51 protein-coding genes and 2 pseudogenes (1 of these 53 only partly in view) are annotated in these 57,119 nt (G+C 64.9%); 29 read left to right on the top strand and 24 right to left on the bottom strand.

Going from position 1 to position 57,119, the window contains the following annotated elements; all coding sequences use genetic code 11:
- Positions 1-308 precede the first annotated feature (308 nt).
- From A5892_RS18140 to A5892_RS18180, 9 genes are all read left to right on the top strand, one after another.
- Positions 309-3,689, top strand: a complete 3,381-nt coding sequence (locus A5892_RS18140) for a hybrid sensor histidine kinase/response regulator (protein WP_223302728.1) — start codon at positions 309-311, stop codon at positions 3,687-3,689.
- Entirely contained in the window at positions 3,686-4,594 is a 909-nt protein-coding gene (locus A5892_RS18145) for a response regulator transcription factor (protein WP_064123987.1), read from the top strand. Before A5892_RS18140 ends, A5892_RS18145 begins: the two co-directional genes overlap by 4 nt.
- 366 nt (positions 4,595-4,960) lie before the next feature.
- Positions 4,961-5,995: an ABC transporter substrate-binding protein gene (locus A5892_RS18150; protein ID WP_064123988.1), complete on the top strand. Its 1,035-nt coding sequence runs from the start codon at positions 4,961-4,963 to the stop codon at positions 5,993-5,995.
- Entirely contained in the window at positions 5,992-6,810 is an 819-nt protein-coding gene (locus A5892_RS18155) for an ABC transporter ATP-binding protein (protein ID WP_064123989.1), read from the top strand. The genes A5892_RS18150 and A5892_RS18155 overlap by 4 nt, the downstream gene beginning before the upstream one ends.
- Positions 6,807-7,574: an ABC transporter permease gene (locus A5892_RS18160; RefSeq protein WP_064123990.1), complete on the top strand. Its 768-nt coding sequence runs from the start codon at positions 6,807-6,809 to the stop codon at positions 7,572-7,574. The genes A5892_RS18155 and A5892_RS18160 overlap by 4 nt, the downstream gene beginning before the upstream one ends.
- Positions 7,567-8,052 (top strand): nucleoside 2-deoxyribosyltransferase, encoded by a 486-nt coding sequence (locus A5892_RS18165; RefSeq protein ID WP_064123991.1) that lies wholly within the window; start codon positions 7,567-7,569, stop codon positions 8,050-8,052. Before A5892_RS18160 ends, A5892_RS18165 begins: the two co-directional genes overlap by 8 nt.
- 17 nt (positions 8,053-8,069) lie before the next feature.
- Positions 8,070-9,083: an ABC transporter substrate-binding protein gene (locus A5892_RS18170; RefSeq protein WP_064123992.1), complete on the top strand. Its 1,014-nt coding sequence runs from the start codon at positions 8,070-8,072 to the stop codon at positions 9,081-9,083.
- Between the two features lie 10 nt (positions 9,084-9,093).
- On the top strand, positions 9,094-9,618 hold the full coding sequence (locus tag A5892_RS18175) for a nucleoside deaminase (protein WP_064123993.1): 525 nt from the start codon (positions 9,094-9,096) through the stop codon (positions 9,616-9,618).
- 16 nt (positions 9,619-9,634) lie between these two features.
- Entirely contained in the window at positions 9,635-10,570 is a 936-nt protein-coding gene (locus tag A5892_RS18180; protein ID WP_064123994.1) for a LysR family transcriptional regulator, read from the top strand.
- Positions 10,571-10,601: 31 nt separating this feature from the next.
- Here A5892_RS18180 and A5892_RS18185 read toward each other — a convergent pair whose 3' ends face one another.
- Complete coding sequence (locus A5892_RS18185; RefSeq protein WP_064123995.1) at positions 10,602-11,114, bottom strand: nucleoside deaminase; 513 nt, start codon at positions 11,112-11,114, stop codon at positions 10,602-10,604.
- 5 nt (positions 11,115-11,119) lie between these two features.
- Positions 11,120-12,136 (bottom strand): ABC transporter substrate-binding protein, encoded by a 1,017-nt coding sequence (locus tag A5892_RS18190; RefSeq protein WP_190295633.1) that lies wholly within the window; start codon positions 12,134-12,136, stop codon positions 11,120-11,122.
- A gap of 186 nt (positions 12,137-12,322) precedes the next feature.
- On the opposite strand from A5892_RS18190, the gene A5892_RS18195 reads away from it, so the two are divergent.
- Genes A5892_RS18195 through A5892_RS18200 form a run of 3 tightly spaced genes read left to right on the top strand, consistent with a single transcriptional unit; the run spans position 12,323 to position 15,390 of the window.
- Positions 12,323-13,387: an AbrB family transcriptional regulator gene (locus A5892_RS18195; RefSeq protein ID WP_223302729.1), complete on the top strand. Its 1,065-nt coding sequence runs from the start codon at positions 12,323-12,325 to the stop codon at positions 13,385-13,387.
- 48 nt (positions 13,388-13,435) lie between these two features.
- Entirely contained in the window at positions 13,436-13,564 is a 129-nt protein-coding gene (locus A5892_RS20935) for a hypothetical protein (RefSeq protein ID WP_263281388.1), read from the top strand.
- Positions 13,561-15,390, top strand: a complete 1,830-nt coding sequence (locus tag A5892_RS18200; RefSeq protein WP_064123998.1) for an SLC13 family permease — start codon at positions 13,561-13,563, stop codon at positions 15,388-15,390. Before A5892_RS20935 ends, A5892_RS18200 begins: the two co-directional genes overlap by 4 nt.
- A 19-nt stretch (positions 15,391-15,409) precedes the next feature.
- Here the strand turns inward: A5892_RS18200 and pdxT are convergent, their stop codons facing one another.
- Both pdxT and pdxS read right to left on the bottom strand, forming a co-directional pair.
- Positions 15,410-15,976, bottom strand: a complete 567-nt coding sequence (gene pdxT / locus A5892_RS18205) for a pyridoxal 5'-phosphate synthase glutaminase subunit PdxT (RefSeq protein WP_064123999.1) — start codon at positions 15,974-15,976, stop codon at positions 15,410-15,412.
- 2 nt (positions 15,977-15,978) lie between these two features.
- Positions 15,979-16,911: a pyridoxal 5'-phosphate synthase lyase subunit PdxS gene (gene pdxS, locus A5892_RS18210; RefSeq protein WP_064124000.1), complete on the bottom strand. Its 933-nt coding sequence runs from the start codon at positions 16,909-16,911 to the stop codon at positions 15,979-15,981.
- 163 nt (positions 16,912-17,074) lie between these two features.
- Between pdxS and A5892_RS18215 the strand changes: the two genes are divergently transcribed.
- The gene (locus tag A5892_RS18215) at positions 17,075-18,487 is read left to right on the top strand and encodes an aminotransferase-like domain-containing protein (protein WP_064124001.1); all 1,413 of its coding nucleotides are present in this window, start codon (positions 17,075-17,077) and stop codon (positions 18,485-18,487) included.
- A 7-nt stretch (positions 18,488-18,494) separates the two neighbouring features.
- Here A5892_RS18215 and A5892_RS18220 read toward each other — a convergent pair whose 3' ends face one another.
- Positions 18,495-18,881 carry a diacylglycerol kinase gene (locus A5892_RS18220; RefSeq protein ID WP_027348657.1) on the bottom strand — a complete coding sequence of 129 codons (387 nt, stop codon included), beginning with the start codon at positions 18,879-18,881 and terminating at the stop codon, positions 18,495-18,497.
- A 220-nt stretch (positions 18,882-19,101) separates the two neighbouring features.
- Here A5892_RS18220 and A5892_RS18225 point away from each other — a divergent pair, with 220 nt between their 5' ends.
- The 4 genes from A5892_RS18225 to A5892_RS18240 all read left to right on the top strand — a co-directional run bounded on the left by A5892_RS18225 (position 19,102) and on the right by A5892_RS18240 (position 23,329).
- Positions 19,102-20,094: an acrylyl-CoA reductase family protein gene (locus A5892_RS18225; protein ID WP_064124002.1), complete on the top strand. Its 993-nt coding sequence runs from the start codon at positions 19,102-19,104 to the stop codon at positions 20,092-20,094.
- 204 nt (positions 20,095-20,298) lie between these two features.
- Positions 20,299-21,582: a quaternary amine ABC transporter ATP-binding protein gene (locus tag A5892_RS18230; RefSeq protein ID WP_064124003.1), complete on the top strand. Its 1,284-nt coding sequence runs from the start codon at positions 20,299-20,301 to the stop codon at positions 21,580-21,582.
- Positions 21,582-22,418, top strand: a complete 837-nt coding sequence (locus tag A5892_RS18235) for an ABC transporter permease (RefSeq protein ID WP_064124608.1) — start codon at positions 21,582-21,584, stop codon at positions 22,416-22,418. The genes A5892_RS18230 and A5892_RS18235 overlap by 1 nt, the downstream gene beginning before the upstream one ends.
- 38 nt (positions 22,419-22,456) lie before the next feature.
- Positions 22,457-23,329, top strand: a complete 873-nt coding sequence (locus A5892_RS18240; RefSeq protein ID WP_064124004.1) for a glycine betaine ABC transporter substrate-binding protein — start codon at positions 22,457-22,459, stop codon at positions 23,327-23,329.
- A 116-nt stretch (positions 23,330-23,445) separates the two neighbouring features.
- Here the strand turns inward: A5892_RS18240 and A5892_RS20850 are convergent, their stop codons facing one another.
- The gene (locus A5892_RS20850) at positions 23,446-23,691 is read right to left on the bottom strand and encodes a hypothetical protein (RefSeq protein ID WP_223302730.1); all 246 of its coding nucleotides are present in this window, start codon (positions 23,689-23,691) and stop codon (positions 23,446-23,448) included.
- Positions 23,692-23,783: 92 nt separating this feature from the next.
- Positions 23,784-23,954, bottom strand: a pseudogene (locus A5892_RS21045) (hypothetical protein); the annotation flags it as partial.
- 56 nt (positions 23,955-24,010) lie between these two features.
- On the opposite strand from A5892_RS21045, the gene A5892_RS20575 reads away from it, so the two are divergent.
- Positions 24,011-24,148, top strand: a complete 138-nt coding sequence (locus A5892_RS20575) for a hypothetical protein (RefSeq protein ID WP_190295635.1) — start codon at positions 24,011-24,013, stop codon at positions 24,146-24,148.
- On the opposite strand, the gene A5892_RS18250 is transcribed toward A5892_RS20575, so the two are convergent.
- The 7 genes and pseudogenes from A5892_RS18250 to A5892_RS18280 all read right to left on the bottom strand — a co-directional run bounded on the left by A5892_RS18250 (position 24,145) and on the right by A5892_RS18280 (position 33,889).
- Positions 24,145-25,059, bottom strand: a complete 915-nt coding sequence (locus tag A5892_RS18250; RefSeq protein ID WP_064124006.1) for a LysR substrate-binding domain-containing protein — start codon at positions 25,057-25,059, stop codon at positions 24,145-24,147. The genes A5892_RS20575 and A5892_RS18250 overlap by 4 nt on opposite strands.
- A gap of 90 nt (positions 25,060-25,149) precedes the next feature.
- Positions 25,150-25,860 (bottom strand): hypothetical protein, encoded by a 711-nt coding sequence (locus A5892_RS18255; protein WP_150123599.1) that lies wholly within the window; start codon positions 25,858-25,860, stop codon positions 25,150-25,152.
- The gene (locus A5892_RS18260; RefSeq protein ID WP_064124008.1) at positions 25,841-27,631 is read right to left on the bottom strand and encodes a hypothetical protein; all 1,791 of its coding nucleotides are present in this window, start codon (positions 27,629-27,631) and stop codon (positions 25,841-25,843) included. Before A5892_RS18260 ends, A5892_RS18255 begins: the two co-directional genes overlap by 20 nt.
- A 150-nt stretch (positions 27,632-27,781) precedes the next feature.
- Positions 27,782-29,685, bottom strand: a pseudogene (locus A5892_RS18265) (CocE/NonD family hydrolase); the annotation flags it as partial.
- 123 nt (positions 29,686-29,808) lie between these two features.
- Positions 29,809-31,386: a BCCT family transporter gene (locus A5892_RS18270; protein WP_064124009.1), complete on the bottom strand. Its 1,578-nt coding sequence runs from the start codon at positions 31,384-31,386 to the stop codon at positions 29,809-29,811.
- A gap of 256 nt (positions 31,387-31,642) precedes the next feature.
- A complete protein-coding gene (gene dacB / locus A5892_RS18275) occupies positions 31,643-33,109 on the bottom strand; it encodes a D-alanyl-D-alanine carboxypeptidase/D-alanyl-D-alanine endopeptidase (RefSeq protein WP_150123600.1) in 1,467 nt (488 codons plus the stop codon).
- A 108-nt stretch (positions 33,110-33,217) separates the two neighbouring features.
- On the bottom strand, positions 33,218-33,889 hold the full coding sequence (locus tag A5892_RS18280) for a class I SAM-dependent methyltransferase (protein ID WP_064124010.1): 672 nt from the start codon (positions 33,887-33,889) through the stop codon (positions 33,218-33,220).
- Between the two features lie 357 nt (positions 33,890-34,246).
- On the opposite strand from A5892_RS18280, the gene A5892_RS18285 reads away from it, so the two are divergent.
- The 4 genes from A5892_RS18285 (at position 34,247) to A5892_RS18300 (ending at position 37,863) form a co-directional block, all read left to right on the top strand.
- Positions 34,247-36,124, top strand: a complete 1,878-nt coding sequence (locus tag A5892_RS18285; protein WP_064124610.1) for a beta-ketoacyl synthase — start codon at positions 34,247-34,249, stop codon at positions 36,122-36,124.
- 64 nt (positions 36,125-36,188) lie between these two features.
- Positions 36,189-36,689: a pantetheine-phosphate adenylyltransferase gene (gene coaD / locus A5892_RS18290; RefSeq protein WP_064124011.1), complete on the top strand. Its 501-nt coding sequence runs from the start codon at positions 36,189-36,191 to the stop codon at positions 36,687-36,689.
- A 31-nt stretch (positions 36,690-36,720) separates the two neighbouring features.
- The gene (locus tag A5892_RS18295) at positions 36,721-36,975 is read left to right on the top strand and encodes a YfhL family 4Fe-4S dicluster ferredoxin (RefSeq protein ID WP_064124012.1); all 255 of its coding nucleotides are present in this window, start codon (positions 36,721-36,723) and stop codon (positions 36,973-36,975) included.
- Positions 36,976-37,173: 198 nt separating this feature from the next.
- Positions 37,174-37,863, top strand: coding sequence for a chorismate mutase (locus tag A5892_RS18300; RefSeq protein WP_223302731.1), 690 nt, complete (start codon positions 37,174-37,176; stop codon positions 37,861-37,863).
- 290 nt (positions 37,864-38,153) lie between these two features.
- On the opposite strand, the gene A5892_RS18305 is transcribed toward A5892_RS18300, so the two are convergent.
- Positions 38,154-38,459 carry a metal-sensing transcriptional repressor gene (locus A5892_RS18305; protein ID WP_064124612.1) on the bottom strand — a complete coding sequence of 102 codons (306 nt, stop codon included), beginning with the start codon at positions 38,457-38,459 and terminating at the stop codon, positions 38,154-38,156.
- 58 nt (positions 38,460-38,517) lie between these two features.
- A complete protein-coding gene (locus A5892_RS18310; protein WP_064124013.1) occupies positions 38,518-39,699 on the bottom strand; it encodes a nickel/cobalt efflux transporter in 1,182 nt (393 codons plus the stop codon).
- Between the two features lie 525 nt (positions 39,700-40,224).
- Here A5892_RS18310 and A5892_RS18315 point away from each other — a divergent pair.
- The gene (locus tag A5892_RS18315) at positions 40,225-41,670 is read left to right on the top strand and encodes an aldehyde dehydrogenase family protein (RefSeq protein ID WP_064124014.1); all 1,446 of its coding nucleotides are present in this window, start codon (positions 40,225-40,227) and stop codon (positions 41,668-41,670) included.
- Between the two features lie 81 nt (positions 41,671-41,751).
- Positions 41,752-43,044 (top strand): NAD(P)/FAD-dependent oxidoreductase, encoded by a 1,293-nt coding sequence (locus tag A5892_RS18320; RefSeq protein ID WP_064124015.1) that lies wholly within the window; start codon positions 41,752-41,754, stop codon positions 43,042-43,044.
- A 50-nt stretch (positions 43,045-43,094) separates the two neighbouring features.
- On the opposite strand, the gene A5892_RS18325 is transcribed toward A5892_RS18320, so the two are convergent.
- From A5892_RS18325 to A5892_RS18345, 5 genes are all read right to left on the bottom strand, one after another.
- Positions 43,095-44,210, bottom strand: coding sequence for an ABC transporter ATP-binding protein (locus A5892_RS18325; protein WP_064124016.1), 1,116 nt, complete (start codon positions 44,208-44,210; stop codon positions 43,095-43,097).
- A 101-nt stretch (positions 44,211-44,311) separates the two neighbouring features.
- Complete coding sequence (locus A5892_RS18330) at positions 44,312-45,502, bottom strand: ABC transporter substrate-binding protein (protein WP_064124017.1); 1,191 nt, start codon at positions 45,500-45,502, stop codon at positions 44,312-44,314.
- A 57-nt stretch (positions 45,503-45,559) separates the two neighbouring features.
- Positions 45,560-46,369 (bottom strand): ABC transporter permease, encoded by an 810-nt coding sequence (locus A5892_RS18335; protein WP_064124018.1) that lies wholly within the window; start codon positions 46,367-46,369, stop codon positions 45,560-45,562.
- The gene (locus A5892_RS18340; RefSeq protein WP_064124019.1) at positions 46,370-47,194 is read right to left on the bottom strand and encodes an ABC transporter permease; all 825 of its coding nucleotides are present in this window, start codon (positions 47,192-47,194) and stop codon (positions 46,370-46,372) included.
- A 338-nt stretch (positions 47,195-47,532) separates the two neighbouring features.
- Positions 47,533-48,138, bottom strand: coding sequence for a helix-turn-helix domain-containing protein (locus tag A5892_RS18345; protein ID WP_064124020.1), 606 nt, complete (start codon positions 48,136-48,138; stop codon positions 47,533-47,535).
- Positions 48,139-48,383: 245 nt separating this feature from the next.
- On the opposite strand from A5892_RS18345, the gene A5892_RS18350 reads away from it, so the two are divergent.
- From A5892_RS18350 to A5892_RS18360, 3 genes are all read left to right on the top strand, one after another.
- Positions 48,384-49,514 (top strand): M20/M25/M40 family metallo-hydrolase, encoded by a 1,131-nt coding sequence (locus A5892_RS18350; RefSeq protein WP_064124021.1) that lies wholly within the window; start codon positions 48,384-48,386, stop codon positions 49,512-49,514.
- A 144-nt stretch (positions 49,515-49,658) separates the two neighbouring features.
- On the top strand, positions 49,659-51,005 hold the full coding sequence (locus A5892_RS18355; protein WP_064124022.1) for an MATE family efflux transporter: 1,347 nt from the start codon (positions 49,659-49,661) through the stop codon (positions 51,003-51,005).
- A 30-nt stretch (positions 51,006-51,035) separates the two neighbouring features.
- The gene (locus A5892_RS18360) at positions 51,036-52,100 is read left to right on the top strand and encodes an ion transporter (RefSeq protein ID WP_082890555.1); all 1,065 of its coding nucleotides are present in this window, start codon (positions 51,036-51,038) and stop codon (positions 52,098-52,100) included.
- Positions 52,101-52,104: 4 nt separating this feature from the next.
- On the opposite strand, the gene A5892_RS18365 is transcribed toward A5892_RS18360, so the two are convergent.
- Positions 52,105-53,505: an aminotransferase-like domain-containing protein gene (locus A5892_RS18365; RefSeq protein WP_064124023.1), complete on the bottom strand. Its 1,401-nt coding sequence runs from the start codon at positions 53,503-53,505 to the stop codon at positions 52,105-52,107.
- A 118-nt stretch (positions 53,506-53,623) separates the two neighbouring features.
- Between A5892_RS18365 and A5892_RS18370 the strand changes: the two genes are divergently transcribed.
- Positions 53,624-54,229: a LysE family translocator gene (locus tag A5892_RS18370; RefSeq protein WP_064124024.1), complete on the top strand. Its 606-nt coding sequence runs from the start codon at positions 53,624-53,626 to the stop codon at positions 54,227-54,229.
- A 9-nt stretch (positions 54,230-54,238) separates the two neighbouring features.
- Here the strand turns inward: A5892_RS18370 and A5892_RS18375 are convergent, their stop codons facing one another.
- Positions 54,239-55,834 (bottom strand): gamma-glutamyltransferase family protein, encoded by a 1,596-nt coding sequence (locus A5892_RS18375; RefSeq protein WP_064124025.1) that lies wholly within the window; start codon positions 55,832-55,834, stop codon positions 54,239-54,241.
- Positions 55,835-55,881: 47 nt separating this feature from the next.
- Positions 55,882-56,625 carry an alpha/beta hydrolase gene (locus tag A5892_RS18380; RefSeq protein ID WP_064124026.1) on the bottom strand — a complete coding sequence of 248 codons (744 nt, stop codon included), beginning with the start codon at positions 56,623-56,625 and terminating at the stop codon, positions 55,882-55,884.
- Positions 56,626-56,852: 227 nt separating this feature from the next.
- On the opposite strand from A5892_RS18380, the gene A5892_RS18385 reads away from it, so the two are divergent.
- On the top strand, positions 56,853-57,119 hold the beginning of the coding sequence (locus A5892_RS18385) for an acyltransferase family protein (RefSeq protein ID WP_064124027.1). It continues 789 nt past the right edge of the window; the window shows 267 of its 1,056 coding nt (coding positions 1-267); it begins with the start codon at positions 56,853-56,855; its stop codon lies off the right edge, out of view.

Genomic DNA, 57,119 nt, shown 5'->3' on the forward strand with positions numbered 1-57,119 from the left:
CCATGCGGGAAATACTCCAGGCCACTACGTCATTTGACGCATACCGCACCGCGCCGCCAGCCCCTAGGCTTCGCAGGTACCCAACGAAGATGCATAGGCGAACTGGAGATGCCTCCTGGTCGTTTAATGGCTTCTGCGATCTTTTCCGCTTATAACCAGGGCGCGGCCTCCAGTCGTCGGCTCCGTGACAACCTGGGTCGTATCGACGCTTACCCGCTTGCCGCCGCCGGCGCGACCTCGGAACAAGCGTCAACACGCCCGAGGCCAAGGACAATAACAAAAGCGCCATCATGCGGAGGGTTACGACCTTGCCGTACAGAACCGGAAGAGAACGGACCACTACCCAGCAGCGGATCTTCCGTGTCAGGCGAAACTACAACAAGTGGGTAGCCAACCAGACCCTCGAAGACTTCGCCCTGCGCTTCACCGCTAAATCGGCTCGCCGCTGGTCGGCCGGACGTGTAGCCCATACCGCGCTCGGTGCGATTTCCTTCCTCGCCCTGGAAGCGATCGGCGGGGCGCTCACCCTCAACTACGGTTTCACCAACGCGGTCGCGGCGATCATCGTGGTGAGCCTGGCGATCTTCCTGCTCAGCCTGCCGGTGAGCTACTACGCGTCCCGCTATGGGGTGGACATCGATCTGCTCACCCGCGGCGCCGGCTTCGGCTACCTGGGCTCCACGCTGACATCGCTGATCTACGCCACCTTCACCTTCATCTTCTTCGCCCTGGAAGCGGCGATCATGGCGCTGGCGCTGGAGGTGCTGTTCGGCATTCCGCTCACATGGGGTTATGTGATCAGCTCCCTGGTGGTGATCCCCATCGTCACCCATGGCATCACCTACATCAGCCGTTTCCAGATCTGGACCCAGCCGCTGTGGATCGTCCTGCAACTGGCACCCTTCGTCTTCATCCTGATGCAGGACCCCGCATCGCTCGGGCGCTGGTCGGACTTCGACGGGCTCGACAACGTAGGGGGTGGATTCGACCTGCTGCTGTTCGGCGCGGGGGCGACGGTGATGTTCGCACTAGTGGCGCAGATCGGCGAGCAGGTCGACTTCCTGCGCTTTCTGCCGGAGCCCACCGCCGGCAAGCGCCTGCACTGGTGGCTGGCGATGCTGAGCGGCGGGCCCGGCTGGGCGATCGTCGGTGCGATCAAGGCCCTGGCCGGCTCGTTTCTCGCGGTACTGGCCTTTTCCCATGGGCTGTCGCGCAGCCAAGCCCAGGAGCCGATGCACATGTATCTGGTGGCCTTCGGCCACATCACCTCCCACCCCGCCACGCTGATGGCGATGGCCGGCATCTTCGTGGTGCTCTCTCAGCTCAAGATCAACGTCACCAACGCCTACGCAGGCTCGATCGCCTGGTCGAACTTCTTCTCGCGCCTCACCCACAGCCATCCGGGTCGCGTGGTATGGCTGGTGTTCAACGTGATGATCGCCCTGGTGCTGATGGAAATCGGCATCTACCGGGCGTTCGAAGCCATCCTCGGCACCTACTCGATGGTGGCAATGGCTTGGATCGGCTCGCTGGTGGCGGACCTGGTGATCAACAAACCGCTGGGCTTGAGCCCCAAGCACATCGAGTTCAAGCGCGCCTACCTCTACGATCTCAATCCAGTGGGCTTCGGTTCGATGCTGCTGGCCACGGCCATAGCCTTGACGGCACGCCTCGGCCTGTGGGGAGAGGTACCAGCGGCACTGGCCTCCTTCCTGGCACTGCTCACCGCCTTCATCGCCGCTCCGGCCATCGCGCTCTATACCCGAGGGCGCTACTACATCGCCCGCACCCCGGAGCCGGCCACCGCCACCCGGGGCCGCCCGTGCTGCATCTGCGAGCACCACTTCGACGACGAAGACATGGCCTTCTGCCCGGCCTACAACAGCCCGATATGCTCACTGTGCTGCTCGCTGGACGCGCGCTGCAACGATGCCTGCAAGCAGCATGCGGGTTTCCAGCAGCAGTTGATCGACTGGCTGGGCATGGTCCTGCCGCAACGAGCGCTCAAGCACATCAACTCAAGGATCGGACACTTCATCAGCCTGCTGATGTTGATCATCCTGGTGATCGCAGGCTTCTTCGCACTGGTCTTCTACCAGCTCCCCGCCACGACGCCGGAAGTGAGCGAACTGATGGCCACCACCCTGGCAAAAGTCTTCGCCATTCTGGTGATCATCAGCGGCGTGGTGGCCTGGCTGTTCGTGCTCGCCCACGAGAGCCGGGTGGTCGCCCAAGAGGAATCCCATCGGCAAACCCGGATGCTGACGGCGGAAATCAAGGCCCACGAGAAAACCGATCTCGCCCTGCAAAAGGCCAAGGAGCTGGCGGAAGCCGCCAATCAAGCGAAGAGCCGCTACCTCACCGGGCTCAGCCACGAGCTCCGGTCACCCTTGAATGCCGCCTTCGGCTACGCCCAGCTGCTGGAGCACGACCCGCTGATTCCCGAACATCGCCGGGAGGCGGTGGCCGCCATCCGCCGCAGTACGGGGCACCTCTCGGATCTCATCGAAGGGCTGCTGGAGATATCCAAGATCGAGGCCGGGCGCCTGGAGCTCTATCGCAACCGGGTCCGCGTCCGGTCGCTGATCGATGAGCTGGTGGCGATGTTCCGCCTGCAGGCGCAGGGGAAAGGCATCGGCTTCGAATTCCACCACCAGGGGAGCATCCCCGAATGGGTCACCACCGATGAAAGGCGTCTGCGCCAGATACTCATCAACCTGCTTTCCAATGCGATCAAGTTCACCAATCGGGGCAAAGTGACGCTGAGCTTCCGCTACCGCAATCAGGTGGCGGAATTCACCGTCAAAGACACCGGGATAGGGATCGCCGAGGAGGACATGCAGCGCATCTTCCGACCGTTCGAGCGGATTCGTAAGCCCGGGGTACCGGCGGTCAACGGCACCGGTCTGGGACTCACCATCACCCAGCTACTGACCGGCATCATGGGAGGCGACCTGCAGGTCTCGAGCCAGCCCGGCAAGGGCAGCGAGTTCCGCCTTTCGGTGATGCTCTCGAGCTTTACCCAAGGGACGCAGCCACGAGCGTCGGATCGCCCCATCGACGGCTACAGCGGCGAGCGGAAAACACTGCTGGTGATCGACGATGACCCCACCCATCGAGGCCTGATCAGCGACATGCTGACCCCGCTGGGATTTCAGGTCATCGAAGCGCCGGATGGCCGCTGCGGCCTGGACCTGGCATTAAACAACCCGCCGGACCTGGTGCTGATGGATGTGGCCATGCCGCAAATGGACGGCTGGCAAACCGCGCGATTGCTGCGCCGGCAGGGATATCGCGCGCCGTTGGTGATGATCTCCGCGAGCGCCCGGGAAAATCACGCCGCGGCCCTGTCCCAAGGGCTGCACGATGACTACCTGATCAAGCCGTTCAAGCTGGGGGCACTGCTCGACACCTTGGCCCGGCAGCTCGAGCTGGGCTGGATCCATCGGCACGAACGCAGCGCCGCCCCCGCCGGCCTCGCGCTCGAGGAGGTGCAGGAACTTAACGGAGATCTACGCGACGAACTGGTCGCGCTCGCTGAAATCGGTCATCTGCGCGGGTTGCGAGAGCGCCTGCTGCAAGCGCGCCAGAGTGGACTGATCCCCGCACCGCTGGCGATGTCCCTCGAGTCGGCGATGAACCGATTCGATTTCCATGAACTGATACGACTACTGGAACCACACCAATGATCGCCGCCACCCGCAAGGATTTGATTCTGGTGGTGGACGACTCCCCGGACTCCCTGGGCATGATCCACCACGCGCTGGACCAGGCTGGACTCACCGCGCTATTGGCCCTGGAAGGCGCCCAGGCGATCAGCATCGCCGAGAAAATGGTTCCCGATCTGGTGCTCATGGACGCGATGATGCCCAACATGGACGGCTTCGAAACCTGCCGTCGACTGAAAGGAAAACCGGATCTCGCCACCGTCCCGGTGATCTTCATGACCGGGCTCACCGAGTCGGAGGACGTCATCCGCGGCCTGGAAGCGGGAGGGGTGGACTACGTCACCAAACCGGTACGCCCCAGCGAGCTCATCGCGCGCATCCGCGTGCACCTGAACAATGCCCGTCTCGCCCATAGCGCGCGCATCGCGCTGGACCACCTTGGCCAAGCTTCGTTTTCCACCGACACGACCGGCCGCTGGAGATGGGCCACGCCCTTGGCGGAAAGCCGCCTGGGAGGCAGCGAAGAACAACGCCACGAACGCCTGGCACGACTGTCGCAACACATTCGCCAGTGGCTGCTGCGCGCGCCTCAAGCCGGCGACCAGCTCGCGCTGAATCTGCTGCCTTGCGATCTACGCCTGCGCTATCTGGGAGAGGCCGCCCCTGGTGATCACCTTTTCCGGCTGCAGAGGCACAGCGCGGACGAGGAGAGCGAAGTGCTCCAGACCCAGCTGCGCCTGACCCGACGCGAAGCGCAGGTACTGCTATGGATCGCCCAGGGCAAGACCAACCGGGAAATCGGCCAGATCCTCTCCTTGAGCCCACGCACAGTGAACAAGCACCTGGAGCAGGTATTCAGGAAACTGGGCGTGGAAAATCGCACTGCCGCCGCGGCCATGGCCCTGCAGTGCCTGACCGCGGCCTAAGCCCGCGACCGGGAAGGCCCTCTGCGGCCATTGGCTGATCCAGCTACTTTCGCAAGCGCCAAACCGAGGCGCGAACGGACTGTCGAGTAAATTACTGCACCAAATTGGAACAATCAGCCACCCTTAGTACCCCGCCTCGCTCCCTGCGCTCGCACGATGATGCCATGCTGCCAATTCAGCATCAGCATGATCGATAAATCGCAATTATCCGAACGCCTTGAGGTTAGGCGCGGTTACGCCCTCTTCCCTCGCCCATCGCCATGCCCGCACGGCGCAGTTGGTAAGCAAATTGCACTGGCCTTCGCCATCTGCGGGATCGCGGCATAACGACGCGCCCATCGTCATTTCCAATGATCAGGAGACACCATGACTTCGCGGCATATTTCGACGCTCCCAAGTCGCAGCGCCGGCGCTGCCCTGCTCTCGGGCCTCGGCTTCTCGCTACTGCTCGGCTTGAGCCCTAGCGCGCACGCGCTCGACGCGGTCAGCGTACAGCTCGACTGGCTGCCCGCCGGTGACAAGGCATTCGTCTATGCAGGCGTCGCCGAAGGCTTCTACCGTGATGCCGGCCTCGAGGTCACCATCCGCCCCGGCCGTGGCTCGGCCGACGCCGTCACCCAGCTCGCCGCCGGCAATGCCGACGTCGGCACCGCCGGGATCGGCTCGCTGATGCAAGCCGCCGCGGAGGGCGGTGTACCGGTCAAGGCGGTGATGTCGATCTACTCGAAGCCGCCGGATGCGATCTTCACCGTCGAGGGCTCGGGGATCACCGATCTTGAAAGCGCAGTCGGCAAGCGGCTCGCGATGCCGACCTTCTCCTCCTCCAATGCGCTATGGCCGGCGGTGCTCGAGCGCAATGGCATCGCCCCCGATTCGATCCCGGTGCTCAGTACCGACCCCAGCGGCATGGCGCCGCTGCTGGCGCAGGGGCGGGTCGACATGACCCTGAACTGGGTGACCAAGGCGCCGGAGTCCGAGTCGGTGCTGGCCCAGGCAGGCAAGCAGCTCGAGGTCCTGCCGCTCTCCGACTTCGGTCTCGAAGGCTACGGCTTCTCGCTGATGGCTTCCGAGCGAACCATCGAACAGCGCCCCGAGGTGCTCAGGCGCTTCGTCGAGGCCTCGCGCCGCGCGATCGAATTCTCCTCCGCCCATCCGGAGCAGGCCGCGGCGGCGGTCAAGGCGGCGGTGCCGGAGGCGGATCTCGCCGTGCTCGAGGGAGAGCTGCGCAACTCGCTGCCGCTGATCGACAACGAGATCTCCGCACGCGACGGACTCGGTGCCTTCGATCCCGCGCTGCTCTCGACCACCTGGGAGTGGATCGCCGACTCGATGGACTTCGATCGCGATGCGCTCGACCCGACAAGCCTGGTGGACACCCGCTTCCTCGGAGCCGAGCAATGAGTGCCGACGCCCACGAGCGAGCGGTGATCACTCTCGAAGGGGTCGGCCAGACCTTCCGCTCCAGCGACGGAAGCCCGGTGATTGCGCTGGACGGCGTCGACCTGGCGCTGGAGCGCCATGAGTTCGTCTCGCTGATCGGCCCCTCCGGCTGCGGCAAGTCGACCATCCTGCGGCTGATCTCGGGTCTGTTGCTACCGACCAGCGGTCGGCTTTCGATCTACGGCAAGCGCGTCACCGAGCCGCGCGACGAGATCGGCATGGTGTTCCAGAAGGCGACCCTGCTGCCGTGGCTCTCGGTCGCCGACAACATTACCTTCCCGATGAAGCACAAGTATGGCCGGGTCACCGCGGAGGAGAAGCGACGCGCCGGTGAGCTGCTGGAGATGATCGGACTCAAGGAGTTCGGCCACAAGCGGCCCAACGAGCTCTCCGGCGGCATGCAGCAGCGGGTCGGCATCGCCCGCTCGCTGCTGCATGATCCCGACATCCTGCTGATGGACGAGCCCTTCTCGGCGCTCGATGCGCTGACCCGCGACGAAATGAGCTTCGAGCTGCTGCGGATCTGGAGCGAGAGGCCGAAGACCGTGGTATTCGTCACCCACTCGATCCAGGAGGCCCTGCTGCTCTCCGATCGCATCGTGGTGATGAGCGCTCGTCCCGGCCGGGTCGCCGAGATCATCGATGTGCCACTAGCACGTCCGCGCACGCTGGATACCTTGTCCGATCCGCTTTACAACCAGCTGGCCAACGATATCCGCCGCAAGGTGTTCAGCCGCGCACCGCTCGAGGCCGGTGGCGAGGGGGTCCGCGCATGATCGCGCTCAAGCGGATCGCGACGCGCTACGCCTCGCTGATCGCCTTCATTCTCGTGGTACTCGCCTGGGAGCTCGGTTGCGACCTGTTCCAGGTCCCCACCTTCGTGCTGCCGGCACCGAGCGCGATCCTCGTCGCCTTCACCACCCTGTCGCCATCGCGCTGGTTCGAACACACCTGGGCGACCCTGGAAGTAGCCCTGCTAGGCTTCGTCATCGCCACCGCGATCGCGGTGCCGCTGGCGATCGCGATCACCCGCTCGAAGCTGGTCTCCCGCGTGGTGATGCCATGGCTGATCGTGATCCAGTCGACCCCGATCGTCGCCATCGCGCCGATCATCGTCGTCACCCTCGGCGCCGGGGTGCTGCCCCGGGTGGTGATCACCACCCTGATCGCGTTCTTCCCGATCGTGATCTCGACCGCCACCGGACTCGCCTCGGTGCCGGCGGAGTTCACCGAGCTTTCGCGCTCGCTGCGCGCATCGCGCAATCGCGAGTACTGGCAGATCCGGATGCCCTACGCCCTGCCGCATCTGTTCAGCGCACTGCGGGTGGCGATCACCCTGGCGATCGTCGGTGCGGTGGTGGCGGAGTTCGTCGCCGCCGAGAGAGGGCTCGGCTACCTGATCCTCTACTCCACCTCGTCGTTTCGCATCGCGGTCGCCTTCGCCGCACTGGTGATCCTGGTCGCCTCGAGCCTGGTGCTCTACGGCCTCATCACCCAACTGCAGCGGCGCCTCTTCCCGTGGAGCGAGCATCGTGGCTGAACGGATCTACTTCGCCGGTCCCGAGGTGTTCCACCCCGACGCGGAGACACTCGCCGCGCAGGCCCATGCCCAGGCGTCAGCGCGCGGATTCGAGGCGATGACACCGATGGATAATCGCCTGCCGGCGCTGGCGGATGGCGCGGCCATGCGCGCGGCGATCTTCCACAAGAATCTCGCGCTGCTCGACCGGGCAGAACTGGTAGTGGCGAACCTATCGCCATTTCGCGGCCCTTCCGCCGATGCCGGCACGATCTGGGAGATCGGTTACGCCTTCGCCCGTGGAGTGCCGGTGTTCGCCTGGAGCGACTGCCCCGGCGACTATCGCTCGCGGGTGGTCGACGACGGCCTGCGCATCGAGGATTTCGACGGCTTCGACAACCTGATGATCAGTGAAAGCATCATCGCCCCGCTGCATCCGAATCTTGCGGCCGCCCTCGACGCCGCCGCCCTCTTCCTGCATCCACCCACCACCCGATGACCGAGGACCGTTCTTCGATGACCTTGCGCCGCCTGCTCTCCACCCTGCTGGTCGTTCCCGCCTGCACACTGCTAGCCCCGCTCGCCGTGCTGCCAGCCCAAGCCGCCGAGCTCGACCCGGTCAGGGTCCAGCTCGACTGGCTGCCGACCGGCGACAAGGCGTTCTTCTATGCCGGCGTGGCCGAGGGCATCTACCGTGACGCCGGGCTCGACGTCACTCTGGCGCCCGGCCGCGGCTCGCCCGATGCGGTGACCCAGGTCGCCGCCGGCAACGCCGACATCGGCGCCGCCGGCATCAATGCGCTGATGGAGGCCTACGCCGAGGGCGGGGCACCGGTCAAAGCGGTGATGTCGATCTATTCCAAGCCGCCGGAGGCGGTGTTCACCTACGAGGGCTCGGGCGTGACCGACCTCGCCACGACCCTTGGCAAACGCATGGCCTATTCGATGACCAGCGCCCCGTGGCCCGGCGTGCTGCGCCAGGCCGGGCTCGATCCCGACGCGGTGAACATGGTCAACGTTTCGCCGGCAAGCCTCGCGCCGATGCTGGCCCAGGGCCAGGTCGAGATGAACCTCAACTGGGTGACCAAACAGCCCGATGCCGAGTCGCTGATGGAGGCCGCGGGGCGCAAGCTCAAGGTGCTGCCGCTCTCCGAGTACGGCCTCGAAGGCTACGCCTACAGCCTGCTTGCGAGCCAGCGGATGATCGACTCCCGCCCCGAGGTGCTCGCGCGCTTCATCACCGCCACCCGAGAGGCGATCGAGTTCTCCATCGCCCATCCCGAGCAGGCCGCGGCGGGCCTCGCCAAGGTGGTGCCGGAGAGCGATCCTGCGATCCTCGAGGGCCAGCTGCGCGCCTCCTTCCCACTGATCGACAACGAGATTTCCCAGGCCGACGGGCTCGGCGTCTTCGAGCCTCAGCGCCTCGCTACCACCTGGCGGTGGGTCGCCGAGTCCGACGGCTACGCGATCGACGCGATCGATCCCGCCGCGCTGATCGATTCACGCTTCCTCGACACCGCCGCTCAATGACGAGCCCGAGATGACTCAAGAACCTTGTGTCGCAACCACCGGGGCGCCGCGCAGCGCCCCCAGCCGCGCGCAGATGATCCGCCACCTGCGCCGCTCCAACCAGGTCGCCCAGCGCGCGGTGACGCTGGGCCATCATCCGTTCGGCGCGGTGCTGGTCGCACCGGATCACGAGACGGTACTGCTCGAGCAGTGCAACATCGATACGGTCAACCACGCCGAATCGACCCTGGCGCGAATAGCGGCGACCAACTTCAGCGCCGACTACCTCTGGCACTGCACGCTCTACACCGCGGTGGAGCCGTGCTGCATGTGCTCGGGCACGATCTACTGGTCCAACATCGGCCGGGTGGTGTTCGGTCTCCACGAGCTCCAGCTGCTCGAGGCCACCGGCGAGCATGGCGAGAACCCGACCATGAGCGTCTCCTCGCGCTACGTGTTCGATCACGGCCAGAAGCCGGTGGAACTGATCGGACCAATCGAGGAACTGACCGAAGAGACCGCGCGGATGCAGCGCGAATTCTGGGCGACCCGCTGATACTGGGAGCAGCGCAATGAAGCAGACCCTGCGCGTGCACAATGCCGCGATCCACTACTTCGACATGGTCCGCCGCTGCGGCTCGATCCGCGAGGCAGCGCGACGGCTCAACGTCGCCTCCTCGGCGGTCAGCCGGCAGATCATCAAGCTCGAGGACGAAATCCAGGCGCCGCTGTTCGAACGCCTGCCGAGCGGACTCAGGCTGACCACCGCTGGCGAGATCTTCGCCCGCCACGTGATGGTAGTGATGCAAGACACCGAGCGTACCCGCTCGGAGCTCGGCGCGCTGCGAGGCCTGCGCAGCGGCCATGTGCGGCTGGCGATCGTCGAAGGACTGATCAGCGACCTGATGCCGACGGTGATCGAGCGCATGCGCGAGCGCTACCCGAACATCTCGACCGATATCGCGATCCTCGGCTCCCAGCAGATTCCCGAGGCGCTGGCCAAGGGCCAGGCCGATCTGGGCGTCGCTTTCTCGCTCAAGCGCCATGCCGATCTGCGCCAGCTGGCCATCGCCCATTTCGAGCTCGGCGCGATCATGCGCCCGGACCATCCGCTCGCCCGCCACACCGAGCTCAACCTGGTCACCTGCAGCCAGTATCCGATGATCCTGCCCACCCCGGAGCTGTCGCTCTACCAGCTGGTCGCTCCCTTGTTCAGCGGCCAGGAGCGGCCAACCAACGGCGTCGCCCGGGTCAGCTCGGTGGAGCTCGCCAAGCAAATGGCCAAGCGCGGGGTCGGCATCGCCTTCCAGACCCGGATCGGCATCCTCGAGGAGCTCGAGAAAGAGACGCTCGCCTTCGTTCCCGTGCGTCTCGGCGGGCCGATCTACAGCGACCTCGGCGTCTACGCCCGCAACGGCCGCTTCCTCCCCGTCGCCGCCGACGCCTACGCTCGAGCGCTCAACGAGGAGATCATCGCCCGCGGCCAGGGCGACCGCCGGCAGTGGTGAGCGCCGCTTGGGCGGGCGCCGGGCGCGACGCTCACGCCTGCCATACGCCCTCATGCACCGCGGCGGCCTCCCCGATCAGCGCGGGGCCGATGCACTCGATCATCCCGGGAGATGCGTCGAACACGTCATGGCAGGACAACTCGACGTCCCGCTGGTCGAGCCGCTCACCGCGAAAACGCCGCAGGCTGACTGCATCGATGCCATAGACCACCCGCTGGAGGTTGGCCCAGAAGATCGCCCCGGCGCACATCACGCAGGGCTCGGCTGAAGAGTAGAGCGTCGCCTCGCCGAGGGTCTCGCGACTGAAGCGCGGCGAGGCCAGGCGTACCGCCGTGGTCTCGGCATGGCCGGTGCAGTCACGCGTTTCGAAGGTATTGTTCCAGGCGCGGGCTAGCACCTCCCCTTGCCGCGACACGATCACCGCGCCGAACGGACGGTTGCCGCGCTGGCGGGCGGTGTGCGAGAGCTCGATGGCGTGGCGCAGCCACTCGGCGTCGACCGGTGAGAGTGTGACTTCGCCGGGCGTTGGATGGTTGGCGGACATCACTGTCACTCCTGCACAGGTGGGGCATCATTCGCCAGAAAGCGCCGGTCGACGACGCTGTCTGGATCGAGCCGGTCGGTTGAGTAGTCCATCGAGGCGCTGACCCAGCGCCAGTTGGCAGCGAGCATCGCGGGACTGAGTGCGCCCAGCCCGTCGCGCTGGGCGATGGGGGAGTCGATCAGCCCGATCGCCGCTCGGTACTCGGCCTCGATCACCTCGGCATCCGCCTCCTGCACCGCCGCGACCAGCGCTTGGGCCGCCTGGTCGGGATGGGCGTTGGCGTATTCCAGCCCGCGCAAGGTGGCGCGCACGAAGCCTTCGAGCTGCTCGGGGTGGCTTTCGATCAACGCCTCGGGCGCGGCGACCACCTGCCCATAGCCGTCGAGCCCCGCGTCGCTCCAAGGCAGAGCGATCAGCTCGCGGCCGGTCTGCTCGAGCAGCAGGGCGACCCTGGGCGCGTCCGGTACCCAGTTGATGATCGCATCGAGCTGACCGCGCGCCAGCATCGGCCCCAGCGTGCCGGGGTCGACCTTGACCAGAGTGACCTGGTCGGGGGTGACGCCGTTGTGCTCGAGCATCACTGGCCAGAGGGTGTTGGAAGAGGTGAACGCAGAGGTCCCTACCCGCTTGCCGACGGTCGCCGCCAGCGAGTCGATACCGCTGCCCGAATAGGTGAAGAGCGCATCCGGCTGCAGGGTATGCACCGACATGATCGCCTTGACCGGCAGCTGGTTCTCGACCCGGGCGGCCATCAGCGCCGGCATCCCCAGCAGGGCGACATCGGCGCTGCCGGCGGCCAGCTTGGTGAGCGCGTCATTCGAGCCGCGACTGGAATTGATCTCGACCTCGAGCCCCTCTTGAGCGTAGAAACCCTGGGCCACGGCGGTATAGACGTAGGCCTTGTCGCCACTCGGCAGCCAGCCGAGCTCGAGGCGCAGCGTGGCATTCTGCGCCTGGGCAGGAAACACCACCCCCGCGAGGATGACCCCCAGCAGCGCGGCGCCGGCGGTCCTTTTTGGCATCGTTGTCATTGTAGTGATGTCCCGAATGGAAAAGGGGCGAAACGGATCGACTATAGCGGCTCGGGCAGGCGATCGAGATCGACTCCCCGAGCGCACCCTGCTGCCGATTGCGCAGCGCCGGCGGCCCGCGCAGTGATGAGGATATACCCGCATGCTATGATCGCCCGGCAACCAGGAGATGCTCCCTTGGCGACCCGCTTCGATCTATCCCGTCTTCCGATCCCCTTGCGCTGGCTACTCCTCATCGCGCTGAGCGCGCTGGTTGGTCAAACCCTCGACGCCCTGAGCATGCCTGCCGGACAGTTCATCGGTCCGATGGTGGTGGCGATCGTGCTCGCGATCCTCGGTATTTCGCTTCGCCTGCCGCGGCTGTGGTTCAAGCTCGGCCAGGGAGCGATCGGCATGCTGATCAGCCAGACGCTGAGCATCGCCGTGCTCACCACCATCGTCGGCCACTGGCCGCTGATGGTGGCCGCCACCGCGCTGACCTTGGCGTTCAGCTACCTGGTCGGCGTCGTCAGCGTACGCTACGGCGGGATGCCCGGTACCACGGCCGCCTGGGGCACCACCCCTGGGGCGGCGGCAGCGATGGTGGCGATGGCGGAGGAAAACGACGCAGACCCGCGCATCGTCGCCGCGATGCAGTACGTGCGGGTCATCTGCGTAGTGTTGATCGGTGCGCTGGTCGGTCACGTCTTCAGCGCAGGCGAAGGCAGTGCCGTCAAGGAGAGCGTCTACAGCTTCGAGCTGTTTCCCGTCGCCGCCTCGCTGGCGGTGCTGGTGGTCGGTTCGCTGATCGGCCAGCGGCTGCTGCCGGCGGGCGCACTGCTGGGGCCTGTGCTGCTGGCCACTCCATTGCATCTGCTCGGACTGGTGGAGATCAATTTGCCTGCCCCGCTGCTCGCGATCGCCTACGCCGCGATCGGCTGCTACGTCGGCCTGCGCTTCGACCGCCCGACGGTGCGCTACGTGATGCGCTCGCTGCCCTGGATGGTCTTCGCCTCGCTGCTGCTGATCGCGCTCTGTGCCTTCTCGGCCTGGCTGGTGCTGCATTTCATCGCCACCGACTACCTGAGCCTCTATCTCGCCACCAGCCCCGGCGGACTGGACTCGATGACGATCATCGCCATCGACACCCAGGCGGATGTCGGCCTGGTCGCGGCGCTACAGGTGATGCGGCTGTTCGCGGTGATCCTGATCGGGCGCTGGATGGCGAGCTCGATCGCCCGCTTCGCCATCGATGAGCGCTAGCCTAGAGCGGCATTTCCAACCCGACCGCCACTGCCCCCGTGAGAGCCCATGCCCGACACCTCCTCTCCCGCCCACTTTTGCGCTGACCAGCCGATCCACGTAGTCACCGGCTGCCTGCGCGCACGGCGCGTCCTGCCGGCGCTGCGCGCGGCGGTCGATGCAGAGCGACGCCGATGAGCGCGGAGCTGATCTGGGTACTGGCGCTGCTCGGCTTCACCGTCGTGCTGTTCGTCAGCGACCGAGTGCGCATGGATGTGATCGCGCTGCTGGCGATCGTGGCGCTGGCTGCGAGCGGCACGCTGAGCGTCGAGGAAGCGCTGGCGGGATTCTCCGACCCAAGCGTTGTGCTGATCGCGGCGATGTTCGTGATCGGCGAAGGCCTGGTGCGCAGCGGCATCGCCCATCGGCTGGGGGGGCTATTGGTGCGCGGGGCGGGGCAAAGCGAAACGCGGCTACTGATCCTTTTGATGCCTTGCGTGGTGCTGCTCGGCGCGGTGATGAGCTCGACCGGCGTAGTCGCGATCTTCGTACCCGTGGTGCTCAGCGTCGCCGCGCGCATCAAGACCGCCCCCTCGCGGCTGATGATGCCGCTCAGCTTCGCCGGCCTGATCAGCGGGATGACCACCCTGGTCGCCACCGCGCCCAACCTGGTGGTCAACAGCGAACTGCAGCGCGCGGGGCTCGATGGCTTCGGCTTCTTCTCGATCACTCCGCTGGGCGTTGTGGTGCTGCTGGTGGGGGTCGGCTACATGCTGGTCGCACGCCGCTGGCTGGCGGGCGACGGCGGACTGGTCGCAGGACCATTGGGCAACCGCAGCACGCTGAACCAGCTGATACAGCGCTATCGCCTCAGCGGGCGCGCCTGGCGGCTCAGGCTGCGATCGGACTCGCCGATGATCGGCCGGCCGCTGGACACCCTCGCGCTGCGCGAGCGCTTCGGGATCAACGCGATCGGGATCGAGCGCAAGCGCCGGCTGCGCCGGGTGATCGTCGCCGTGTTCCCGGGCCTTGAGCTGCGCGAGCGCGACACACTGCTGGTCGACGCCGCCGATGAGGACCACGTCCGCGCGTTCTGCACCGAGTGCGGGCTCGAGCCTAGGATCCTGCGCGGCGACTATTTCAGCGATCGGGTCGAGGAGATCGGCATGGCTGAAATCACCCCGCTGCCCGACTCGGAGAAGCTCGGCAGGAGCCTGCGCGAGCTTGCGTTTCGCAGCACCACCGGGCTCAGCGTGGTCAGCATCCAACGAAACGGAGAAGTGCTCGTCGGATCGTTGATCGACGAGCCGATCAGAAACGGCGACGTGCTGCTGGTGGCGGGGGAATGGCGCAGGATCTCGCGGCTGCAGCGCGACTCGCGTGATTTCGTCGTCTTCGGCCTGCCCGCCGAGATCGACGACGTTGCCCCGAGTCGCCGCAAGGCACCGCTCGCGCTGCTGTCGCTGGCGCTCACCATCGCGCTGATGGTTTCAAACGCGGTGCCCAATGCGATCGCCGCGCTGATCGGCTGCCTGCTGATGGCGGCGAGCCGCTGCATCGATGCACAGAGCGCCTACCGTTCGATCCATTGGCCGAGTCTGATCCTGATCGTCGGGATGATGCCGTTCGCGATCGCACTGCAGAAAACCGGCGGGGTGGCGCTGATGGTCGAACTATTGGTCGAGACCGTCGGCGGGCTCGGACCGCGCACCATCCTCGCTGGTCTCTTCGCCCTCACTGCGGTGATCGGACTGTTCATCTCCAACACCGCCACCGCGGTGCTGATGGCACCGATCGCGATCGCCCTCGCCGAGCGCCTCGACGCCTCGCCCTATCCCTTCGCGATGATCGTCACCCTCGCCGCCTCGGCGGCGTTCATGACCCCGGTCTCATCGCCGGTCAACACCCTGGTGGTCGCCCCCGGCGGCTACCGCTTCGTCGACTTCGTCAAGATCGGAGTCCCCTTCACCCTAATCGTGATGGCGATCGGCGTGGCACTGGTGCCCTGGCTGTTCCCGTTTTGAGCCGATCGGCCAGTTCGCCTCAGTTCGACTCACAGGCCTCGATCAACAGCCGATGCACCCGATCGTCGCCACCAAGTTCGGGATGGAAGGCACAGCCGATGGCATTCCCCTGGCGTACCAGCACCGGATCATCGCCGCGCCGGGCGAGCACTTCCACGCCCGCGCCGAGCAGGGTGATCCTCGGAGCGCGAATGAACACCATCTCGAACGGCCCGCCGGGCAGGCGAGTCTCGCCGCGCAGCACCTTTGAGTCGCGCTGGCGGCCATAGGCGTTACGCGCCACCGTCAGATCGAGCGCGCCGAGGCTCGGCTGGTGCGGTTCGACCTCGCGGGCGAGCAGGATCAGTCCGGCGCAGGTCCCCAGCGCAGGCCTTGCGGCGACGAACTCGCCCAGCGCCTCGAACAGCCCGTCACGGGCGAGAAACCGCAGCATGGTGGTCGACTCGCCGCCGGGCAGTACGATGGCGTCGAGCCCTTCGAGGTCGCGGGTATTGCGCACCAGCGGCGCCTCGACGCCCAGGGCCGTGAGTACGCGGCGGTGGGCATCGAAAGCGCCTTGGAGCGCGAGCACGCCGATGCGTCGCATGCTCACCAGCCGCGCCCTTGGAACAGCTCGCGCTCTGCTAGCGTACTTACCGCAAGGCCTTTCATCGCGCCATCGCACTCCTCGCAGCAGGCGGCGACCACCTCCGGCTGATCGAAGTGGGTGCAGGCGCGGACGATCGCCCGGGCACGCTGCTCGGCCTCTTCTCGAGGAGCGAAGGTGCGCCCGTCGCTCATGAAGATGCCTGAGCCTACGAATACCGCCTCTGCGCCGAGGCTTCGCATCAGCGCGGCGTCCGCGGGGGTGGCGATGCCGCCGGCGGAGAAGTTCGGCACCGGCAGCCGGCCTTGGGCGGCGACTTGCTGAAGCAGCGAGAACGGCACCCGGTGGTCGCGGGCGGCGACGTAGAGCTCGTCCTCGCGCATCCCGGCGAGGTTTCGGATCTCGGCCATGATCTGGCGCATGTGCTTGACCGCGTGGACCACGTCGCCGGTGCCGGCCTCACCCTTGGTGCGGATCATCGCCGCGCCTTCGTTGATTCGCCGCAGCGCCTCGCCGAGATCGCGCGCACCGCAGACGAAAGGAATCTCGAAGCCGTGCTTGTCGATGTGATGGACTTCGTCGGCCGGGGTCAGCACCTCGCTCTCGTCGATGAAATCGACCCCCAGGCTCGCCAGTACCTCGGCCTCGGCGAAGTGGCCGATACGCGCTTTGGCCATCACCGGGATCGACACCGCCGCCATGATCGACTTGATCAGCCGCGGATTGGCCATTCGCGCCACCCCGCCCTCGGCGCGGATCTGCGCCGGCACCCGCTCCAGCGCCATCACCGCACAGGCACCGGCGGCTTCGGCGATCTCGGCCTGTTCGACGTTGCAGACGTCCATGATCACGCCGCCCTTGAGCATCTCGGCGAGACCGACCTTGAGTCGCATGCGCTCGGCGCGCTGCTGGTTTTCGGGGGAAGTCGGAAGCATCTAGTTGTTCTCCTCGGCGGCGATGGAAAGCACACCGCACGGATGGCGGTGAATGCGATGATGGTGGCTGACGCCGGGCCGACGGGACAGGTACAGTGCCAGTACGATTCAACCGAACCGTACTGGTCGCTCGACCAGTACACTCGCCATAAGGAACGCAGCGATGACTTCGACCCACCGAGGAGAGCCGGGCCAGACGCTGGTGGCCCGGGTAATGGCGCAAGTGCGCGAGCGTATCGAAGGCAGGAGCCTCAGCGCCGGCAGCCGGCTGCCGTCGATCCGGGCCCAGTCCGAATCGCTCGGGGTATCGAAGTCGACCGTGGTCGAGGCCTACGAACGGCTGGTCGCCGAGGGGCTGATCGAAGCGCGGCGCGGCTCCGGGTTCTATGTCGGCGAACAGCTGCCACCGCTACGCCTGAGCGAAGTGGGGCCCAGGCTCGACCGCGAGATCGACCCGGTATGGGTGACGCGTCAATCGCTCGAGGCCGGTGCCGACATGCTCAAGCCGGGCTGCGGCTGGCTACCCGAGGAATGGATGCCCGAGCGTGAGATTCGCCGCGCACTGCGCGCGCTGTCGCGTCAGGCGCTGGCGCCGCTGACCGCCTACGGCACGCCGCAGGGCTCGCCCTCGCTGCGCCAGCTGCTCTCCCACCGGATCAGCGAACGCGGGGTGATCGCCCCACCCGAACGGCTGATGCTGACCGAATCCGGCACCCAGGCGGTGGACCTGCTCTGTCGTTTCCTGCTCGAGCCGGGCGATACCGTACTGGTCGACGACCCCTGCTACTTCAGCTTCCAGGCGATGCTGCGCGCCCACCGCGCCCAAGTGGTCAGCGTGCCCTATACCCCCCATGGTCCGGATCTGGCCGCATTCGAGCACTGCTTGGCCGAGCACCGCCCGAAGCTCTACATCACCAACGCCGCCCTGCACAACCCGACGGGCGCATCGATCTCGTTCGACGTAGCGCACCGGCTGCTGCGCCTCGCCGAGCGTTTCGAGCTCAAGATCATCGAGGACGACGTCTTCGCCGACTTCGAATCCCGCCCCTCTCCAAGGCTCGCCGCGCTCGATGGCCTCGAGCGGGTGATCCACACCGGCAGCTTCTCGAAGACCCTCTCCGCCTCGGTGCGGGTCGGCTACATCGCCGCGCGCGGAGAATGGATCGAGGGGCTGGTCGATTTGAAGCTCGCCACCGCGTTCGAGTCGGGGCACTTCTCCGCCGAGCTGCTGCATACCCTGCTCAGCAACGGCGCCTATCGCAAGCATATGGAGGGGCTGCGCAAACGGCTTTCGGACTCGATGGGCACCACGCTCGAGCGGCTGCGCCGGCTCGGTATCGAACCGTGGATCGAGCCACGCGGCGGGATGTTCGTCTGGTGCCAGCTGCCGGAGGGACTCGACGCTGGACGACTGGCCCAGCGAGCGTTGCAGCAGCAAGTGGTGCTAGCACCGGGCAACGTCTTCAGCCTGTCGCAGAGCGCCGGGCGCTTTCTGCGCTTCAATGTCGCCCAGTCGCAGTCGCCGAAGATCTATCACGCGCTGGAGGAAGCGATGGAGGCCCAGAGCCGCGTCTAGCAGATGCTCAGCCGCCGAACGGCGCGAAGCCGAGCCTCACCAGCAAGAGCCCGCCCCATACCAGGGCGGCGAACAGCGCGCTGATCAGTACCGCGGCGGAGCCGAGATCCTTGGCCCTGCCGGAAAGCTCGTGGTACTCGCTGCCGACGCGATCGACCACGGCTTCGATCGCCGAGTTGAGCAACTCGACGATCAGCACCAGCAGCGCGCTGCCGACCAGCAGCAGCCAGTCGGTGAACGAGCGGGCGAGCCAGAAGGTGGCGGGGAACAGCACCACCAGCAGTACTACCTCGAGCCGAAATGCCTCCTCGAAACGCCAGCCGGAGCGCAGGCCGTACCAGGAGTAGCGAGTCGAATGAAGAAGTCGAGTGAAGCCGGTGTTAGCTGATTTCATCCGCGCGATGACCCGTTGCATGAATTGATGAGCGAAACGAACGCCGCGCGCGCCTTCGGCCTTGGTCCTAATGCCTGATGGCAAGCGTCGCGAATTTCCGACACCTTGGAATTCCTAGTGGGTGGGATGCCTGAGGGCCCGAGGCTCCAAACCGGCGTCCCGCATACCAGTCAAAAAGCTTACCAGACATCATTCCACGTCGCGCTACCAGGAGATTTCAATGCCCCTTGCCCCGACGCACTTTCGCGCCCTGCTCGTCGATGAAACCGCCCCGCGCGTGCGCATCGAGCGGCTGCCGGCCCAGCGGCTGCCCGACGCCGCAGTGATCCTCGCGGTGGAGTACTCTGCGCTCAACTACAAAGACGCCCTGGCGGTCAGCGGCCGCGGCAAGATCGTGCGCCGGTTTCCGATGGTACCGGGTATCGACGCGGCAGGCCGGGTGATCGAATCAAACGACCCGCGCTACCCGGAGGGTAGCCAGGTGGTGGCGACCGGCTGGGGCATCGGTGAGCGCCATTGGGGTGGCTATGCCGAGCGCATGGCCGTCGATCCCGACTGGCTGGTACCGCTGCCCGAGGGGCTCGACGCGCGTCGCGCGATGCTGCTCGGCACCGCCGGGCTGACCGCGATGCTCGCGCTGCTCAAGCTCGAGCGCGCCGGGATCGCCGCCGACCAGGGAGCGGTGCTGGTCAGCGGCGCCAGCGGCGGGGTCGGCGCCTGGGCGATCGCCCTGCTCGCAGGGGCAGGCTATGAGGTCCATGCACTCAGCGGCAAACCCGAGCAGCGAGAGTGGCTGCGCGCGCTCGGCGCCAGCGAAGTGCTGCCCCGCGAAGGATTCGTCGATGACGTACGTCCGCTCGGATCAACGCGCTGGGCAGCGGCGGTGGACAACGCCGGTGGCGAGATTCTCTCCGCCATCCTGCCGCGGATCCGCCCCGAGGGCGCGGTCGCGGCGATCGGACTCGCCGCGGGCATGACACTCGCCACCACAGTGGCTCCCTTCATCCTGCGCGGCGTATCGCTGCTCGGCATCAATAGCGTCGAAACCCCGTACGCCCTGCGCCTCGAGGCCTGGGACAGGCTCGCCAGGCTGCCCGCCGCCCGCTTCGCTGAGATCGACGCGGGCACGCTGACGCTCGACCAGCTCGAGCAGGCATCGAACCAGATGATCGAAGGCAAGCTGCATGGCCGCCACTTGGTCGTTCCTGGCTGATGAGCGCAGGCTGATCGCCACCAGCACCTTAATTACACATTTTGTTTCGATTTGAATCGAATTCCATAAATACCTATGATGGATCGCTCGTTCCGAAATCCAAGAATCGATGACAACCCCTTGAGCGAGAAAGAAATTCCGTCACCCGAGCCGCGCTGTCGTGCCTCGAGGGGATGACGCATCGATCCAGCAAGGCAATCTGTCATGAGCGACGATCCGCAATCGCAAGACGAGGTCAGGATCAGGGTGCGCAAGCTGAGCAAGGTGTTCGGCAAGCATCCCGACCGCGCCCTGGCGCTGCGCGACCAGGGCCTCGATCGCGCAGCGATCCTCGAGCGCACCGGCGACACCCTTGGCCTGTCCAACATCGACTTCGAGGTCAGAAGCGGCGAGCTGCTGGTGATCATGGGGCTTTCCGGCTCGGGCAAATCGACCCTGATCCGCTGCCTCAACCGCTTGATCGAACCGAGCGAGGGCGAGATCTCGATCGAAGGCGACGAGATCACCAGGATGGACACCAAGCGCCTGCGCGAGTGCAGGCGCCGCCATTTCTCGATGGTGTTCCAGCATTTCGCCCTGTTCCCCCACCGCAGCGTGCTGGCCAACGCCGAGTACGCCCTCGAAATTCGGGGCATGCCCAAGGCCCAGCGCCAGGAGAAGGCGCTCGACGCGCTCAAGCGGGTCGGCCTCGAGGAGTGGAAGGACGCCTATCCACGCCAGCTCTCCGGCGGCATGCAACAGCGCGTCGGCCTCGCCCGGGCGCTGGCCAGCGACTCGAGCGTGATGCTGATGGACGAGGCGTTCTCCGCCCTCGACCCGCTGATCCGCCGCGACATGCAGCAGGAGCTGGTCGGGCTGCAGCGCGAGCTCGACAAGACCATCGTGTTCATCACCCACGACCTCGATGAGGCGCTCAACATCGGCGATCGGATCATCCTGCTCAAGGATGGCGAGATCGTGCAGGTCGGCACGCCCGAAGAGATCCTCACCCACCCCGCCAACGCCTACGTCGAGCGCTTCGTCGAAGGGGTCGACATGAGCCGGGTGCTGACCGCACAGGCCGCGATGCGACGCCCCGTGGCCCCGATCACCCTCGACGCGACGCCGGGCGAAGCGCTCGCGCGGATGGACGAGGGCGGTGTCGATACCCTCTATGTGGTCGACGACGAGCAGCGGCTCGCCGGCATTCTCGAGCGAGGCGCTTTGGTCCGCGCCTGCGCGGGGGAGGCACCGCCGCTGGCGACTTTGATCGAGCGCGAGGTACCGCGCGTGCTGCCCGCAGAGCCGCTCCACCACCTCTTCCCGATGTTCAACAAACGCAACTACCCGATCGCCGTGGTCGATGGCGAGGGCCGGCTACGCGGTGTAGTGGTGCGCGGCGCGGTACTGGCCCAGCTCGCCGAGGTCGGCCGTGAAGCACCTTCCCCCGAACCGGCGCCCAGCCTGGCACCGCTCGACGGCCCCTCGGCCACAGGAGTCTCATCATGATCGACGTGCCACGCATCCCTCTCGGCGGTTGGATCGAAGCTGGCCTCGACTTCCTCACCGGCCACTATTCGCATGTCACCCGGGCGATTTCACGCTTTACCCGCAGCAACATTTCATCGCTCAACGACCTGCTGATGTCGGTGCCCCCCTGGGCGATGATCGTGGTGATCGCCCTGCTCTGCTGGCGGATATCAGGCTACCGGCTGGGTGTCTTCGCGATCCTCGGGCTCTCGCTGATCTGGAACCTGGGTCTCTGGCAGCCGACCATCCAATCGCTGAGCCTGGTGGTGATCGCGACCCTGGTCGCGATCGTCATCGCCCTGCCGATCGGAGTGCTCGCCGCGCTCTCGGACGGCTTCAACCGCGTGGTGATGCCGATCCTCGACTTCATGCAGACCATGCCGGCGTTCGTCTACCTGATCCCGGCGATTCCGTTCTTCGGCATCGGCGCGGTGTCAGCGATCTTCGCCACGGTGATCTTCTCGATGCCACCGGCGATCCGCTTCACCGCACTCGGCATCCGCCAGGTGCCCACCGAACTCGCCGAAGCCGCTGACGCCTTCGGCTCCACCCGGATGCAGAAACTGCTCAAGCTGCAGCTGCCCTTGGCACTGCCGACCGTGATGGCGGGCATCAACCAGACCATCATGCTGGCGCTGTCGATGGTAGTGATCGCCGCGATGATCGGCGCCAACGGCCTCGGCGCGGAGGTCTGGAGCGCGATCCAGCGGCTCCAGCCCGGTGCCGGCTTCGAGGCCGGCATCGCGGTAGTGATCCTGGCGATGCTGCTCGACCGCATCACCCAGGCGATGAAGGGGCGCGAAGCCGCGCGATGAAGCCGCGCAATCACAACCAAGAGCAAGGAGCGAAGACAATGCAACTGACCAAGACGCTAGGAACATCGCTGATCGGCGCACTGGCGCTAGGCGCGCTCAGCGGCCAGGCGCTGGCTCAAGACAAGGGCTCGGTGAACATCGCCTACGTCGAATGGGCCGACAACATCGCTTCATCCAACGTGCTCAGGGTGGTACTGGAGCAGCAGGGCTACCAGGTCGAGACCACCTCGCTCTCGGCGGCGGCAATGTGGCAGGCGGTAGCGTTCGGGGACGCCGACATGATGACCGCTTGGCTGCCGACCACCCACGCGCAGTACTACAGCCAGCTCCAGGATCAGGTCGAGAACCTGGGCCCGAACTTCGAAGGTACCCGCCTGGGGCTCGTGGTGCCGAGCTACGTCGAGGAGGTGAACTCGATCGAAGACCTTGCCAGCCACGCCGACGAGTTCGACGACGCCATCACCGGCATCGATCCCGGCGCCGGGATCATGAGCATCACCGAGCAGGCGATGGAGGACTACGGACTCGATGACCTGGAGCTCACCACCGGCAGTGACGCAACCATGACCGCCGCGCTCGGCAGCGCGATCGCCAATCAGCAGCCGATCGTGGTCACCGGCTGGACCCCGCACTGGATGTTCTCGCGCTGGGACCTCAAGTACCTCGAGGACCCGCAGAACGCCTTCGGCGAAGCCGAGCAGATTGACACCGTGGTGCGCGAGGGCCTCGAGGACGACGATCCCGAAGCCTACTGCATCTTCAACAACTTCCGCTGGAGCCCGGATGAGATGGGCGCAATGATGCTGCTCAACGAGCAGCAGGGCAGCGATCCCTATGAAAACGCCAAGCAGTGGGTCGCCGACCACCAGGCGCTGGTCGACAGCTGGACCGAAGGCTGCCAGCAGGGCTGAGCCGCCCTGCCCCTCGACCATCGAGGTTTGCTCCGACACCCCCGGGCCGTAAGGCCCGGGGGTGTTTCGTCCAGGCGCGCCGGACGCCAAGCGGCGGAAAGCTTAGGCTACGACGGCTAACCACCTGCCTCGGGCTTCCAGCGTTGCCGCCGCTTCGCTGGAAGCTCATGTGCCTGGACGTAAGCGGTCAAGAGCAGGATGAGCTGTGCTTCGAGGCAGGCCTCGAACCCGGCCGGAGCAAGCCCTTCGAGCACGGTCCGCACAGGTCCGACGAGGGCGTCCAGCGCAATAACGGCCGCCACGGCGGGATCGTCGAAATGGGCATCGGGGGCGCTCGCCAGCATCGCCGTGATCGCCTCCACGAGGCGCGCATGCGCTCGAGCGGCCAGCTCAGCGCCGCGACGAGCAGCGCGTCGCGGTTTGGATAGTACTGATAGAGGCTACCGACCGACATGCCCGCGCGCTTGGCGACGCGCGTCGTCGTGCAGCGGCTCAGGCCCTCCCGGATCAAAACCTGAACGGTGGCGATATGCAGCGCTTCGACGGTGGCTGTGGAGCGGGCCTGTACCGGGGATTTCCGCGGCTCTAGCGCCGATGTGTCTGTGCTCAAGGAATGCGAATTCAAGAACTGAGAGATCCTTCATATACTGCCTTGAACGCAGCTTGGCAAGGGGACTCGACATGACCAGCATCAACGAGATCGGCACCTTCTCCGCGAAGGAATTGACCCAGGCGGTGCATGACAATCTGTGCAACCTCGCACTCGACGTGCCGGACGAAGTGCTCCCCGCGCTCGACGACATCGCGGCCGCCCGCTAGCGACTATGCTCGGCCAGCCAGTGGCGGAATTCGCGCATCGGCAGGTTGAGATGGCGATGCTCGGGGATCAGTAGGGTCAGGCCGCCCGGGCTCGGTAGCCGGTCGGGCAGTGCGAGCACCAGCTGGCCCTGGCGAATCTCGTGGTCGAACAGGCGCGTCCAGCCCAGGGTCACGCCCTGCCCGGTGAGCGCTGCATTGATCAGCAGCTGGTAGCTATTGGCGCGCAGGGTGTGCTTCGGCGTACGCCAGTCGAAATCGAGCATCTGATACCAGCGCCGCCAGGTCATCCAATCGTTGTAGTGGTCCTCGAGCACCAGCAGTACATGCGCCTCGAGCAGCGCGCTCGAGTCCGAGATCGGCCCCATCTGCTCCAGGTAGTGCGGCGCGCAGAGCGCGGCGATGCTCTCGCTTTCGAACACGGGCTCCACCCTGACCCCGGGCGGTGGCTCGTGCTCGAGCAGATAGTAAAGCCCCAGGTCGAACTCGGCGAGATCCAGCGAGAAAGGGTCCTCGACCACCAGTAGACGAATCGCGGTCCCCGGATGCTGGGCGCGAAAGTCCGGCATCAGCCGGGAAAGCCAGAAGGAAGCGATGGTCGGGCTGGCGGCGATGGTCAGCTGGCGTTCACTGGAGGTTCGACGCAGCTCGACCGTGGCCTCGCCGAGCTCGCGCAACAGACGCTGCACCACCTTGTAGTAGCGCTCCCCCGCCGGTGTCAGGCGAAGCCCCGCGGACTCACGGAAGAACAAGCCACGGCCGAGGTCCTGCTCGAGACGCTTGATCTGCCGGCTCACCGCGCTCTGGGTCAGGTGTAGCTCCTCGGCGGCACGGGTCACGCTCAGATAGCGCGCCGCCGCCTCGAACGCGCTCAGGCAGTTGAGCGGCGGTAGCGGATCGCTGCTCGGCGACATCGGCTTGGACTCCTCGCCTGGACGGGTAGCGCAGGAGGGTAGCATAGTCGCCCTGCCATCTCGTTCGCAGAGAGGTCGCTGGCCCGCAGCTCAAATGGCATAAGCGCGGCCCTCGCGGCGCTCATGCCGATATATACGCTCCCATAGCGCGTCCGAGCACTGCGCAGCTAAACGGCGATCGAGCAGGAACTCTGAACGCATAGTGCGCAGCTGGCTCGACGTCTGGCATGCCTCATAGCGCGGACTTCCCCCTTCCAGCAGGGCCCGTGCGCGAAGATTGAAGTCCAAAGCGAACAGCCCTCCGATGCAGGCAACGACCAACTGCATCGACCAGAAAAGTTTCATCGTCCTGCGACTGCTTCTCTCCCGCCGTCTGATCAAGCATTCCCCATGCATGAGCGCGTTAGCCAGCGCAAAGTAGATGCAGGAGGTCATCAAAACGCCCGCGATCCAGGCTGCCTGTTCTCTTGGCAGCAGGATGACCTGGGCTTCTTGATTGACCATTGCCCAATAGATGTTCCACATCGGAAGCAGCATCAGCATCGCCAATGGCGCCAGAAGCCCGATCAAATACACTATGGAAAGCACTCTTCCCCAACGAGGAAATCGTCGAGAAGTCATGAAACAATAATCCCATATCTTTGACAGCATACTCATCGGCCTCTCCGATAATATTCGACGCAAAAAAACCAATGCTTTCATAACGCGCAACCGATTCGCTAAACGAACGTTATGCTTACGATCATCAACTAACGTCAATCGTCTCAAAAATAACATCGGATCATAAAATAAAATCAGCATCGATTGAAACACCTATGACATCATCCCATGAGACTCTAGTGTTGGCATAAGAATAGTAGACAATCTCCATATCTGACTCCCCATTGCCAGTGCGATCAGCTTCGATAACCATCATAAATGAATCAGCCATTTCATTGGCAGGCATCGCCTCTCGATTCCAGCGCAGCTCTCCAGGAGTAGCGGAAAACTCTCCATCTCCGATCCATTCAAATTCCTGAATGCCTTCCCGGATCAAATCTGCATCCAAGCCGGAAAGGTCGATGAGGTCCGGTTCAAGATGCATGAAACTGAGATTGTTGGGAATATAGGAGATGTAATTGAACCAATAGGCCTCTGCATAGCCGATGAAGCCATGGATCGTCTTGGAGGTGATACTCTCGGCTCCGGGATCATTGAAGTCTCCTTCCCTGAAGAGCACGCGGTTGCTACCACCACGAACTTCGAAGACATCATCACCCGCGCCTCCCATCAACGTGGTACCGCCGAGGAGGTTACCCACCAGCCAGTCGTCATGATCGCTACCGATCAAGATATCGATGTTCTCGTAGATGTCATCGCTACGCAGCTCCATGGGCAATCCACGAGGCATCGAGGGATGGATCTCCTGCATGTTCTGCTCGTTGAGATAGTAAGGTATTTCCAGGGAATTCAGACCATCTGGATTATCTATGATCAAATCGTTCTTGATCGGGTAGCCACTCAGCTCAACATAAACACTGCTAGAACTACCGGAAAAGTCGAGGATATTGAGACCCGTACCGCCAACAATATGATACTTTAACGCCATCTCTACTGCACCGATCTCGCTTGCCATATTAGCGATCTCATTGGGCTGGGGGCGAAACCAATTGATTCCATCTCCGCCGATCATTTGGTTGAAACCAGCATCGCCAAGAAAGAGCACCGCCCCGTCGGCTACCTGGACCTGCTTGTCGCCTTGTGCATCCTCCGCTATCTCGGAGAAATCAATCAGGCTAGGAAACTCGCTTGTCAATTCAACTTTTTCGTCAGCCGATTCGGCATTGATAAAATCCTCAATCATTTGCTCCGAAAGACTTGTGTTGATCGCTTCGATGACCGGCAAGCGTTCAGCCAGTTCATCGGGGTTCTCGAGATACTCAATGCTGAACTCATAGAAGTGTTCGCTGCTGATCTCGTGCGGATCGTTACTTTCAGGCTCACGACCAAACAGATCGTACATTCGATCTCGAACAGACGCTTCCACCTCTAAATATTCGAATCCTCCACTGAAAATCAACCCCAGCGCGACTGCTACAGGTATTGGTAACATCACCGTAAATGCAGTCGTAAACACGAGCGCCGCGAGCATCACCGCCTGAGTGCCGACCGCCACCTCCGTCGGCGTTCCTTGCTTCAAGTCATGGTGCAGCGCGGCCCCAAGCCCGGCGAACTGGATGACCGAGCTGTTGATGAGAGCAAAATTCTTCAGCGCACTATGGCCCTGAGGGCCCAAGTTGCCGAACGTCTGGGCGAGATAGGCCGGCAAATTGCCGAATTCAGATAGCGCTTGCCGAATCAGCGCCTCGCTGACCGCCTGGTCCGACTCGGGGTCGCGGTAGTGTGGATCGATGCTCTCCCTGTTCCCCTGGTAGTGGGCTTGGTTAGCAGCCAGGATCTGTGCGACCTGCCTCTCGACCGACCTGCCGCTCGAGATGGCGTGAAAATTATCGTCCATGAACAAATCGCCGAACGAATTCGTAGGACCAAGCTTGGCATAGACGGTGATGGGGCTGAGCTGGGTAACGGACATGGCGCCTTCTAATGCCATTAATGATAACGATTATTAATAGCATTAGAAGGCGACACTCATCTATCCAGAGCCGTCAGAAAATATTAATTTTAATTTAATAAAAAGCCGCCGCCCTCACCGGGACGGCGGCGTTCCTATGCGGGCACCCGTTCAGATCGCGCTGCGAGGGATGGTGGTACGCCAGGTCTTGCGGTGGACTTCGCGTCCGCCTTCGCGCGCGACCTGGCTGGCTTCGAGGTGGAAGTGCTCCTCGTCGCAGCTGAGCGCGTAGCGGCTGTCGACCTCGATCGAGAACACGCCCTCGCCCTCGTGTCGCCCGGCGCTGTAGTGCCAATCGATCTCGGCGCGGGTGCGCGAGGCATCGTCGGGGTGGCTGACGTAGACCTCTAGGCAGCGCTGGTCGACCTCGAGGCCGTGGTCGAGGAAACGCACCTTGCCCATGTCGTCCTCGATCACCACGCTGACCTCGCCGCTGCCGACATCCTCGCTGACCGTGCGCTTCGGCGTCGCTGGACGCAGGGTCTCGAGCGCGCAGGGCGTGGCGCTCTCGGCCGGCTCGAAGGGGTCATCGACGTAGCCGAGCCTGGACACCGGCAGCTCGAGCCTGGGCTCGCCGGGCAGCAGGGTAAGATCGGCGCGTCGCTTGGGCGACCACACCAGCGGGAAGTTGGCTGAGGAGAGCGAGACCCGCAGCCTGTGCCCCTTGGGCAGCCGGTAGCCGATCATGTCAAGCTCGAGGCGCACCTTCATCGGTTTGCCTGGCTCGACCGGAGAGATCCGGCTCGGGTCGTCGCGCAGCAGCAGATTGAGGGTGGCGTAGGTGATCAGCGCGCTCTCGCCACTCGGCGCCACGTCGCACAGCCGCACGTTGAGCTGGCCGCAGTCGGCGGCGCTGGCGAGCTTCAGCTCGATCCTCGGCTGGCCGAGGATATCGAGACCATCGCGATACGGCGCGGTGTCGAAGGTGAGCGCTAGGCCATCGTCGCGCCGCTGGTCGGTGGGGAAGTCGGCACCGAACCAGAGCGGGATGTACTCGCCCTGCTGGGCACCGGCGGTAAGCGGAGACGCGATCGGACGCGGCTCGGAGAGACCGGCGCCGTATTCGCTAAGCCCGGTGTCGGAGAGCAGCAGCGAGCGTCGCTCGATCTCGAGCGACGATGCCGGCCAGCCCGAACATCTCACCCACCGCCCGGGGCGATGGGCGTACTTCGGCGCCGGCGGCAGGCCATCCTGCAGATAGAAAGTCGCCGGCGGCTCGTCCATCACCCCGGTATCGATTCCCTTCAGGTGCTGGTCCCACCAGCGCAGCGCCTCCTGAAGGAAACCGATCGCCGGGCCCGGCACGGCGAAGTGCGGGTACTTGTGCATCCAAGGGCCGATCAGTGCCTTCTTCGGTCCCTTGAGATGCGTCATCATCCGCGGGATCGAATTCATGTAGGAATCGGCCCAGCCGCTGACCATCAGTACCGCTGCCTCGACGTCGGCGTAATCCTCGCAGATCGAGCCGTGGCGCCAGTATTGGTCACGGGTCTGGTGGCGCAGCCAGGTGTCGGCGAGCAGCGGCATGCCGTCGAGCCGCGCCTTCCACATCTCGCGCCAGCGCTCGCCGACCAGCAGCGGATCGGGGGCGGCCGAGGAGAAACTCAGCATCGTCGCCGCCCAGGCGAGGTTCTCGAGCAGCATGTTGCCGCCCTTGTAGTGGATGTCGTCGGCGTAGCGGTCGTCGGTGGAACAGAGCGTGACCACTGCCTTGAGCGGTTCGGGCTTGAGCGCTGCGACCTGCAGGCCATTGAAGCCCCCCAGGAGATGCCCATCATCCCGAGCTTGCCATCGCACCAGGGCTGGGAGGCGATCCACTCGATCACCTCCAACGCATCGGCCTGCTCCTGGGGCAGGTACTCGTCGTGCATCAGCCCGTCGGACTCACCATTGCCGCGCATATCGACCCGCACGCAGGCATAGCCATGGCCGGCGAACCAAGGATGAGTCAGCTCGTCACGCACCGCGGTGCCGTCGCGCTTGCGGTACGGCAGGTACTCGAGGATCGCCGGCACCGGATGCTCGTCGGCATCCTCCGGCAGCCAGATCCGCGCCGCCAGCCGCGTGCCGTCGGCCAGCGTGATCAAAGTGTGCTCGATCTCGCGCACCCGATGGGGAAACTCAGTCCTCGTCTTCACTTACGCTATCTCCTTGACCACCGATTCAGCGCCTTTCTTTTCCATCGCTTCCGTCCCGACCCGTTCAAGATCGGACGCATTCTGGATCAAACGCCAAAGCGAGCCACTTGCGACCAGGATCATCAGCATCGCCGGCAGCCCGCCTAGATTGGAAAGCATCTTCACCCCATCGACGCCGACGAAGCTGACCATCACCCAGGCGACTACGCCGACCGTACAGCCCCAGACGATCTTCATCCGCAGGCCCGCGTTGAGATCCGAATCGGCGGTCAGCCCGTAGGTGCAGAGATTGCCGATCGCGTCGGTGTTGGAGTCGGCGGCGGTGACGTAGGAGATGTAGGCGATGAACAAAAGCGTCGGGATCATCAGCCAGGTCAGCGGCAGCTGGCCGAACAGGGCATAGAGCACCTGCTCGACGCCGAGGGTGTTGAGCACGCTGTAGAGGCCGTTCGGCTGCGCCATCGAGGCGTCGAAGTGCAAGGCCGAGCCGGAGAAGATCGAGATCCAGGTGATCGCGAACAGCGCCGGGTAGACCAGGTTGACCCGAAGGAACTGGCGCACCGTGTAGCCGCGCGAGATCTTGCCCAGAAAGAGCGCTGTAACCGGTGCCCAGGCGAACCATACCGCCCAGTAGAAGATGCTCCATGAGTGCGACCAGTCGTCCCCGGCGGCGGCGCCGGTGAACAGGCTGAGGCGGAAGAAGCCGTCGAGGTAGGCGCCCAGCGACTCGACCCCGAGGCTCAAGATGAAAAGCGTCGGCCCACAGAGAAAAACGAACAGCCCCAGCGCGAACAGCAGCCAGGCATTGAACGAGGAGAGCTTGGCGATGCCATGGTTGAGTCCCGAAGCGGCGGAGGCGACGAAGGTCACCACGATCACCATGATCACCAGCGCCAGGCGCATAGGCGTGGTGGTGCCGCCGAGGTACTGGTTCAGCCCACCGACGATGGTCAGGGTACCGGTGCCCAAGGTCGAGGCCATGCCAGCGACCAGGGCGAACAGCGCCACCGAGTCGATCAACCCACCGAAGCGTCTGACCCCCGGGCCGAACAGCGGCTCGAACAGGCTCGAAATCGAAAAACGCATCCGCCGGTTGTAGAACACCAGGGCGAACAGCAACGCAGGCACGGCGTAGATCGCATAAGGCGTGAACGACCAGTGCAGGAACATCGCCGACATCGCGAACAAGCGCGCTTCGGCCGAGCCGGGCTCGAGGTGCAGCGACTCGGGCGGTGCATGGAGATGATAGAGCGGCTCGGCGGTGGTCCAGAACAGCACGCCGACCGCGAGCGTGGTGCAAAGCGTGATCGAGAACCAGCGCCACGGGGTCAACAGCGGCGTCGCCTGGGCACCGCCGATCCTCACCCGGCCAAGGGGTGAGGCGTAGATCACCACCGCGAGCCCCAGCAGGTAGAGGCTGCCGAGGCTGAACAGCCAGGAAAACTTGTCGAGGATGAAATCGTTGATCATCCCGCTCACGGCGAGGAAGCCATCGAGATTGAGGTAGCTCGCGGCAACCGCCGCAAACAGAACCAAGAATGTCGGCCAGAACACCAGCGGCCGAATCGAGTGCTTCATCGTCACTCCTCTTTGATTATCGTTGGATGTTGGAAACGCACTCGTCGCCGGCGTTACGACCGACCGGCCATGCGCGAGAGGTGCTCCATCTAAACGACTCCCGCGCCGTAGCGGCAATCGATCAATGCGCATGACCCCATTCCGCCAGGGAATACCCCTTACGTTGCAACGGTGGAGAACGCAGCGCGCCGACGCCCCTTCTCCAGGGCATCGGCGCATGAATGGCAGCGATTGGAATGACCGCAGGTAATGCCCGTCAGTATCTCTCGATCAGCGGGGTGAGATCGCTGGAGAGCGCCTGGAGCACATCGGGCCAGACCAGGTAGGGGGTCGCCGCACGACCGTTGAGCATCACCGCGAAAGCGCCCCAGCGCCCGGATGAGGTGCGAAAGTAACCCGCGATCGCACGCACCGGCACCGGCTGGTTGAGCGTGCCGGTCTTGATCATCACGCTGCGCTGGAACAATGGATCGCCGCGACGAATGAACCTCGCTGCGCCGTTGCCGGGAGTCTGCATCGCGCTGACGAAGGTCGGGAACAGCTCGGCGCGCCGGTACATCGCGTCGAGCAGCGCAACCAGCCCGTGGGCGCTGGTGCGGCTGTCCGGCGTCAGCCCGCTGCCGCTGGCGAGACTCACCGGACCATGACCAGGGACCGTGTCGACGAACCGCTCGAGTGCCGCGGCTCCGCTGGCCAGGCTCGGTGGCTGGCTGGCGGAGAGCCCGATGGTGAGCACGTCGGCCATGAAGTTGTTCGAGTAGTTGAGCATGTCCATCAACGCCATCTGCAGCGGCGGACTCTCGACCGCGGCGAGCTCGCGGGCGCCCGCCGGCGGCGGGGTCGCATCGATGGCGAAGCCCCTTGCCACGCGGATCCCACTCTGGGCGAACAGCATCTCGAGCGTCGCCAGGGTCTGCTGGGCGGGATCGGAGGCCGAGCGGTAGACCGACTGCGGCCCGTCGGCGACCGAGACCTGCCCCGAAAGCGTCAGGGTGTCGCGACCGTTAGCGGTGGTGCGCCGCGCGTTGAGCCGGGTCGGCTGGCCCTCGGCGACGGTGTTTACCTCACCGCTCACCGCGACCAGCGGCCGCGAGCTGAAACAGCCGCCGACCAGAGCAGGCGCCCCGGGACGCGTCGGCAGCAGCCGCACGCACCAGGCCGCATAGTCGACCGCCACCGGGGAGAGCCGTGCATCGTAGGAGCTCATCGTCGCATCACGCGCGCTGCAGCGATCCGCCACCCCGCACGGCTCGGGGCCGAACTGCCACTGGGCGAGCCGCACCCGGCCGTCGATGCGCTCGATACCGCGCGCGGCCAGCTGCTCGACCAGAGTCCAGTAGCGCTCGGTGGTCATCGCCGGATCCCCACCGCTGTCGAGGACCAGATCGCCATGCAGCGTAGCGCCGCGCTGCTCGCCGTCGCTGACCAGTCGAGTGACGAAGCGATGCTGCGGCCCGTAGCGGCCGAGCGCCGCGGCGGCGATGTAGAGCTTGGAGAGAGAAGCCGGGGCAAGCGAGCGTCGCGGGTCGAGCTCGCCGAGCACGCGGCCGTCGTCGAGCATGCGCACCTCGGCACTGATGTCGAAGCGGCCGTCGGCCAACGCCTGGAGCGTCGGCAGTCCCGCGGCTTGGACCAGCGCAGGCGTACCGAAAGAAAGGCCGAGCAGCAGCAAGGGGGCCAACGGCGATCGCCGGGCGGTGAAACGGATCAGGCGCAGGAACACTCGGCGACTCCTCTGCAGACGAAAGTGCCGCGCTGGGTCGGGACGAAATCGATGCAAAGCGGCACGTCGGAGTGTACATGAGCCAGGCGACAAAGCGATCGGCCCGGTTCAGCCCAAGCGCTGGAGCCCGACACGCAGCCGCCATAACGCATGGCCGCTGCGCTGGTACTTGGCCTCGAACGGCGTCAGCGCTGCACCTTCGGGCACAAAGGTCTCGACCGCAGGGGCGGACCCGGTGACCAGCCCCACGGCGATGGCGAACTCCTCGACGTAGATCTTCCAGTTGGAGCGCAGCTCCAGCTCGCCACCGAGACCGAGCAGGCTCGGCAAGACCGGATGCCCGTGCCAGCGCAGTTTGAGCAACCCCGGCTTGGGATAGGGATTGGGATAAAGCAGGTAATGGGCCTGCGGCGCCCAGCCCGCCTCCAGAGCGAGGCGCCAAAAATCGACCAGATCGGCACGAATCAGCCAGGCATTGCCGGGCAGCGGGCCGTGATCGCGATTGATCCGGTCGAGGCTTCGATCGACACCGATCACCAGCGCGTCAGGATGGCACTCGGCGAGCCTGCGGGTGGAAAGCCCTACACCACAGCCGGAGTCGAGTACCAAGGGATGTCCCGGCCGCGCGTCCAGCCACGCCTGGGCGCTCGCGAAGGCGATCCTGCTATGCTCGGCGAAAGGCCGCCGCCAAGGGGTTCGCAGCGCGCGCTCGACGCGCCGGGCAAGTCCCTGGTGAGGGCCATGCTGGGAGCTGTGGATCGGCGTCGAGTCGGCCTGCATCGGCGGCGGGACCTCCTGCGCGGGGTTTTGGACCAAGCCCCGGCGTTGACTGACAAAAGAATCAGAAACACTGTTCGAAATATCTCGCCCGGCTCGAATGACGGGCTCGCGGCCGCGATGTTATCATCACAACATTACATCCGCGCACCTTCTTGGGGCACCTCGACGCTTCAGGTGCGCGACGTTCGCAATTCACGCGGCACGTCGATGACGCCACGCCAAGGATCTGGACGACGATAGGCTTGGGCCCTGGAAGCAGGCCACTGGCCTCGTCGCCGTCGCTCCAAAGTAGGTGGACCGGCGCCGCGAAGCACGAGTGAGGGTAGCGGCTTGTCACAGTTACCGGTGATCGTCGGTATGGGCGGGGTCAACGCCGCCGGCAGGACTTCAGGGCATCAGGCGTTTCGCCGCACGGTGCTCGACGCGCTGCCGCAGGACGAGCGCGAGCGCACTCTGCTGGGGCTGGCGTCGCTGATGGCGCTGGCGAAGCTCGACGACCAGGGCCAGTGGATCGATGCCGAGGATCAAGCATTGACGCCCGCCGCTCTGGTCGAGCGCTACCGCGAACGGATCGTATCCCATACCTTGATCCGCCGGATCGAGCCGCCCACCTACGATGCCCAGGGCATCGTCGCCAATCGTGCCGCCAAGCTCGAGCTCGACGCGCCGCTGAGCTTTCGCCTGCGCCGGCGCGAACTGCCCGAGCAGCTGCCGGCGCAGTGGGAAGTGGTCGATCTCGACGCCCGCCACGTCGAGGTCCGCGTGCCCCAGGGCGCGCTCGAGGTGCTGCTCCCCGACCATCGCCAGCCGCTGGTCAACAGCGCAGGCCAGCTGCCGAGCGGCTTCGAACCAACCGCCTTCTATCGCAGCGTGCATCATCCGCGGGCCCTGGCGATGACCATCTTCGGCGCCTCCGACTGCCTCGGCCAGAGCGGGCTGGAATGGCAGGAGGTGGCCGACCGCCTGCCCCCCGACCAGGTCGCGGTCTACGCCAGCAACTCCACCGGCCAGCTCGACCACGAAGGCTGGGGCGGACTGCTGCAGAGCTTCGTCACCGGCAACCGCGCGACCTCGAAGCAGATGCCGCTGGGCTATGGCCAGATGCCCGCCGACTTCCTCAATGCCTATGTGCTCGGCAGCGTCGGCGCCACCGCCGGCCTCCAGGGCGCCTGCGCGACCTTCCTCTACAACCTGCGCATGGCGGTGGATGACATTCGCGCGGGCCGCCGTCGGGTGGCGATGGTCGGCACCGCCGATGCACCGGTCACCGCGGAGGTGATCGAGGGCTTCCGGGTGATGAGCGCGCTGGCCGACGACCAGAGCCTCAAGGCGCTCGACGCGCTGGAGCTTTTGACCGATCAGGACTACCAGCGTGCTTGCCGGCCGTTCGCCCGCAACTGCGGCTTCACCATCGCCGAATCGGCGCAGTTCGTGCTGGTGATGGACGATGCCCTGGCGCTGGAGCTCGGCGCCGAGCTGCTCGGCTCGGTGCCCGAGGTATTCGTCAACGCCGACGGCTGGAAGCGCTCGATCTCCGCCCCCGGGGTCGGCAACTACGTGACCATGGCCAAGAGCGTCAGCCTCGCCCGCGCGATCCTCGGTGAAGAATCGGTGCAAAGGCGCAGCTTCGTCCACGCCCACGGCACCAGCACGCCGAAAAACCGCACCACCGAATCCCACGTCTTCGACCAGGTCGCGGCAGCCTTCAGCATCGAGCGCTGGCCGGTCGCGGCGATCAAGGCCTATATCGGCCATTCACAGGGCAGCGCCGCCGGTGACCAGATCGCCAGCGCCATCGGCACCTTCCATCACCGCCTGATGCCGGGCATCGCGACCCTCGACGAGGTCGCCGACGACGTCTTCGCCGAACGCTTGGTGCTTTCCCGCGAGCATCTCGAACTCGACGCCGACGTCGCCTTCATCAACGCCAAGGGCTTCGGTGGCAACAACGCCAGCGCCCCGCTGCTCTCGCCACGGATCACCGAGCGGCTGCTCACCCAGCGCCACGGCGAGGCGGCGATGAGCGCCTGGCGGCGCAAACGCGAAAAGGTCCGCGAGGCCTCCATCGCCTTCGAGCAGCGCTCCCTCGGCGGTCGCTTCGAGCCACGCTATACTTTCGGCGAGGGCGTGCTCGAAGGGCCGGAGCTCACGATCGATGCGCAGTCGATCACACTGCCGGGCTATGCCCAGCCGATCTCGCTCAAGATCGCCAATCCCTTCGGCAGCCTCGACTAGCTGAGCTGTCGCGGGTTCGACTCCCGCGGCCCGCCCACCGCGCAACGTTCGCCACCGAGCCGCCATGACCACCATCGTCTATCCCGGCACCTTCGATCCGATCACCAACGGCCACATCGACCTGATCGAGCGAGCAGCCCCGCTGTTCGAACGCCTGCTGGTCGCGGTCGCCGCCAGCCCGCGCAAGCGCCCAGCGCTCAGCCTCGATCAGCGCGTGACGCTGGCAAGCGAAGTGCTTTCGGGAATCCCCAACGTCGAGGTCATCGGCTTCGATGGCCTGACCACCGACTTCCTCATCGAGCAGGAGGCCCGCGTGCTGCTGCGCGGGCTACGCTCGAGCGCCGACTTCGACTACGAGCTGCAGCTGGCCCAGATCAACCGCATCCAGCTGCCCGGCACCGAAAGCCTGTTCATGGCCCCAGCTCCGGAGAACGCCTGTATCTCATCGACCATCGTCCGCGAAATCGCACGCCTGCACGGCGACGTCTCGCGCCTCGTCCCCGCTGCCGTGGCCCAGGCGCTGAGCGTACGTTTCGCCGACGAGGCAGCGGAGCGCGGCGAGTGATCGACATGCAGCGACCAGGGGGTGATCAGCCATGTCATTGATGATTACCGACGAATGCATCAACTGCGACGTCTGCGAACCCGAGTGCCCCAACGGCGCGATCTCTCCCGGCGAGGAGATCTACGTCATCGACCCGAGCCTGTGCACCGAATGCGTAGGCCACTTCGACGAACCCCAGTGCCAGCAGGTCTGCCCGGTCGACTGCATCCCCCACGACCCCCAACACGCCGAGAGCCAAGACCAGCTCTACGCCAAGTACCAGCTGATCGTCTCAAGCGTGGGGTGAGGGCGAAAGGCGCCCCCCTTTCTATCAACCCCCTATCCATCGACCCTCATCCATCAACCTTCATCTAGCTCGAGTACCCTCACCATTCGATCGCCAATGAGCGATTCGACTAGCCAGGCGAGCACACCGAGCCGTGCCCATGGTTGCCGCAAGCGGACCAGCGGTTAAGAAGCCAGCGCACAGCTCGACCTCGTCCCGATGCAGATCCGGGTGATTCGCTGCGTCGAACAAAGGCGCGGCCTGTGGGAAGCCCACCTTGCAATGGAAATCATCATCGGTATATTCAAGAAATTTTCGACCAATAAAGAGAGAATCATGATCAAGGGCGACAGCAGTTCATCTCACTATTTTCAGCATTTCATCAAACGCCATATTCTGTGCTTGGCTATATTCTCTCTTGGCGCGTTGACCGCCCAAGCGGGCGAGCCGGAGGAAATAGCGCAATTGATTGATCAGCGATTGGATTACATGAAAGATGTCGCTGGCTACAAGGCTGAAAATCATCTGCCCGTGGAGGATTTGCCCCAGGAGCGCATGGTGATTGAAAAATCACTGGCCGAGGCCGAGTCTTTAGGCCTGGATGGCGAGTCCGTCGAGCAATTCATGGTCGCTCAAATCAGTGTGGCGAAAGCCATTCAATACCGCTATCGCGCCGACTGGCTATCCGTACCGGAGCCGAACTGGGAACCGCGGGATCTAGCGGATATCCGACAGCAGATCAGTGCGCTGAGCGAGGCCACTATCCAGAGAATCGCAGATGAGCTGAAAAACCAGCCCGACGCCGAGGTCGATCACTGCCCATCCATCCAGGAGATTCAACGACACAACGTCAAAACATCCGACAAAGAACTACTTTGTCTGGCGTTGAATCAGATCAAATTGAAGTAGCGCCCGGCCACACAGCGCAACCGGCCGGAGACCGCCCCGAGAAAGGGATGCGTCTTGAAATGAGGCCGGTTGCCGCAGAGATCGATTCCCTCACCTGACGATATCGTCCCTCAGCCGTAGATGGCTTGCGGCTTGCTAGAACGCCAACTGAGCGAGACGTTGCGCGCCGTTCACCTGTTCGGATCAGCAGTCGACGAGGAGCTCAAGCCGTAAAGCGACATCGATCCGCTCGACACCGTAGGCGCTCCGTTAGTCCCAGCGGTTCGACATCACCCGGATGGGATAAAAGGTCAGAGATACTTGGTGATGGTTTTGAACTCGTCGATCGGTCCTCGTTGACTACGGGGCAAAGAGCCGACCACATCCTCGAGACAGTGATCGAGATGATCCTGAATCAGCGTGCGCTTGGCCTGCGTGATCGCCTTCTCGACGGCGGAAAGCTGTTGGGCGATATCGACACAGTTGCGTCCGCTTTCGATCATCTGCACCACGCTGCGCAGATGACCTTCGGCGCGTTTCAGGCGCTTGGAGATCGCCTCGTGATGATGGTGCGGGGCGTGGTTATGAGGACTGGAATTGCTATCGGCTTCGCTCATGAAGGGGTACGCATCCGGCAAAGATATCTTGGAATCGAGCCGCCACTGCGGCTCGAGGCTATGATCGAGCATGTGCTTGGCTCGCCGTCGGTGCCTGCGCATCAGGCCCGTGTTGGAGACCGCTCCAGCCATGATACCCCGTATAAATCCCCACCATCACGATCAGCACGCTGGAGAAGTAAGGCGCGCGAGCGGCGGCGGTCGATAGCCAGGAATACCGCTTGGAGGCCTGGCGCATGCCCATGGAGGCAACGATGCCGATCGCGACCAGTGTGATCGCAAGGCCAATTGAAAAGCACAGCACCAGCACAGCGCCTAGCGAGAACTGTTTCACCTGGATGCAAAGCAGCAGTACGGTGATTGCCGCTGGGCAAGGGATCAGGCCACCGGTGAGACCAAAGAGCAGGATTTGCCCATTGGTCACGGTCGGCGCATTCGAAAAACGCCTGCGAATGTCATTGGCGTGGGAGAGTTCATGGGCGTCTTGATAGCCCTCGGTCGCAAGGGCCAGGCCCTGCCCCTGCCGGGCCGCCCCGTCGCTCCGTTCGCTCTGGGTGAACGATAGGTCGTAGCCGTGCTCATGATCACCGTGGTCGAGGCTCACCCGGACCATGAAATCGTAAGGCCCCTGGACAGCCTCGACCGACTCCATGTAGCCATCGCGATCGACCAGCGCATACTGCTCGCTGCTCCCATCCGCGCGCTCGACGGTCAGCGTGACGTGCTCAGCGGTCCATCGATCGCCACTGATCGCCCGAAGCCGCCAGTGCGCGGGCTGCTCCGGGCTGAGCTCGAGCGCCATGGAGCCATGCCCTGTATCGATCCGACGAGAGAGCGATTGCTTGTCTCTGCCCGCCTCATCGGCATCGACTTCACGCCGATGCTGCTTGGCGGCGTGCTGGTTCTTCCAAGCCTGGGCGCACATCCAAATGGCGATGGCGATGATCAACACCGCCGAGGCGAGCTGGAAGTACGGCTCCGCGGCTTCTCCATCGAGGCCTTGGAAGAAATACATGCCCGTCATCGCAACGGCCCACACCACCATGGTGTGCGAGAAGGTCGCCGCGCCCCCCAGCAGGACCGCCTGAGCGATCGTGCCGCGTACCGCGACGATGAAAGCGACCATCATCGTCTTGGAATGACCCGGCTCGAGCCCGTGCAGGGCACCCAGCAGAATCGCAGTTGGAATGAAAAGCCATGCGGCCGCGGCGCTTTGGCCAAGTAGCTGTGCAAAATCCATTACCGCCTCCCGATCTGGATCTGATTTCCTGTCAGTTTTCGAGACATCGCTCAGGCAGGGGCGTCACGGGACTACCGGCCGGACAGCTGCTACAAGCGGCTTGTCGAAGTGGACGTTTTCAGCGAACCCACCGATCACGCGGTAATCGCCCGGCTTGCATGGCATATTAACCCCTCCAGGGGGATAGGACTACAAGCAACATCGAGGTCCGAAGAACGGCCCCGTCCCGATGGAAATCTACGAACCAGACGACACTGCGATGGTAGGCGACCTGAAGGGGTTGCGATGAGCCATATGAGTCACTCGACCCGGTGATAAATCTACAGGTGGCATCAGTGAACTTGCAGAATTGAGGCGGGTGGAATGCGCTTCATCCACGCACGCATTCAGTTGCGTTTGGACTCACGCAAGAGTGAGCCGATCCTCACCCAAGAGCGTTTTGAAAGCTCATATGATCGATGATCGAATGAGCATTTTTCCCATAGCGAAAGGTATGAATTTCCCTCCCGGAGATAACAACAACGAATGAATATCCACGACAGCTTCTATATCGATGGTGAATGGCGCAAGGCTTGCTCTTCGCAGAGCACCGAGGTGATCGATCCGGCGACCGAACGGCCGATCGCCCGAATCGCACTGGGCAACGAAGAAGACGTCGATCGGGCGGTCAACGCGGCGCGAAATGCCTTCCCCGCCTTTTCTCAGTGGAGCCGCGAGCAGCGCCTGGCGCTGCTCGAACGCATCCTGGTCGAGTATCGTGCGCGGCGCGAGGAGCTGGCGCTGCGGGTCAGTGAAGAGATGGGCGCTCCGCTCGGCTTCGCCCTCGAGTGGCAGGTCGGCATCGGCGAGGCCCACATCGCGCGCATGATCGAAGTATTGAAGCACTATGAGTTCGAGTCATCGCGCGGCTCGACGCTGGTGGTCAAGGAACCCGTTGGGGTAGTGGCGCTGATCACGCCCTGGAACTGGCCGCTGAACCAGATCACCTGCAAGGTGATGCCGGCACTGGCGGCAGGCTGCACCATGGTGCTGAAACCGAGCGAGATCGCCCCGCTGGATGCACTGGTGTTCGCCGAGATCCTCGATAGCGCAGGCGTCCCGGCCGGGGTCTTCAACTTGGTCAATGGCACCGGCGTCGAGGTCGGCGAAGCGCTCTCCCGCCATCCCCAGATCGACATGGTCTCGTTCACCGGATCGACCCGGGCGGGCGTCGCGGTGGCCAAAGCGGGCGCGGATACGGTGAAGCGGATTCACCAGGAGCTGGGTGGAAAATCGGCCAACATCCTGCTTCCCGACCTGACCACCGAGGCGGGGCTCGAACGCGCGGTCAGACAAGGGGTGCTGTCGTGCTTTTCCAATACCGGGCAGTCATGCAACGCGCCCACGCGGATGCTGGTGCCGCGCCAGCACTACCAGGAAGCGGTCGGCTATGCCGTGCAGGCCGCCGCCGGCGTGAAGGTCGGCCCACCCAAGGCCGCCGATACCACCATCGGCCCTTTGATCAGCGCACTGCAGTTCGAACGGGTCCAGTCGTGGATCGCCTGCGGGATCGAAGAAGGCGCGACGGTGGCGATCGGCGGCTTGGGTAAACCCCAGGGACTCGACCAGGGCTACTACGTCAAGCCCACCATCTTCACCGATGTCACCGCCGGGATGCGCATCGCGCAGGAAGAGATATTCGGCCCGGTGCTGGTGATGATCGCCTATGAAGACGTCGAGCACGCCGTCGCCTTGGCCAATGATTCGCCGTACGGACTGGCCGCCTACGTGCAGTCCAACGACCTGGACACCGCGCGCGGCGTCGCCCGGCGGCTGCGGGCGGGGACGATTGCGATCAACTACCCCGCCTGGGACTCCTCGGCGCCCTTCGGCGGCTACAAACGTTCCGGCAATGGCCGGGAATACGCTGACTTCGGCCTCGATGAATTCCTCGAGATCAAGGGCATCACCGGCTACGCAAGTGCGCATTGATGAGCCGCGCGCCCTGGACGATCACCGCCAGGGCCTCCTGGCCATATTCCCGATGAATGGCGATTTCACCGCGAGCCCATGATGAAAGACAACGATCGGTTCGGCATCAACAATCTCTATCGTCAAACGGCGATCGCGCCCCCCGAAAGCCCGCAGCTCAGCCAAGACGTCAGCGCCGATGTGGTCATCGTCGGCGGCGGATACACGGGCCTGTCGACGGCGCTGCATCTTGCCGAAGCCGGGCTTTCCTGCGTTCTGCTCGAAGCCCATGACATCGGCCATGGCTGCTCGGGCCGCAATGGCGGGCAGGTCAACCCGGGGCTGAAATGGGCCCCCGACCAGGTCGAGCGGGACTTCGGCCCCGAACTCGGCAAACGGATGGTCGAGCTCTCCTACGCTGCGCCAGCCGAGGTCTTCGATCTGATCGAGAAGCACCAGATCGACTGCGCCCCCCGGCGCACCGGCACCATTCGTGCGGCGATCGACAGCGCCGGGCTGCGCGACATCCAGACGCTGTCGGCGCAGTGCATCCGCCGCAACATGCCGGTCGAGCTGGTCTCCGCGGAGGGTATGCGAAAGCTCACCGGTACCGAGCGCTACCTGGGTGGGATGCTCGATCACCGCGGCGGCCATATCAACCCGCTGGGATATGCCCGGGGCCTCGCTCACGCCGCGATCCTCGCTGGCGCGCGCTTGCATGGCCAAAGCGCGGCGCTATCGATCGAGCGCCAAGGCGCGGGCTGGGTGGTGCGCACCGCCAAGGCCAGCGTCAAGGCCGCCCGGGTGGTGGTGGGCACCAATGGCTACACCGGGGACCTATGGCCCAAGCTCAAGCGTACCATCGCGCCGATCTATACCTATGTGACCGCGAGCGAACCGCTGCCGGACGAAATCCTGCGCACGCTGATGCCGTCCGGCGCGGCGCTGTATGAGTCCGCCTGGGACGTCGTCTACTACCGCGTCGATGATGGCGGGCGCTTGGTGATGGGAGGGCGCGGCCCCCAGCGCGACGCCACCAGCCTCGATGACTATGCCCACCTGATCCGCTATGCGAAGAGACTCTGGCCCCAGCTCGAAGGGGTCTCCTGGCCCTGGCACTGGTACGGCCAGGTGGCGATCACCGAGGACCACTATCCGCATTGGACCGAGCCCGAGCCCGACGCCGACCTGATGCTGGGCTACAACGGCCGCGGCATTGCGATGGCCACCGTGGCCGGCCGGCTGATCAGTCGGCGGATCGTGTCAAACGGGAGTGACGAGCAGGACTTTCCAATTCGCACCCGGCTCAAGCCGATGCCATTCCAGCCGTTCTGGCGCGTAGGTGCCGAAGCGCGGATGCTGCTCGGCCGCGCGGGAGACCTGTTCAAGCATTGAAAAGGCAAGGCCCCGGCCCGGCCATGCGCCAGGCGCCAGGCGCGGGGTCTTCACACCACCAAGAGGAAATCGTCCACCGCCCAGTGCAACCTGGCGAGCTCGCCGGGTGCCAGGGTCGGCGTACCGCTGCGGTGCGGCTGCGATACGGTCAGCGAACAGCCGCCGACCTCCACGGTGTAGCGCAGGCTTTCGCCCATGAACAGAGCGGAGGTGACGATCCCTTCGATCTGGCTCTCAGCGGCATCGAGCGTATTGGACGCTGCGGTGAGATGGATCTTCTCCGGGCGCAGCACGCACTGCGCCGGACCCAGCCTCGCGCCGTCGCCGCCGCGCGCAGTGAAGGTACGATCGAACATTCGCACATCGTAGTACCCCGCTGCCGTGGCGCCGGTCACCTCCACGGTGAGGAAGTTGGCCTCGCCGATGAACGATGCCGCGAACCGGCTGCATGGACGGTCGTAGAGCTCGCGGGGGCTACCGATCTGCTCTATCTTGCCGTCGTTCAACAGCGCCACGCGGTCCGACATCACCAGTGCTTCGCGCTGGTCGTGGGTCACGTAGATGAAGGTGATGCCCAAGCGGTCGTGCAGGCTCTTGATCTCCAGCTGCATCGCTTCGCGCAGCTGCTTGTCGAGCGCGCTCAACGGCTCGTCCATGAGCAGCACCGGGGGGTCGAAGACCACCGCGCGCGCGATCGCCACGCGCTGCTGCTGCCCTCCCGAAAGCTGCTGTGGGTAGCGGTTCTCGAAGCCCGACAGCTGCACCAGGTCGAGCATCTTGCTCACTTTGTCGTGGATGACCGCTTTGGAGGTGCGAGTCTGGCGCAGCGAGAAGCCGATGTTCTCGGCCACGGTCATATGCGGAAAGAGCGCGTAGTTCTGAAACACCATGCCGATGCCGCGCCGCTCCGGCGGGAGCAGAGTGACGTCGCAGTCATCGATGAGTATCCGTCCGCCGCTGACCTGCTCGAATCCCGCCAGCATCATCAAAAGCGTCGACTTCCCCGAGCCCGACGGGCCGAGCAGGCTGATGAACTCTCCCTGCTGGATATCCAGGTCGAGCCGCTCGATCGCCACGCTCGAACCATAGCGCTTGTGGATGCCCTCGAACTTGATCGCCGCTCCAGCGCGCTTGCCCGTCACCTCGGTGATACCTGCCCGCAGCATGCCGGCCCCCTTCTATTGTGCTTTTCTCGATCCGGTCGAAAGATGATCCCGCGAAAGGCTCGCCGCGCAGCGCAGCGGGCCTTTCGCATCGGAGCGTACGCTCAGCTGAGGATGAACCTGGCCCAGCGGCTCGAGAGTTCGTCGTAGCTTTGCGACCACCAGACATCGTCGTAGGGAATCAGCTCATCGATGTACTCGCTCGAGGTCGGCAGCATCTTGAGCCGCTCCGCCGGCAGCAGCGCCTCGGCGCCATCGTTGATGAAGCCGTAGGAGATCAGCGAGGAGAGCCGCGCCTGAGGGGCTGCCATGCTCATGAACGCCGAGAGTTTCAACGCATTCTCACGGTTGGGAGCGTTCTTAAGGATCGCCCAGCAATCGTTACGCAGCAGTTGGTTACGCCAGATGATCTCGATCGGCGCGCCCGCGCGCTGGGCGGCATCGACGCGTCCGTTCCAGGCCGTGGCCATCACCACCTCGTCATCGCTGAGCAGCTGGGCGGGAATTGCCCCCGCCTCCCACCACCTGACCACGTCGGGCTTGATCTTCTCGAGGCTGGCGAAGGCCTTGTCCATGTCGATGGGATAGACCTCGGAGGGAGGTACACCCGCCGCCATCAGGGCGATCTCCAGGTCGGGGCTCAGCCCGCCGCCGCCGGACTGCAGCGACCTGGGGCCAGGGAAGTTCTCGGTATCCCAGAGATCCTGGGCGCTGGCGGGTGGCGTATCGAAGGCGTCCGGGCGGAAAGCGATGATCTGGGCATAGGGAAGCATCAGGAAATAGTGCTTCTTCAGATAGTGCTCGGGGATGTTGGCGGTATCGAACAGGGAATAGTCGAACTCCTCGAAATAATCGCCTTTGGTCTGGAGGTTGAGCACCGATGCGCCTTCGAACTCGCACAGGTCGTACTCGTAGTTCCCGGTGTCGACCATCGCCCGGATCTTGGCCGAATCCGGCCCTTCGCTTTCGATCACGCGGATCCCGGTCAACTCGGTGAAGGGCTGCAGATAGGCCCTGCGCTGGGCCTCCTGCAGCGCGCCGCCGTAGGAGCAATAGCGGACTTCGCCGCTGCCCTTGAGCGCGTCGGGCACCGAGGTGATCTCAGGCAGCGTCACCTCCTGCGCCAGGGCGGGAAGCGCGAACATGCTGGTCATCTGGGTCGCGGCCGCCGTGGTCAGGCCGAGCTTGGCCGCCGCCCCGATGAACTGACGACGGGTGAAGTCGGCGACATGGGGCGGCTGCGACGACATCAGCGCAAAGAGCCGGTTGATGATGCGGAGTCTGGCATCGGACATCTGGACATCCTCTTTGTGGTTGTTGTTCGACCGACGATTCCCGAGCGGCCTCGGTGGTCAGGTTCGTTCCTGCTCCTGGGTACGCAAGCGTTCCGTGCGCCGCCTGAGCAGTTCGGCGACGATCATCAAGCCCAGGGTGACGACGATCAGCAGGCTGGAGGCGGCGGCGATGGTGGGTTCCAACTGGTAGCGGATCTGGTCCCACATTCGCCGTGGCAGGGTGACCGCGTCCGAGCCGGAGACGAACAGCGCGATCAGCAGCTCATCGAAGGAAGTGGCGAAGGCGAAGATCCCGCCCGCCAGGACGCCTGGACGAATCAGCGGGAAAGTGACCTGGCGAAACGCCGCGAAAGGCGAAGCACCCAGATTGCGCGCGGCCTGCTCGAGGCGCGGATCCACACCGTTGAGCGCATTGGCGACGGTGATCACCACGAAGGGGACCGCCAGGCAGGTATGGCCGACGACCAGCGCAATCGGATTACCGATCAGTCGATAGTCGGCATAGGTGTAGTAGAGCCCGATCGCGACGATGATCCCGGGAACGATGATCGGCGACAGGATCATCGCCGCCACCAGCCGACGCCCAGGAAAGCTGCCGCGCATGAGGCCTATCGCGCCGGGAATTCCCAGCGCCAATGACAAGAGCGTCACCGCGACGGCGACACCGACGCTCATGGTGGCGGCGCTGGTCCAGGCGTAGGAGGAGAAGAACTCCTGGTACCACTGCAGGCTGAGACCCGGAGGAGGAAAGCGCAAAAACCGCGCCGAAGAGAACGACAAGATGACCACGATCACCATCGGCGCGATCAGGAAGGCCAGAATCAACGCCGATACGAGCCCGAGAGAAAAGCCTGCCAAGCGTCCCATTTATCGCCTCATCAACGGGTTGAGCGGAACAATACGGACGAAGAGCGCGCAGATCATAAGCACCGCCGCCAACACCACCACCGCCATCGCCGCGGCGATGTTCCAGTTGAATCCGCGCACCTGCGTCTCGATCAACTGGGCGATCATCATGTCCCGCGGCCCTCCCACCAGGGCGGGGGTGATGTAGAAGCCGATCGACAAGGTGAAGACCAGTACCGCACCGGCGGCGACACCCGGCATGGACAGCGGCAAGGTGACTTGGCGAAAGGTGGCGAAAGGACCCGCGCCCAAGCCTTTGGCGGCGTCGACCAGACGCCAGTCGAAGGACTTGAGCGTGGCGTAGAGCGGCAGCACGACGAAGGGCAGCAGCACATGGACCATCGCGATGTAGACCGCCGTGCGCGTGTTGAGCAGCTGCATCGGGCGCTCGAGCAGGCCGATGTTGACCAGCGTGTCGTTGATTACCCCTCGCCGCCCCAACAGCACCATCCACGCGTAGGTGCGGACCAGGATCGAGGTCCAGAACGGCATCAGCACCAGCAGCAGCAGGATGTTGGCGACGCTGGTCCTGGTCCGGGCGATGAAGTAAGCCAGTGGATATCCGAGCAGCAGGCAGAGCGCGGTGGTGATCAGGCTGATCGTCATCGTGATCTGCATTACCCGCCAGAAGGCGCTGTCGGAGAGGACCGCCTTGAACGCCGACAGCGACCAGCCCTCGCCGCTCTCCAGCGAGCGCAGCAGCATGCTGAACACCGGGGTCAGGTAGAAGAGCGCGATGAAGGCGATCAGCGGCAGGATCAGCAGCGCAGTGCGGTTGAACCGCATGGCGGCTCTACCGCGACGCCGGGATGAGTGCTTGGTCAAGGCCATCGTCACGAAGTTGTCCTTATTGGAATTTTGGCCGTGAAGGTCTTCACCAGCGACGTCCTGCGATGGACATCGCGTGGCTGCTTGCTAACTGATACCGGAGTCCCGAGTTTTTGTAAAGAGTGAAATTATAAGTATGAAATTTCACAAAAGAGGAAACAGGCAGTGACCGGAGGACCAGCCCCTGCGCCCCCATCGCTCGGACGCAGGCACCGGGACGCAGCGCAGGGGGGCAGGTGAAGCGGCGGCAGGGCGCGAGGAAAACGAGCGAGCCGGCAGGTCCCGGCCGGCCCGGGTCAGTAAGAGGCGGGGCTCGCCACCCAGATCATCTCCGCGTTCTCATCGCCGACGCACCAGAAACGAATCATGCAGGTCGCGGGGAAGGCGAAAGAGTCGCCCGCTTCGAGGCGATAGGGCTTGGCATCGACCTCGAGCATCACCGTCCCAGACAGCACGGTGCCGCATTTGAACCCCTGGGGATGATTGTAGGGAGTATCGCCCGTGCTACCGCCGGGCTTGAGCGTCATCCGGCACATCTGGATCCCGGTACAGGCATCCGGCGTCAGCAGCTCCTTGACCGTTCTCTTCTCGCCGAGATCGAGAATCCGGCGCCGGCGATGACGCACGACGATGCCATCGTCGGGGTCGTCCTGCGGGGCTCCCGCATCGTCGAACAGCCATGCCACCGGCATCTCCAGCGCCGCGCAGATCGCCGTCATCGAGTTGATCGATGGCATGGTCAGGCCACGTTCGATCTGGCTGAGCTGACCGATGGAGATGCCGGCGAGGCTGGAAACCTCCTGCAGCGACATGCTGCGCACCTTGCGGCGCAGTCGCAGTCGCATGCCGAGCCCGCCATTGGTGTCCTTTTCCTGCGCCGGCAGGCGCTGAGTTGCGCGCATCGTCTTCCCTTCTGAATATTTTTCTGATACTAAAATAATAGAACAATAATTTCAATCAGATGGAAACCACCATTCGGCCAGCGAATGAAGCCTGAGCCACCGATACCAACGCCAGCTCCCACTGCGCCCCGTCGGCATACGGCGAGCGCAGCGGCCTGGCTGAATCACCATACCGAGCGTCAGGGCCACCCTCCCCCGCCCCTCTTGCGTGCACAGGTGATGGGGCAAAGATACAGGAACCGATGATGTCACCGATTAACCTTCCCTTCGATCTCGAGCAGATGCTGAGCGGGCTCAAGTCCTGGGTAGAGTGCGAAAGCCCCACCACCGACGCCGCCGCGGTGAACCGGATGATGGATCTGGCCAGTTACGACCTCGCCGCCGCGGGCGCGAGTATCGAGCGCATACCCGGGCGCAAGGGGTTCGGCGGCTCGGTCAGGGCACGCTTCCCGCACCGCAACCCCGGCGCCCCCGGAATACTGGTGGCGGGCCACCTGGATACCGTCCATCCCCTCGGCACGCTGGACAAACTGCCCTTCAGGCGCGAGGGAGCGCTGTGCTACGGCCCCGGCATCATGGACATGAAGGGCGGCAACTATGCCAGCCTGGAAGCCATGAAGCAGATCCTGCGGGCGGGCATCGAGACGCCGCTACCAGTGACTTTCCTCTTCACCCCGGACGAAGAGTTCGGCACCCCCTCGACCCGCGAGCTGATCGAGACCGAAGCAGCCAAGCATCGCTACGTGCTGATTCCCGAGCCTGCGATGCCCGACGGAGGCGTGATCACCGGCCGCTACGCCATCGCCCGGTTCGGCCTGCAAACCCGCGGACGACCGAGCCATGCCGGCTCGCTTCTGGCCGAGGGCCGCTCCGCCATCGCGGAGATGGCCCGTCGGCTGCTGCAGATAGAGGCGATGACCTCCGAGGACTGCACTTTCAGCGTCGGCGTGATCCGAGCGGGACAGTGGGTCAACTGCGTGTCTTCGAGCTGCGACGCCGAGGCCCTGAGCATGGCCAAGCGGCAGCCCGATCTGGAGCGAGGGGTGCGCATGATGCTCGAGCTGTCGGGCGAGGCCAATGGCGTCGAGTTCGAGGTGACCAGGGGCGTGACCCGGCCAGTATGGAAACCCGGCGCCGAGACCATGGCACTGTTCGACGTGGCCCGGGAGATCGCGGGCGAGATCGGCTTCGAGATCACCGCCAACAGCGTCGGCGGCGGCTCGGACGGGAACTTCACCGGCGCGATGGGCATTCCCACCCTGGACGGTCTGGGCGTTCGCGGCGAGGGATTGCACACCCTGAACGAGCATATCGAGGTAGATAGCCTGGTCGAGCGCGCGCGCCTGATGGCTGGGCTGCTGACCCGGCTGCGCTGAAGCCGGACAGCGGCGCAACGCCAACCGCGCACCTGCACCACCCAGCGGCTAGAATGCTCTGCACTGAATTGACGATGCGTCCCGCTCCCCGACCCTTGACGGTCGGGAGCGGGCGCCTCGCTCGCTATCGATCCAGAGGTATTCTTGGCGCGTCCTTCTTCTCCGTCATCCCCCGCCGCCGCGGCCTCCTCCCACTCGGTCTGGCGCCTGGCCTGGCCGATCATCCTCTCCAACGTCAGCGTGCCACTGCTCGGGCTGATCGGCACCGCGGTGATCGGCCATCTGCCGGATGCGCGCTACCTTGGTGCGGTGACCCTCGGCACCACACTGTTCAGCCTGCTGTTCTGGGCCTTCGGCTTCCTGCGCATGGGCACCACCGGACTGACCTCCCAGGCTCATGGGCGCTCGGACGCCGCTTCAGTGCGCGCGCTGCTGCTGCAGTCGCTGGCGCTGGCGGCGTCGATCGGCATGGTGCTGATCGTGCTCTCACCCTGGTTGATTCCCTTCACCCTGGGTTTGCTCGGCGGGGAGGCGGAGGTCCAGGCGCTGGCGGCGGAGTATGCGCGAATCAGGATCCTCTCGGCGCCGGCGGTGCTGGCCAACTATGTGGTGATCGGCTGGTTCCTCGGTCAGCAGAATGCCAGGGCGACGCTGATCCTGATGGTCTTCGGCAATCTGCTCAACATCGCCCTGACCCTGCTGCTGGTGCTCGGCGTCGGGCTCAAGAGCGACGGGGTCGCCTGGGCGGCCCTGGTGGCCGACCATGCCACCCTCGCGCTGGCGGCGTGGCTGGTCCGCTCACGCGGCCGCGAGCTGGCTGGGCGTTTCACGCTTGCGGCGCTGCGCGGACTGGCCGGCTACGCCGCGCTGTTCCAGGTCAACCGGCACCTTTTCGTACGCACCTTGTGCCTGCTCTTCGCTACCGCGTTCTTCACCTCGCGCGGGGCCGAGGCGGGCACCACCGTGCTCGCCGCCAATGCGGTACTGATGCAGTTCGTGATGCTGACCTCGTTCGCCCTCGATGGCTTCGCCCAGGCCGCCGAAGCGCTCACCGGGCGCGCGGTGGGGGCACGCCGGTTCGACCAGTTCGCCGCTGCGGTACGTGCCTGCGCGCGCTTCTCGCTGTACACCGCGATCGCTGCGGCGGCATTGTTCGCGCTGGCCGGGCCGTGGATGATCGACCTGCTCACCGGCATCGAAGAGGTGCGTGCGACCGCGCGCGACTACCTGCCCTGGCTCGCGCTGATGCCGCTGATCGCGGTGTGGAGCTACCTGCTCGACGGAGTCTTCATCGGTGCCACCGAAACCAAGGCGATGCGCGATACTCTACTGCTGTCGCTGGCGATCTACCTGCCGAGCTGGTACCTGTTGCAGGGTTTCGGCAATCATGGGCTGTGGCTCGCCTTCAGCCTGTTCACCCTGACCCGCTCGGTGAGCCTCGGCGCGATCTACCTGCGCAGGCGCAAGGGCGCCTGGCGCGACAGCGCTTGAATCCATTTCTCAAGGAAGAGGCACGCGCCCATGCAGCCCCCCGATCCCTACCGCCGCGGCTATGATCCCGCTCTGGGCGAGCGAGCACGCAAGCGTTTCAAGGCCTACCAGCCCCCGCCGGTCAGCCCGGCCCGCGCGCGCTTCCACGATATATGGGACGCGATCATCATCATTGTGGTCTGCCTGAGCCTGGGACTGATCCTGTTCGATACGCTCTACCGCTGGACCGCGCTGCCGGCGCTTTTGGAAGCCCTCTCCCCTTCGCTGAACGCAGCGGGTGGATGGCTCTCGGCCAACGCCACCCGCATCGATCTGATCTTCGTCGCCATCTTCGTCATCGACCTGATCGGCGGCTGGACCATGGCGATCCTCGAGCGGCGCTACCACCGCTGGTTCTTCTACCCTTTCGTACATTGGTACGACGTACTCGGCAGCCTGCCGATCGCGGGACTGCGCTTTTTGCGCATACTGCGCGTGATCGGCCTGGTCGCGCGGCTGCAAAGGCGCGGCGTGATCGAGATCCGCGACTGGCGGATCTATCGCTTCTTCAACAAGTACTACCAGGTCGCGCTCGAGGAGCTTGCCGATCGCATCGCGATCAAGCTGATGACCAGCGCCCAGGAGGAGATCCGCCTCGGCGACAGTCTACCCAAGCGGATGATCGACGAGGTGCTCGCGCCACGCCGCGATGTGCTGGTGGGGGTGATCAGCGAGCGGCTGAACGGGCTGGTGGCCTTCGCCCGCGACCGGCATCGCGGCGACCTGGAGCGCTACCTGATCTCGAGCACCCGCAAGGTGCTCGACGAGAACCCGCGCCTGCGCACGCTCAAGGGGCTGCCGTTCGGCGACCACCTGGCGCGCAGCCTCGAAAGCAGCCTGATCGATGTGATCCAGCGGCTGGTGCGGGATTCCAACCAGGCGCTCTCCTCGGATCAGTTCCAGCACGCCACCGAACGGCTGGTTGGCGACGTCTTCGATCGCGCGCTCGCAGACCCCGCGCTCAGCGACGGCCGGCTGGAGGAGACCCTGATCGACGTGCTCGAAGTGCTCAAGGACGAGATCCAGCTCCAGCGCTGGAAAGAGCGCTACGGCTGATGGATCAAAGCGGCTCGAGCGGCAGCTCCTGCGGGGTCTCGAGCTGGGCCACCAGGCGGTCGAGGGCATGAGCCAGCGTCTCGCGGTCGCGCGCGGCCCCCAGGCATAGCCGCACCGCCTGAGGTGCCGGTGAGTGGCCGATGCAGAATGGCTCGCTGGGGGTGAACAGGATCCGCTCGGCGGCGAGCCGCTCGAGCAGCGGGCCGGCGCGCTGATCCAGCGGCAGGGTGAGCCAGAGGAAGGTCGAACCGCGCTGGCCGCGCGGCGAGTAGCCGGCCAGGCGTTCGAGGGCGAGGTCGTAGCGCGCCTCGAGCTCGGCATTTTGCCATTCGAGCATCCGCGCGGCGTCACCGCTTTCGATCCAGGCACAGACCAGCGCACTCATCAACGGCGGTGTCATCCAGCTCTGCGCCCGCAGCGCCCCGCGCAGGCGGATCGCCGCCTGATCGGGCATCCGCATCACTCCCTGACGCAGGCCACCGCCGAATATCTTCGAAAACGAGAACAGATAGAGCGTACGTTCAGGGGCGAGCCGATAGAGCGGCGAGCCCCTGAGCGCCTGGGGTAGATAGAGCACCCCATCCTCGAGCAACCACCAGTCGTGACGCCGCGCCGCCTCCACCAGATGGCAGCGGCGCGCCTCCGACATCCACCGCCCGGTCGGATTGTGCTGGTCGGGCATCACATAGATCAGCTTCAGCGGCTGCTGGGCGTGGAGCCGCTCGAGCGCCGCCACGTCGATGCCTTGCGCGTCCTCCCCCACCCCGAGCGCCTTGATCCCGAGCTGGCGCGCGGCGCCCTGGAAGCCAGGGTAGGTCAGCTCGCAGCTGGCCGCCCGCTCGCCCGCGCGCAGCATCGCCGCCAGGGCGACGAAGATGCCGTGCTGCCCGCCCTGGGTGAGCAGCAGCTCCTCGGCATCCACCGGCAGGCCGATCTCGCCCATGAACCCGGCGATGCACTGGCGGTGTTCGAGCAGCCCTTGCTCGCGCTGATAGCTGATCGACGCTTCGAGCATCTCCGCCCGTGCGCGAACACGCTCCATCGCCCGCGCCAGGCCGGCGGCACGTTCGGGATGAGGCGGCGCATGGGCGTGGCTCAGATCGATCGTCGAAGGCGCGTATTCGAAGGCGTTGGGCACCAAAAGCTGCTGGCGCGAGGCGAGCGAACTGGAGGAAACATAGGTGCCGCTACCGACCCGGGCCTCGACCAGCCCCCGGCGTTCGGCCTCGGCATAGCCGCGCGTCACGGTACCGACGGTGACCCCGAGGCGATCGGCGAGCTGGCGCTGCGGCGGCAGCTTGTCGTTCTCGCGCAGCTCTCCGCTGGCGATCGCCTTGCCGATCGCTTCGCACAGCGCACGGTAGCGGGGCCTGTCGGGAGCGAGCAGCGGCGTCCATATCGTCATGGTGACAATAATCCGATTGCGTTAGGAATTGACTCGATTATGCTCGAAAAAATGGCGCAATTAAAAGAAAAATTGGGCCTTTTATCGAAAATTGAACCCATACAAAAGAATCGCCACCATGACTGCCACCCTGCTGCTCTCGTTCGTACTGTTCGCCTTCGTCGCCTCGATCACACCGGGGCCGAACAACCTGATGCTGCTTCACTCCGGCGTGCATTTCGGCTTTCGCGCAAGCGTGCCGCACATGCTCGGGATCAGCTTCGGCTTCGCGCTGATGGTGGCGATGATCGGCTTCGGCCTGGGTGCCGCCTTCACTCGATGGCCCTTGCTCGATACCTTGCTGCGCTGGCTCGGCGCGGGCTATTTCGTCTGGCTCGCCTGGCGGCTGGCAAGCGCCCCGGCTCAGCCACCAAAGCCGGCTAAGCTCGGCACCGCACGCCCAATGAGCAGCCTCGGCGCCGCCGCATTCCAATGGGTCAATCCCAAGGCGTGGATCATGGCGATCGGTGCGGTGACTACTTTCGTTCCGGCCCAGGACCACTTCTTCAACGTGCTGCTGATCAGCGCACTGTTCTGCCTGGTCAACCTACCGAGCGTCGGCTGCTGGGCCTGGGCCGGTGAGCGGCTACGGGTCTGGCTGGAGACGCCTTCGCGGATGCGCGCCTTCAACCTGACCATGGCCGCGCTGCTGCTCGCCTCGCTCTGGCCGGTGCTGGCGGCCTGACCTGCGAGCTCAGAACCCCGCGGCGGCACCGTTGCTGCGCGGGTCGAAGGCACCCTCCAACACGCCATTGGGGTGACGAACCACAGCGCCAGCGTGGCCCATGGTCTCGCTGAACGGCGCCAGCAGCTCGACCTCGTGGCCGCGTTCGGCCAGAGCTTCGACCACCGCCTGGGGAAAGCGCGACTCGAGCTTGAGGCTGTCGCTGGTATCGCCCCAGGTGCGTCCGAGCAGCCAACGCGGTGCGCTCACCGCCTGCTGAAGCCCTTGGCCGAACACCGCGTAGCGGCTGTATACCGCGGCCTGGGTCTGGGGCTGGCCATCGCCGCCCATGGTCCCGTAGACCAGGGTGCGACCGTCGCTGAGCCGGGCCGCGGCGGGATTCAAGGTGTGAAACGGCTGCTTGCCCGGAGCCAGCGCAAGGATATGTCCAGGGTCGAGGCTGAACGAGGCCCCCCGGTTCTGCCAGTTGATCCCGCTGCCCGGCAGCACCACGCCGCTGCCGAACTCATGATAGATGCTCTGGATGAACGACACCGCGAGGCCGGATTCGTCGATGACGCCCATCCAGATGGTATCGCCCGGCCCCTTGCCCTCTCCCCAGGGCGCCGCCCGCGCCATGTCGACCGCCGCCGCCTCGCGATCGAGCGCCGCGCTCTCAAGGCATGCCTGGGGATCGATGCGCATGCAGGCGGGATCGGTGATCTGGCTGTCGCGCACCGCGAAGGCGCGCTTGGTCGCCTCGACCAGCGCATGGATGTGATCGGCGCTGTCGGCTTCGACCGTGGAGAGCCCCAGTCGGTCGGAGATGCCGAGGATCATCTGCGAGACCAGCCCCTGGGTCGGCGGGGCGAGATTGAATATCTCACCGGTGCTGTGGGCAAGCTTCAACGGCGTACCACGGCGTGCCCGGTAGCCTGCGAGGTCGGCGGCGGTCACGGGCATGCCGAGCCGGCCGATATCGGCGGCGATCGAGCCTGCCAGCTCGCCGCGGTAGAAGTCGTCGAGCCCGTTCGCCGCGAGCCGTGACAGCGTCGCCGCAATCTTCGGCTGCTTGAACAGGCTGGCTTCTTGCGGCACTCGGCCATCGACCAGGAAGCTCTCGGCGAAGCCTGGGATGTGCTCGAGTTCGCTATGTTTGGCCCGGGTCGCGGCGACCTGGGAGTGGGTCACCGGCATGCCCTGGGAAGCGTAGTGGATGGCATCCGAGAGCAACCGGGGCAGCGGCAGCGGTGGCCGCTCGGCGAGCTCACCGGCGAGCTCGAGCGCGACCCGCCAACCGTCGACGGTACCAGGTACGGTCAGCGCGGCATCCGCGCCGCGAAACGGAATCCGCTCGCGCCCGGCGTAGCGATCGAGGGTGGCGAGGCTGCCCGCCGGACCGCTGGCGTCGATCGTCACCGGCTCGCCGTCGGGCGGCATCACCAGCCAGAAGCCATCGCCGCCGATCCCGTTCATATGCGGGTAGACCACCGCGATGGCGGAGGCGGCGGCGACCATCGCCTCGATGGCGTTGCCGCCCTCGCGCAGAATCGAGAGCGCCGCTTGCGCTGCGAGGCTGTGAGGGGCGACGGCGAGACCGCGCGGGGCGACGGTGGCGTTGAGCATCTAGGCGAGTTCCTGGTGTCGTGGTTCGAAGCGAAGGTTGATGGCAATCAGCGGCCCGGCAGCGGCAACCAATCGAGCACGCGCTGGATCTGCTGGTCCCAATAGTGCCATTGATGATCCCCCGGGCCCTCCTCGTAGCGCAGCTCGAGCCCGGCGTCGAAAGCCGCGTCGCGGAAGTCGAGATTGGGCCGATAGAGGAAGTCCTCGGTACCGCACCACTGATAGAGCCTGGGCGCGGCCGAAGGCAGCTGGCGATAGCGATCGAGCAGCGCGAACAGGTCGTCCTCGCCGCCGCGCGGATCGCGATCGGCGAAGATCAGCCCGAAATCCGGCGGCGGGTCCAGGCGCTGCGCAACCGCGACGATATCGAGCGAGCCGGAGAGACTGGCCGCGGCGGCGAAGCGCTGCGGCTCTCGCAGCGCCCACTTGAAGGCGCCGTAGCCGCCCATCGAAAGCCCGGCGACGAAGGTCTCCTCGCGACGGCGCGAGATCGGCAGTAGCCGTTCGGCGAGGCTCGGCAGCTCCTCGGTGAGAAAGGCGTACCAGCGCGGGCCGTGCCGCATGTCGGTGTAGAAGCCGCGTCCGCAGGCCGGCATCACCACGGCGAGATTGCGCTCGGCGGCGTAGCGTTCGATCGCGGTCTGCCGGCACCAGGCGCTGTCGTCGTCACTGAGCCCGTGGAGCAGGTAGAGCACCGGCCACGGGCCATCGCCGTGCTCCGGTACCAGCGCCTGGAGAGAGGCGTCGATGCCGAGTACCTCGGACGCGAATCTGCACTGCAGCCATGCCATGACCACTGCTCCGCTTTGAATGAGATGCCCTATTACGCCGCGCGGACCCGTGCTTGTCGAGCCAAGCGACGGTTAACGACGCGTTGCTTTTTTGTGTCGAGTTGAAATTCCGGCGATCGATCCATCCCAACCGCGGTCCATACTGCGAAAGTTCTACGCGGCGGCGGCAATCCAAGCGCTGCACGCGAGGGATCAGACGAATCAGAAAGACAAGGGACTCATCGCCTATGCTGGTTTCGATCCAGGCACTGCGGGCCTTCGCCGCTTGGCTCGTGGTCTTCCACCACTTCATGCAGGTGTTTTTCAATTTCAAGGCCGAAAGCCTGACCGGGCAGTTGCTCTCCACCCGCGGTCAAGTCGGCGTCGACATCTTCTTCGTGATCAGCGGCTTCGTGATCTATCTGGCCAGCGCAGGCAAATCGATCCACTCCCCTCGCTTCATGCTCGAACGCTTGATCCGCATCGCTCCCGCCTACTGGATCTTCACTCTGATC

The sequence above is a fragment of the Halotalea alkalilenta genome (assembly GCF_001648175.1).
GTDB classification, from domain to species: Bacteria; Pseudomonadota; Gammaproteobacteria; order Pseudomonadales; family Halomonadaceae; genus Halotalea; species Halotalea alkalilenta_A.

Excerpts from the sequence above, each read along its gene's own strand:
- A5892_RS18145 (WP_064123987.1), top strand. The coding sequence starts at position 3,686 with ATGATCGCCGCCACCCGCAAGGATTTGATTCTGGTGGTGGACGACTCC.
- A5892_RS18150 (WP_064123988.1), top strand. The coding sequence starts at position 4,961 with ATGACTTCGCGGCATATTTCGACGCTCCCAAGTCGCAGCGCCGGCGCT.
- A5892_RS18155 (WP_064123989.1), top strand. The coding sequence starts at position 5,992 with ATGAGTGCCGACGCCCACGAGCGAGCGGTGATCACTCTCGAAGGGGTC.
- A5892_RS18160 (WP_064123990.1), top strand. The coding sequence starts at position 6,807 with ATGATCGCGCTCAAGCGGATCGCGACGCGCTACGCCTCGCTGATCGCC.
- A5892_RS18170 (WP_064123992.1), top strand. The coding sequence starts at position 8,070 with ATGACCTTGCGCCGCCTGCTCTCCACCCTGCTGGTCGTTCCCGCCTGC.
- A5892_RS18175 (WP_064123993.1), top strand. The coding sequence starts at position 9,094 with ATGACTCAAGAACCTTGTGTCGCAACCACCGGGGCGCCGCGCAGCGCC.
- A5892_RS18180 (WP_064123994.1), top strand. The coding sequence starts at position 9,635 with ATGAAGCAGACCCTGCGCGTGCACAATGCCGCGATCCACTACTTCGAC.
- A5892_RS18185 (WP_064123995.1), bottom strand. The coding sequence starts at position 11,114 with ATGTCCGCCAACCATCCAACGCCCGGCGAAGTCACACTCTCACCGGTC.
- A5892_RS18190 (WP_190295633.1), bottom strand. The coding sequence starts at position 12,136 with ATGCCAAAAAGGACCGCCGGCGCCGCGCTGCTGGGGGTCATCCTCGCG.
- A5892_RS20935 (WP_263281388.1), top strand. The coding sequence starts at position 13,436 with ATGCCCGACACCTCCTCTCCCGCCCACTTTTGCGCTGACCAGCCGATC.
- A5892_RS18200 (WP_064123998.1), top strand. The coding sequence starts at position 13,561 with ATGAGCGCGGAGCTGATCTGGGTACTGGCGCTGCTCGGCTTCACCGTC.
- pdxT (WP_064123999.1), bottom strand. The coding sequence starts at position 15,976 with ATGCGACGCATCGGCGTGCTCGCGCTCCAAGGCGCTTTCGATGCCCAC.
- pdxS (WP_064124000.1), bottom strand. The coding sequence starts at position 16,911 with ATGCTTCCGACTTCCCCCGAAAACCAGCAGCGCGCCGAGCGCATGCGA.
- A5892_RS18215 (WP_064124001.1), top strand. The coding sequence starts at position 17,075 with ATGACTTCGACCCACCGAGGAGAGCCGGGCCAGACGCTGGTGGCCCGG.
- A5892_RS18220 (WP_027348657.1), bottom strand. The coding sequence starts at position 18,881 with ATGAAATCAGCTAACACCGGCTTCACTCGACTTCTTCATTCGACTCGC.
- A5892_RS18225 (WP_064124002.1), top strand. The coding sequence starts at position 19,102 with ATGCCCCTTGCCCCGACGCACTTTCGCGCCCTGCTCGTCGATGAAACC.
- A5892_RS18230 (WP_064124003.1), top strand. The coding sequence starts at position 20,299 with ATGAGCGACGATCCGCAATCGCAAGACGAGGTCAGGATCAGGGTGCGC.
- A5892_RS18240 (WP_064124004.1), top strand. The coding sequence starts at position 22,457 with ATGCAACTGACCAAGACGCTAGGAACATCGCTGATCGGCGCACTGGCG.
- A5892_RS20575 (WP_190295635.1), top strand. The coding sequence starts at position 24,011 with ATGACCAGCATCAACGAGATCGGCACCTTCTCCGCGAAGGAATTGACC.
- A5892_RS18250 (WP_064124006.1), bottom strand. The coding sequence starts at position 25,059 with ATGTCGCCGAGCAGCGATCCGCTACCGCCGCTCAACTGCCTGAGCGCG.
- A5892_RS18255 (WP_150123599.1), bottom strand. The coding sequence starts at position 25,860 with ATGCTGATTTTATTTTATGATCCGATGTTATTTTTGAGACGATTGACG.
- A5892_RS18260 (WP_064124008.1), bottom strand. The coding sequence starts at position 27,631 with ATGTCCGTTACCCAGCTCAGCCCCATCACCGTCTATGCCAAGCTTGGT.
- A5892_RS18270 (WP_064124009.1), bottom strand. The coding sequence starts at position 31,386 with ATGAAGCACTCGATTCGGCCGCTGGTGTTCTGGCCGACATTCTTGGTT.
- A5892_RS18280 (WP_064124010.1), bottom strand. The coding sequence starts at position 33,889 with ATGCAGGCCGACTCGACGCCGATCCACAGCTCCCAGCATGGCCCTCAC.
- A5892_RS18285 (WP_064124610.1), top strand. The coding sequence starts at position 34,247 with ATGGGCGGGGTCAACGCCGCCGGCAGGACTTCAGGGCATCAGGCGTTT.
- coaD (WP_064124011.1), top strand. The coding sequence starts at position 36,189 with ATGACCACCATCGTCTATCCCGGCACCTTCGATCCGATCACCAACGGC.
- A5892_RS18295 (WP_064124012.1), top strand. The coding sequence starts at position 36,721 with ATGTCATTGATGATTACCGACGAATGCATCAACTGCGACGTCTGCGAA.
- A5892_RS18300 (WP_223302731.1), top strand. The coding sequence starts at position 37,174 with ATGCAGATCCGGGTGATTCGCTGCGTCGAACAAAGGCGCGGCCTGTGG.
- A5892_RS18305 (WP_064124612.1), bottom strand. The coding sequence starts at position 38,459 with ATGAGCGAAGCCGATAGCAATTCCAGTCCTCATAACCACGCCCCGCAC.
- A5892_RS18310 (WP_064124013.1), bottom strand. The coding sequence starts at position 39,699 with ATGGATTTTGCACAGCTACTTGGCCAAAGCGCCGCGGCCGCATGGCTT.
- A5892_RS18315 (WP_064124014.1), top strand. The coding sequence starts at position 40,225 with ATGAATATCCACGACAGCTTCTATATCGATGGTGAATGGCGCAAGGCT.
- A5892_RS18320 (WP_064124015.1), top strand. The coding sequence starts at position 41,752 with ATGAAAGACAACGATCGGTTCGGCATCAACAATCTCTATCGTCAAACG.
- A5892_RS18325 (WP_064124016.1), bottom strand. The coding sequence starts at position 44,210 with ATGCTGCGGGCAGGTATCACCGAGGTGACGGGCAAGCGCGCTGGAGCG.
- A5892_RS18330 (WP_064124017.1), bottom strand. The coding sequence starts at position 45,502 with ATGTCCGATGCCAGACTCCGCATCATCAACCGGCTCTTTGCGCTGATG.
- A5892_RS18335 (WP_064124018.1), bottom strand. The coding sequence starts at position 46,369 with ATGGGACGCTTGGCAGGCTTTTCTCTCGGGCTCGTATCGGCGTTGATT.
- A5892_RS18340 (WP_064124019.1), bottom strand. The coding sequence starts at position 47,194 with ATGCGGTTCAACCGCACTGCGCTGCTGATCCTGCCGCTGATCGCCTTC.
- A5892_RS18345 (WP_064124020.1), bottom strand. The coding sequence starts at position 48,138 with ATGCGCGCAACTCAGCGCCTGCCGGCGCAGGAAAAGGACACCAATGGC.
- A5892_RS18350 (WP_064124021.1), top strand. The coding sequence starts at position 48,384 with ATGTCACCGATTAACCTTCCCTTCGATCTCGAGCAGATGCTGAGCGGG.
- A5892_RS18360 (WP_082890555.1), top strand. The coding sequence starts at position 51,036 with ATGCAGCCCCCCGATCCCTACCGCCGCGGCTATGATCCCGCTCTGGGC.
- A5892_RS18365 (WP_064124023.1), bottom strand. The coding sequence starts at position 53,505 with ATGACGATATGGACGCCGCTGCTCGCTCCCGACAGGCCCCGCTACCGT.
- A5892_RS18370 (WP_064124024.1), top strand. The coding sequence starts at position 53,624 with ATGACTGCCACCCTGCTGCTCTCGTTCGTACTGTTCGCCTTCGTCGCC.
- A5892_RS18375 (WP_064124025.1), bottom strand. The coding sequence starts at position 55,834 with ATGCTCAACGCCACCGTCGCCCCGCGCGGTCTCGCCGTCGCCCCTCAC.
- A5892_RS18380 (WP_064124026.1), bottom strand. The coding sequence starts at position 56,625 with ATGGCATGGCTGCAGTGCAGATTCGCGTCCGAGGTACTCGGCATCGAC.